Origin of the sequence: Streptomyces sp. NPDC056480 (assembly GCF_042795405.1) — a bacterium.
Lineage (GTDB): Bacteria > Actinomycetota > Actinomycetes > Streptomycetales > Streptomycetaceae > Streptomyces.
Genome location: NZ_JBHTSA010000021.1, coordinates 1 through 57,671, shown reverse-complemented (window position 1 = coordinate 57,671; position 57,671 = coordinate 1). Strand labels below are relative to the sequence as shown.

Annotated in this window: 47 protein-coding genes and 1 riboswitch (1 of these 48 running past the window's edge); of the genes, 27 read left to right on the top strand and 20 right to left on the bottom strand. The window is 72.9% G+C overall.

Features of this window, described 5'->3' with window-relative positions; genetic code table 11:
- The 4 genes from ACFQ79_RS12415 to ACFQ79_RS12400 form a co-directional block, all read right to left on the bottom strand.
- Positions 1–916, bottom strand: partial view of a sensor histidine kinase gene (locus ACFQ79_RS12415; protein ID WP_383581979.1) — the 5' portion only. Its footprint begins 629 nt before the window's first position; only the first 916 of its 1,545 coding nucleotides appear in the window; the start codon lies at positions 914–916; its stop codon lies beyond the left edge, outside the window.
- Positions 909–1,565, bottom strand: a complete 657-nt coding sequence (locus ACFQ79_RS12410; protein WP_266969444.1) for a response regulator transcription factor — start codon at positions 1,563–1,565, stop codon at positions 909–911. Before ACFQ79_RS12410 ends, ACFQ79_RS12415 begins: the two co-directional genes overlap by 8 nt.
- 126 nt (positions 1,566–1,691) lie before the next feature.
- Complete coding sequence (locus tag ACFQ79_RS12405) at positions 1,692–3,722, bottom strand: M4 family metallopeptidase (protein WP_383581977.1); 2,031 nt, start codon at positions 3,720–3,722, stop codon at positions 1,692–1,694.
- A 204-nt stretch (positions 3,723–3,926) separates the two neighbouring features.
- Complete coding sequence (locus tag ACFQ79_RS12400) at positions 3,927–4,841, bottom strand: TetR/AcrR family transcriptional regulator C-terminal domain-containing protein (protein WP_383581975.1); 915 nt, start codon at positions 4,839–4,841, stop codon at positions 3,927–3,929.
- 125 nt (positions 4,842–4,966) lie between these two features.
- On the opposite strand from ACFQ79_RS12400, the gene ACFQ79_RS12395 reads away from it, so the two are divergent.
- Positions 4,967–6,460 carry an MFS transporter gene (locus tag ACFQ79_RS12395; protein ID WP_383581973.1) on the top strand — a complete coding sequence of 498 codons (1,494 nt, stop codon included), beginning with the start codon at positions 4,967–4,969 and terminating at the stop codon, positions 6,458–6,460.
- 176 nt (positions 6,461–6,636) lie between these two features.
- Here ACFQ79_RS12395 and ACFQ79_RS12390 read toward each other — a convergent pair whose 3' ends face one another.
- From ACFQ79_RS12390 to glgX, 3 genes are all read right to left on the bottom strand, one after another.
- Positions 6,637–8,472 carry an ABC transporter ATP-binding protein gene (locus ACFQ79_RS12390; protein WP_383581970.1) on the bottom strand — a complete coding sequence of 612 codons (1,836 nt, stop codon included), beginning with the start codon at positions 8,470–8,472 and terminating at the stop codon, positions 6,637–6,639.
- Entirely contained in the window at positions 8,469–10,325 is a 1,857-nt protein-coding gene (locus tag ACFQ79_RS12385) for an ABC transporter ATP-binding protein (protein WP_383581968.1), read from the bottom strand. The genes ACFQ79_RS12390 and ACFQ79_RS12385 overlap by 4 nt, the downstream gene beginning before the upstream one ends.
- Before the next feature lie 196 nt (positions 10,326–10,521).
- Positions 10,522–12,723 carry a glycogen debranching protein GlgX gene (gene glgX / locus ACFQ79_RS12380; RefSeq protein WP_383581965.1) on the bottom strand — a complete coding sequence of 734 codons (2,202 nt, stop codon included), beginning with the start codon at positions 12,721–12,723 and terminating at the stop codon, positions 10,522–10,524.
- 143 nt (positions 12,724–12,866) lie between these two features.
- On the opposite strand from glgX, the gene ACFQ79_RS12375 reads away from it, so the two are divergent.
- The 6 genes from ACFQ79_RS12375 (at position 12,867) to ACFQ79_RS12350 (ending at position 19,469) form a co-directional block, all read left to right on the top strand.
- Positions 12,867–14,105, top strand: coding sequence for an Ig-like domain-containing protein (locus tag ACFQ79_RS12375; protein ID WP_383581962.1), 1,239 nt, complete (start codon positions 12,867–12,869; stop codon positions 14,103–14,105).
- Positions 14,106–14,300: 195 nt separating this feature from the next.
- Positions 14,301–15,566 carry an Ig-like domain-containing protein gene (locus ACFQ79_RS12370; RefSeq protein ID WP_383581959.1) on the top strand — a complete coding sequence of 422 codons (1,266 nt, stop codon included), beginning with the start codon at positions 14,301–14,303 and terminating at the stop codon, positions 15,564–15,566.
- Positions 15,567–15,651: 85 nt separating this feature from the next.
- Complete coding sequence (locus ACFQ79_RS12365) at positions 15,652–16,419, top strand: enoyl-CoA hydratase/isomerase family protein (RefSeq protein ID WP_383581956.1); 768 nt, start codon at positions 15,652–15,654, stop codon at positions 16,417–16,419.
- Positions 16,420–16,499: 80 nt separating this feature from the next.
- A complete protein-coding gene (locus ACFQ79_RS12360) occupies positions 16,500–17,006 on the top strand; it encodes an ATP-binding protein (RefSeq protein ID WP_073912589.1) in 507 nt (168 codons plus the stop codon).
- 445 nt (positions 17,007–17,451) lie between these two features.
- Positions 17,452–18,216, top strand: a complete 765-nt coding sequence (locus tag ACFQ79_RS12355) for a polysaccharide deacetylase family protein (protein WP_383581953.1) — start codon at positions 17,452–17,454, stop codon at positions 18,214–18,216.
- Positions 18,216–19,469 (top strand): YncE family protein, encoded by a 1,254-nt coding sequence (locus tag ACFQ79_RS12350; protein ID WP_383581951.1) that lies wholly within the window; start codon positions 18,216–18,218, stop codon positions 19,467–19,469. Before ACFQ79_RS12355 ends, ACFQ79_RS12350 begins: the two co-directional genes overlap by 1 nt.
- Positions 19,470–19,485: 16 nt before the next feature.
- Here ACFQ79_RS12350 and ACFQ79_RS12345 read toward each other — a convergent pair whose 3' ends face one another.
- A complete protein-coding gene (locus ACFQ79_RS12345) occupies positions 19,486–20,124 on the bottom strand; it encodes a GNAT family N-acetyltransferase (RefSeq protein ID WP_383581949.1) in 639 nt (212 codons plus the stop codon).
- A gap of 74 nt (positions 20,125–20,198) precedes the next feature.
- On the opposite strand from ACFQ79_RS12345, the gene ACFQ79_RS12340 reads away from it, so the two are divergent.
- The gene (locus ACFQ79_RS12340) at positions 20,199–20,414 is read left to right on the top strand and encodes an EF-hand domain-containing protein (protein WP_383581946.1); all 216 of its coding nucleotides are present in this window, start codon (positions 20,199–20,201) and stop codon (positions 20,412–20,414) included.
- A gap of 781 nt (positions 20,415–21,195) precedes the next feature.
- On the top strand, positions 21,196–21,456 hold the full coding sequence (locus ACFQ79_RS12335) for a hypothetical protein (RefSeq protein ID WP_383581943.1): 261 nt from the start codon (positions 21,196–21,198) through the stop codon (positions 21,454–21,456).
- Between the two features lie 61 nt (positions 21,457–21,517).
- Here the strand turns inward: ACFQ79_RS12335 and ACFQ79_RS12330 are convergent, their stop codons facing one another.
- A complete protein-coding gene (locus ACFQ79_RS12330) occupies positions 21,518–22,501 on the bottom strand; it encodes a helix-turn-helix transcriptional regulator (protein WP_055603521.1) in 984 nt (327 codons plus the stop codon).
- A 149-nt stretch (positions 22,502–22,650) separates the two neighbouring features.
- Here ACFQ79_RS12330 and ACFQ79_RS12325 point away from each other — a divergent pair, with 149 nt between their 5' ends.
- Both ACFQ79_RS12325 and ACFQ79_RS12320 read left to right on the top strand, forming a co-directional pair.
- Positions 22,651–23,178 carry an SDR family NAD(P)-dependent oxidoreductase gene (locus ACFQ79_RS12325; protein ID WP_383581940.1) on the top strand — a complete coding sequence of 176 codons (528 nt, stop codon included), beginning with the start codon at positions 22,651–22,653 and terminating at the stop codon, positions 23,176–23,178.
- A gap of 81 nt (positions 23,179–23,259) precedes the next feature.
- Positions 23,260–23,865: a response regulator transcription factor gene (locus tag ACFQ79_RS12320; protein ID WP_187623151.1), complete on the top strand. Its 606-nt coding sequence runs from the start codon at positions 23,260–23,262 to the stop codon at positions 23,863–23,865.
- 95 nt (positions 23,866–23,960) lie between these two features.
- Here the strand turns inward: ACFQ79_RS12320 and ACFQ79_RS12315 are convergent, their stop codons facing one another.
- The 4 genes from ACFQ79_RS12315 to ACFQ79_RS12300 are packed head-to-tail and all read right to left on the bottom strand — an operon-like array spanning position 23,961 to position 29,327.
- Positions 23,961–25,076 carry a 3-dehydroquinate synthase II family protein gene (locus ACFQ79_RS12315; protein WP_073912607.1) on the bottom strand — a complete coding sequence of 372 codons (1,116 nt, stop codon included), beginning with the start codon at positions 25,074–25,076 and terminating at the stop codon, positions 23,961–23,963.
- Positions 25,048–26,037: a 2-amino-3,7-dideoxy-D-threo-hept-6-ulosonate synthase gene (locus ACFQ79_RS12310; RefSeq protein ID WP_383581937.1), complete on the bottom strand. Its 990-nt coding sequence runs from the start codon at positions 26,035–26,037 to the stop codon at positions 25,048–25,050. The genes ACFQ79_RS12315 and ACFQ79_RS12310 overlap by 29 nt, the downstream gene beginning before the upstream one ends.
- Positions 26,034–27,821: a class I adenylate-forming enzyme family protein gene (locus ACFQ79_RS12305; RefSeq protein WP_383581935.1), complete on the bottom strand. Its 1,788-nt coding sequence runs from the start codon at positions 27,819–27,821 to the stop codon at positions 26,034–26,036. Before ACFQ79_RS12305 ends, ACFQ79_RS12310 begins: the two co-directional genes overlap by 4 nt.
- Positions 27,822–27,866: 45 nt before the next feature.
- Complete coding sequence (locus tag ACFQ79_RS12300; protein WP_383581932.1) at positions 27,867–29,327, bottom strand: multicopper oxidase family protein; 1,461 nt, start codon at positions 29,325–29,327, stop codon at positions 27,867–27,869.
- 375 nt (positions 29,328–29,702) lie between these two features.
- Between ACFQ79_RS12300 and ACFQ79_RS12295 the strand changes: the two genes are divergently transcribed.
- From ACFQ79_RS12295 to ACFQ79_RS12285, 3 genes are all read left to right on the top strand, one after another.
- A complete protein-coding gene (locus ACFQ79_RS12295; RefSeq protein ID WP_383581930.1) occupies positions 29,703–31,241 on the top strand; it encodes a SagB family peptide dehydrogenase in 1,539 nt (512 codons plus the stop codon).
- Positions 31,242–31,383: 142 nt separating this feature from the next.
- Positions 31,384–31,560 (top strand): thiazolylpeptide-type bacteriocin, encoded by a 177-nt coding sequence (locus ACFQ79_RS12290; RefSeq protein WP_073912617.1) that lies wholly within the window; start codon positions 31,384–31,386, stop codon positions 31,558–31,560.
- A gap of 36 nt (positions 31,561–31,596) precedes the next feature.
- Positions 31,597–31,767: a thiazolylpeptide-type bacteriocin gene (locus tag ACFQ79_RS12285; protein ID WP_015036315.1), complete on the top strand. Its 171-nt coding sequence runs from the start codon at positions 31,597–31,599 to the stop codon at positions 31,765–31,767.
- A gap of 108 nt (positions 31,768–31,875) precedes the next feature.
- On the opposite strand, the gene ACFQ79_RS12280 is transcribed toward ACFQ79_RS12285, so the two are convergent.
- A complete protein-coding gene (locus ACFQ79_RS12280) occupies positions 31,876–32,439 on the bottom strand; it encodes a DUF7010 family protein (RefSeq protein ID WP_383581927.1) in 564 nt (187 codons plus the stop codon).
- A gap of 234 nt (positions 32,440–32,673) precedes the next feature.
- Here ACFQ79_RS12280 and ACFQ79_RS12275 point away from each other — a divergent pair, with 234 nt between their 5' ends.
- Genes ACFQ79_RS12275 through ACFQ79_RS12250 form a run of 6 tightly spaced genes read left to right on the top strand, consistent with a single transcriptional unit; the run spans position 32,674 to position 42,913 of the window.
- A complete protein-coding gene (locus ACFQ79_RS12275) occupies positions 32,674–33,912 on the top strand; it encodes a hypothetical protein (protein ID WP_383581924.1) in 1,239 nt (412 codons plus the stop codon).
- Entirely contained in the window at positions 33,909–36,647 is a 2,739-nt protein-coding gene (locus tag ACFQ79_RS12270) for a hypothetical protein (RefSeq protein ID WP_383581922.1), read from the top strand. Before ACFQ79_RS12275 ends, ACFQ79_RS12270 begins: the two co-directional genes overlap by 4 nt.
- Entirely contained in the window at positions 36,644–38,419 is a 1,776-nt protein-coding gene (locus ACFQ79_RS12265; protein WP_383581919.1) for a hypothetical protein, read from the top strand. Before ACFQ79_RS12270 ends, ACFQ79_RS12265 begins: the two co-directional genes overlap by 4 nt.
- Complete coding sequence (locus ACFQ79_RS12260) at positions 38,409–40,349, top strand: TOMM precursor leader peptide-binding protein (RefSeq protein ID WP_383581916.1); 1,941 nt, start codon at positions 38,409–38,411, stop codon at positions 40,347–40,349. The genes ACFQ79_RS12265 and ACFQ79_RS12260 overlap by 11 nt, the downstream gene beginning before the upstream one ends.
- Positions 40,346–41,938: a hypothetical protein gene (locus tag ACFQ79_RS12255; RefSeq protein WP_383581914.1), complete on the top strand. Its 1,593-nt coding sequence runs from the start codon at positions 40,346–40,348 to the stop codon at positions 41,936–41,938. Before ACFQ79_RS12260 ends, ACFQ79_RS12255 begins: the two co-directional genes overlap by 4 nt.
- Positions 41,939–41,950: 12 nt before the next feature.
- Positions 41,951–42,913, top strand: a complete 963-nt coding sequence (locus ACFQ79_RS12250) for a thiopeptide-type bacteriocin biosynthesis protein (protein ID WP_383581912.1) — start codon at positions 41,951–41,953, stop codon at positions 42,911–42,913.
- 85 nt (positions 42,914–42,998) lie between these two features.
- On the opposite strand, the gene ACFQ79_RS12245 is transcribed toward ACFQ79_RS12250, so the two are convergent.
- Together ACFQ79_RS12245 and ACFQ79_RS12240 are read right to left on the bottom strand one after the other, a co-directional pair.
- Positions 42,999–43,832 (bottom strand): ABC transporter permease, encoded by an 834-nt coding sequence (locus tag ACFQ79_RS12245; RefSeq protein ID WP_383581910.1) that lies wholly within the window; start codon positions 43,830–43,832, stop codon positions 42,999–43,001.
- Positions 43,829–44,818 (bottom strand): ABC transporter ATP-binding protein, encoded by a 990-nt coding sequence (locus ACFQ79_RS12240; protein ID WP_073912630.1) that lies wholly within the window; start codon positions 44,816–44,818, stop codon positions 43,829–43,831. The genes ACFQ79_RS12245 and ACFQ79_RS12240 overlap by 4 nt, the downstream gene beginning before the upstream one ends.
- 220 nt (positions 44,819–45,038) lie before the next feature.
- Here ACFQ79_RS12240 and ACFQ79_RS12235 point away from each other — a divergent pair, with 220 nt between their 5' ends.
- Positions 45,039–46,361, top strand: coding sequence for an FAD-dependent monooxygenase (locus tag ACFQ79_RS12235; RefSeq protein ID WP_383581908.1), 1,323 nt, complete (start codon positions 45,039–45,041; stop codon positions 46,359–46,361).
- 180 nt (positions 46,362–46,541) lie between these two features.
- Positions 46,542–46,781 (top strand): hypothetical protein, encoded by a 240-nt coding sequence (locus ACFQ79_RS12230; protein ID WP_383581906.1) that lies wholly within the window; start codon positions 46,542–46,544, stop codon positions 46,779–46,781.
- Between the two features lie 97 nt (positions 46,782–46,878).
- On the opposite strand, the gene ACFQ79_RS12225 is transcribed toward ACFQ79_RS12230, so the two are convergent.
- The 4 genes from ACFQ79_RS12225 to gcvT form a co-directional block, all read right to left on the bottom strand.
- The gene (locus ACFQ79_RS12225) at positions 46,879–48,249 is read right to left on the bottom strand and encodes an L-serine ammonia-lyase (RefSeq protein ID WP_383581904.1); all 1,371 of its coding nucleotides are present in this window, start codon (positions 48,247–48,249) and stop codon (positions 46,879–46,881) included.
- A gap of 179 nt (positions 48,250–48,428) precedes the next feature.
- On the bottom strand, positions 48,429–49,697 hold the full coding sequence (glyA, locus tag ACFQ79_RS12220; protein WP_383581901.1) for a serine hydroxymethyltransferase: 1,269 nt from the start codon (positions 49,695–49,697) through the stop codon (positions 48,429–48,431).
- Between the two features lie 24 nt (positions 49,698–49,721).
- Positions 49,722–50,099 (bottom strand): glycine cleavage system protein GcvH, encoded by a 378-nt coding sequence (gene gcvH, locus ACFQ79_RS12215; protein ID WP_073912638.1) that lies wholly within the window; start codon positions 50,097–50,099, stop codon positions 49,722–49,724.
- Between the two features lie 77 nt (positions 50,100–50,176).
- Positions 50,177–51,301 (bottom strand): glycine cleavage system aminomethyltransferase GcvT, encoded by a 1,125-nt coding sequence (gene gcvT / locus ACFQ79_RS12210; protein WP_383581899.1) that lies wholly within the window; start codon positions 51,299–51,301, stop codon positions 50,177–50,179.
- 173 nt (positions 51,302–51,474) lie between these two features.
- A riboswitch (glycine riboswitch) is annotated at positions 51,475–51,573 on the bottom strand.
- Between the two features lie 151 nt (positions 51,574–51,724).
- Here gcvT and ACFQ79_RS12205 point away from each other — a divergent pair.
- From ACFQ79_RS12205 to ACFQ79_RS12185, 5 genes are all read left to right on the top strand, one after another.
- The gene (locus tag ACFQ79_RS12205; protein WP_383581897.1) at positions 51,725–52,387 is read left to right on the top strand and encodes an AAA family ATPase; all 663 of its coding nucleotides are present in this window, start codon (positions 51,725–51,727) and stop codon (positions 52,385–52,387) included.
- A gap of 316 nt (positions 52,388–52,703) precedes the next feature.
- Positions 52,704–53,444, top strand: a complete 741-nt coding sequence (locus ACFQ79_RS12200) for an enhanced serine sensitivity protein SseB (protein WP_383581895.1) — start codon at positions 52,704–52,706, stop codon at positions 53,442–53,444.
- A 112-nt stretch (positions 53,445–53,556) separates the two neighbouring features.
- A complete protein-coding gene (locus ACFQ79_RS12195; RefSeq protein ID WP_383581893.1) occupies positions 53,557–54,348 on the top strand; it encodes an enhanced serine sensitivity protein SseB C-terminal domain-containing protein in 792 nt (263 codons plus the stop codon).
- Positions 54,349–54,711: 363 nt separating this feature from the next.
- On the top strand, positions 54,712–55,734 hold the full coding sequence (locus ACFQ79_RS12190) for an ABC transporter permease (protein ID WP_231071555.1): 1,023 nt from the start codon (positions 54,712–54,714) through the stop codon (positions 55,732–55,734).
- Positions 55,735–55,843: 109 nt separating this feature from the next.
- Positions 55,844–57,607: an ABC transporter substrate-binding protein gene (locus tag ACFQ79_RS12185; protein WP_383581891.1), complete on the top strand. Its 1,764-nt coding sequence runs from the start codon at positions 55,844–55,846 to the stop codon at positions 57,605–57,607.
- Positions 57,608–57,671 lie beyond the last annotated feature (64 nt).

Here is a 57,671-nt window from a genome sequence, read left to right as displayed (position 1 = left end):
GCGCGTGCTTGGCCGCGTTGGTGAGGCCCTCCTGCACGACCCGGTGCAGGGCGAGCCCCGACATCCCCGGCAGCGTGGGCACCGGGGTCGTGGTGAGGGTGACCGTGAGCCCCGACGCGCGGGCGCGGGCCGCAAGTTCCTCGACCGTCTCGCCGGCCGGGCTCGTCGGCGCCGCGTCGTCCTCCTCGCGCAGGACGCCGATGATGTCCCGCAGCCGGGCCGTCGCGTCCGCCGCCGCGCGGCGCAGCTCGCCCACCGCCCGCTGCTGGTCGGGGCCGAGGTCGGGGGAGACCTCCAGGGCGCCGGCGCGGATCGCGATCAGGGCCAGGTCGTGGCCGAGCGAGTCGTGCATGTCGCCCGCGATCCGGGACCGCTCCCGCAGCCGCTCCCGGTCGGCGACCGCCGCCTGCTCGCGCTCCATCCGGTCCGCCAGCTGCCAGCCGCTCTGCACGAGGCGGTCGTACTGGCGCACGTACCGGCCGATCAGCCAGGGCGCGACGACGGCGAGGGCGAGCGCGAGGAGCAGGGTGAACCACTGGCCGAGCGAGGTACGGGTGACCCAGGTGAGGGCGAGACCCGTGGCCGCGATCGCGCCGAACAGCCAGAGCGCCGCCCGGGTGTGCTCCTGGCGCCGCCCGGCGAGGTAGCCGAAGGCGACCAGGGCCAGGCTGTAGGAGGGGGTGAACAGCTCAAGGGTGGCCGGCAGGCTCGCCGCGACCGTGGCCGCGAGCGACACCAGCGGCCACCTCCGGCTGACCGCGACGCAGCCCGCCAGCACCACCACGCCCACGGCGACCCGGGTCCAGCTGCCGCCGTCGTTCGGGTCCGACTTCAGCAGGACGGGCACGCAGAGCAGCAGCCACAGGAGGAGGTCGAAGAGGCGCTCGCGGAGGGGCTCGTGCGGTGCCTCACGCATCGGTCACCAGGCCCGCCTCGTACGCGAGGACCGCGAGCTGGACCCGGTTGCGCAGGCCGAGCCGGCCGAGGACGGCGCTCACATGGGCCTTGACGGTGCCCTCGACGACGTACATGCGGTCCGCGATCTCCTGGTTGGAGAGCCCGGCGCCGAGCAGGGCGACGACCTCCCTTTCCCGGCCGGTGAGCCGGTCGAGGCGGGCGCGCGCCGCGGCCGCGCGGGTGAGGCGCTCGCCGCCGAGGGTGTCGATGACCCGGCGGGCGACGGTGGGGGAGAGGGCGGCGCCGCCGCCGGCCACGGCCCTGACCCCGGCGATCAGTTCGCGCGGGTCTCCGGACTTGAGCAGGAAGCCGCTGACGCCGCTGCCGAGGGCCCGTGCGATGTACGCGTCCTCGGAGAAGGTGGTGAGCATGACGACGGCCGCGTCCGGGACGGCCCCGCGCAGCTCCTCGGCCGCGCCGAGTCCGTCGAGCCGGGGCATCCGGATGTCGAGGAGGACGACGTCGGGGCGGTGCTCGCGGGCGAGCTCGACGGCCTCGTGGCCGTCGCCGGCCTCGGCGACCACCTCGATCCCGGGGTCGGTGGCGAGGATGGCCCGCACCCCGGCCCTGATCATCGTCTCGTCGTCGGCCAGCAGCACCTTGATCATGGGTCCCAGGGTACGGAGGGCCCGCGCGGCGGCCGGGACGCACGGAAGCCCGGAGGGAAGGATCCCTCCGGGCTTCCGGCACTTGTGACTCGGGTCACTCACTCACCCGCGGGCCCGCTCGCGGGCTTACGGGAAGGTGAGCTTGAAGCTGTTGATGTAGCCGGTGTCGATCGAGGCCTTGTCCTGGACGCGGAGCTTCCAGGCACCGTTGGCGACCTCGGAGGAGGCGTTCACGGTGAAGGTCTGGACGATGTTGTCGGCGCTGCCGCCCGACCGGTTGGACAGGCTGTAGACCGAGCCGTCCGGGGCGACGAGGTCGACGACGAGGTCACCGCGGTAGGTGTGGACGATGTTCACGTCCACCTTGAGGGCGGAGGGCGCGTTGCCCGTGACGCCCGTGACGTTGACCGTCGAGGTCACCGCGGCGCCGTTGTCCGGGATGGACACGTCGGCGGTGTTCTCGAAGACCTTGCCCGGCTGCGGCTCGCCGCCGCCCGGGCGGGAACCGACGGCGATGGCGGCCCAGGCGTTCTCGACCGCGAGCACCTCGGGGCTGCCGGCGCCGTACAGCTCGGTGGCCACCGCGACGGTGCCCGTGCGGGCCCCGGCGTAGTTGGTGTTGGAGCTGAACTTGGTGGTGAGCGCCTTGAACCAGATCAGCGAGGCCTTGTCACGGCCGATGCCGGTGACGGGCAGGCCGTCGGAGGTCGGCGAGTCGTAGTTCACGCCGTTGACGGTCTTGGCGCCGCTGCCCTCGGAGAGCAGGTAGTACCAGTGGTTCGCCGGGCCCGAGGAGTAGTGGACGTCGATGCCGCCGAGGCCCGAGTACCACGCGTCCTTGGACGAGCCGTCCTTGCTCGGCTTGTCCATGTAGCGCAGCGGGGTGCCGTTGCCGCGGATGTCGATCTTCTCGCCGACCAGGTAGTCGCCCGGGTCGTTGGCGTTGTTGGCGTAGAACTCGACCGCCGCGGCGAAGATGTCCGAGGTGGCCTCGTTGAGGCCGCCGGACTCGCCGCTGTAGACCAGGCCGGCGGTGTTGGAGGTGACGCCGTGCGTCATCTCGTGCGCGGCCACGTCGATGGAGGTGAGCGGCTTGGTGTTGCCCGCGCCGTCGCCGTACGTCATGCAGAAGCAGGAGTCCGACCAGAAGGCGTTGACGTACGCGTTGCCGTAGTGGACCCGGGAGTACGCGCCGACGCCGTCACCGCGGATGCCGCTGCGGCCGTGCACGTTCTTGTAGTAGTCCCAGGTGAGCGCGGCGCCGTAGTGCGCGTCGGCGCCCGCCGTCTCCTTGTTCTGCGGCGTGCCGTTGCCCCACACGTCGGTGGTGTTGGTGAACAGCGTGCCGGTGCCGGACGTACCGCCGTTGAGGTTGTACGTCTTGTGGTTGCCGCGGCCGGTGTCGGTCAGCGTGTACGAGGGCGCGGTGCCGAGCGTCACCTGGCCGCTGTACTGCGTGTTGCCGGTGCCGGTCTCGATGGCCTGCCACTCGAAGAGCTTCGCGCCGGTCTTCGCGTCCGTCACGACGTGCAGCTCGTTCGGGGTGCCGTCGTGCTGGAGGCCGCCGACGACGGTCTCGTACGCGAGGACGGGGCTGCCGTTGGCGGCCCAGACGACCTTGCGCGGGGCGCGGTCGGCCTTGGCCTTGTCCGAGCCGTCCGCCTGGGCGAGGCCGACGGCCTGCTTCTCGGCGGCGGCCGGGGCCACGGTGGCGGAGGTGGGGATGTTCTTGAGCTCCGCGCGGGTGGACTTGGTGACACCGGTGGTCGCGCCGGCCTTGGTCTCGGCGACGATCAGGTCGCCGCCCAGGACGGGCAGCCCGGCGTAGGTGCGCTCGTAACGCGTGTGGGTCGTGCCGTCGCGGTCCTGCACGACGTCACGGACGACCAGCTTCTCCTGGGCGCCGAGGCCGAGTTCCTTGGCCGTGGCGGCCTTGTCGGCGTCGGCCGCCTTGATGAGCGCGGTGCGCTCGGCGGGGGTGAGGTCGGCCGGGAGCTTGCCGGGGTTCGCCGAGGTGCCCTGCTGGGCCTTCGGGGCGATGCTCCAGGGGGCGTCCGCCGCGGTGGCGGCACCCGTCTGGACGCTCACGGCGAGCATGGCGGCGGCAGCGATCAGAGCGCCGGTCGCGGTGGCGCGACGGCTGGGCGTGGATCTCACGCAGACTCCTTCTTGCGAGGGGGGTACCGGCGGACTGGGTCGGCCCATCCGGGCGGAGCAAGCAGAGCTGTGGAGCACGTTCGGGTGAAGCGGCGAACTCTGGTGCGAAGAGCCGGGGAGAGAGTGACAGGAATGACGAGGACCTGTCAGGAGCGCGTCGACAAGTTGGCCGGAAATCGTTCGCTGCCCGTAAGGCCGTGTTCGTTAAGCGGACGTTTCATCGATCAAGGACGCGATGCCGTCCAATGTTCGCCCGAGCCCGAATTCGAAGAGCGTCCGCAGATCGAGACCGAACCCGCCGACGCTTGTTACCAAAGCCAACTCCGGGTACGCGCCACCCGATTGGATCGCGTCGAATCGTGGCTCGTTCTGTTCCATCCACTCGCCGTCGGAGATGCCCGAATCCTGTCGGGCCTGCTCCTCCAGATCGTCCGCCATCGACAGCCCCTGGACGTACGCGAAGAGCGTCAGATGGGTGTGGAGCTTCTGGGCGTGGGTGAGCGGCGTGCCCCTCATGGCCCGCAGGATCCACTCCGTGTACGCCATCGCGTTCGGCGTCGCCACGGGCCGCGTGTACGAGGCCATCGCGTGCGCCAGCCACGGGTGCCGGGCGTACACGTCACGCAGCCAGCGCGCGCCCTGCTCCAGGCCCGTCCGCCAGTGCGCCGGCACCGGACCGAGCGGGACCTCGCCGCAGGCCGCGTCCGTCATCAGCCGGATCAGCTCCGGCTTGCCCGGGACATGGCGGTACAGGGCCATCGTCGAGACGTCGAGCCTCGTCGCCACCCGGCGCATCGTCAGGGCGTGCAGCCCCTCCTTGTCGGCGAGTTCGAGGGCGGCGGCGACGATCTCCTCGCGGGCGAGGGGCGTCGCCGTCCCGCCCCCGCCCCGGGCGTCCTTCGCCGGCGGCACGACCACCGTGCCCACCCCCGGCTCCGGCCGGACCAGGCCCTCCTGACGCAGGACCGCCAGCGCCTTCGTGGCCGTCGCCATGGCCACGCCCCACTCGCGGGTGATCGCCCGCGTCGACGGAAGCCGGTCCCCCGGGCCCAACTCGCCCACCTGCACGCGGCGACGGAGCTCGGCGGCGATCGCGAGGTAGGGCGGCTGCGTCGTCATGGCGGGAGTGTACTAGTGCGCCAGGAGCGGCGTACACGCCCCTGAACTGCCCTTTCCTCCACAGGAGTCCAGGTGCACTAGGGCGGGAGTGGCAGCGTACGCACACCGCTGCTTCCCTCCTCCCCATGACACTCACCGCACAGCCCGAGCCCGCCACCGGGCCCGGCCCCGCGCACGCCGGCCGCCGCGAATGGACCGCCCTCGGCGTCCTCATGCTGCCCCTGCTCCTCGTCTCCATGGACGTGTCCGTCCTCTACTTCGCCCTCCCCTCCATCAGCGCCGACCTGCGGCCGGGAGCCACCGAACAGCTCTGGATCCTCGACATCTACGGCTTCGTCCTCGCCGGGCTCCTCGTCACCATGGGCGCACTCGGCGACCGCGTAGGGCGCCGCAAGGTCCTGCTGGCCGGCACGGCACTGTTCGGCGCCGCCTCCGTGGCCGCGGCCTACGCGCACACTCCCGGCGCCCTGATCGGCGCCCGTGCGCTGCTCGGCATCGGCGGAGCCTGCCTCATGCCCGCAACGCTCGCCCTGATCCGGGTGCTCTTCGCCGAACCGGCCCAGCGCGCCAAGGCCATCACCCTGTGGACCACGGTGATGGCGAGCGGCATCGCCCTCGGGCCCGTCGTCAGCGGCGCGCTCGTCGAGCACTTCTGGTGGGGGTCCGTGTTCCTCGTCAACCTGCCGGCCATGGCCCTGCTCCTCGTCCTGGGGCCGCTGCTGCTGCCCGAGTCCAAGGGGGCCGTCACCGGACGGTTCGACGTCCTCAGCGCCGCCCTCTCGCTCGGCGCCCTGCTGCCGCTCATCCACGGCGTCAAGGAGCTCGCCGAGGACGGCTGGGCGCCGCTTCCGGCGGCCGGCGTGGCCGTGGGGCTGCTCGTCGGTCTGCTGTTCGTCCGCCGCCAGGCGCGGCTCGCCCACCCCATGGTCGACCTCGTGCTGCTGCGGAACCGGGCCTACGGCGGCTCCGTCCTCGCCAACCTGCTCGCGATGGCGGCCACGGTCGGCTTCGCCGTCTTCCTCACCCAGTACCTGCAGTCCGTCCTGGGCCAGAGCCCGTTCGAGGCGGCGCTCTGGAGCCTCGTGCCGACCGCCGGCGTGCTGGCCGCCGCGCCCACGGCCGCGGCGCTGGCCCAGAGGACCGACCGGGCGTACGTGATGGCCGGCGGATTCCTCGTGGCCGCCGCCGGCTTCGCGTGGCTGGCCGGCGTCGACCGCGCCACGCCCCTGTGGGTCGTCATCACGGCCGGCGCCGTCTACGCCGGCGGGCTCGTCTCCGCGATGACCCTCGCCAACGAACTGGCCCTCGGCGCCGCACCGCCCGAACGCGCCGGCTCGGCCGCCGCCGTCCTGGAGTCGGGAGCCGAGCTGGGCGGAGCGCTGGGAATGGCGCTCCTGGGCGCCCTGGGAGCGGCGGTCTACACCGACGCCGTGCCCGCGTCCGCACCGGCCGCGGCCCGCGAGACCCTGGGCGGCGCGCTGACGACGGGGCCCGAGGTGGTGGAAGCGGCCCGCACCGCGTTCGTCGAGGCGATGGGGGCGGTCGCCGTGGGGGCGGCGGTGCTGATGGCGGCGTCGGCAGCGCTGTCGCTCGTCCTGCTGCGGAAGGCACGTCCCTGAGGCACGACCCTGAAACAGGAGTGGGGGACGTGGAGGGGGCCGCGTTCGGGACGTAAAGCGTGATTTGTGGCGCGACAAGGGCGTCCAGCGGAACTGCACCGGGGGCGCCGTAAATCATGCAGTCCCGAATGCGGCCCCCGGAACGGCCCCCACGGCACCCCCCACGGGTGTGAGGCTCAGCCCACCAGACTCTCCCGCCAGGCCTGGTGCAGACCGGCGTAGTGGCCCTCGTCGGTGACCAGGTCCGAAGGCGCGCCGTCCTCGACGATCCGGCCCGACTCCATCACCAGGACCCGGTCCGCGACCTCGACCGTGGACAGCCGGTGGGCGATGACGACGGCCGTACGACCCGCCAGGACCGTGTCCATGGCCCGCTGCACCGCCCGCTCGCCCGGAACGTCCAGCGAACTGGTGGCCTCGTCCAGGATCAGCACCGCCGGGTCCGCGAGCAGCGCCCTCGCGAAGGCGACCAGCTGGCGCTGGCCCGCCGAGATGCGGTCGCCCCTTTTGCGCACGTCCGTGTCGTACCCGTCCGGGAGGCCCTTGATGAAGTCGTGCGCCCCGATCGCGCGGGCCGCGTCCTCGATCTGCTCGCGGGTCGCGTCCGGGCGGCCGATCGCGATGTTCTCGGCGACCGTCCCCGAGAAGAGGAACGCCTCCTGGGTGACCATGACGATGCCCCGGCGCAGGTCCGGGGTGGCCAGGTCGCGGAGGTCCACACCGTCGAGGCGCACCGCGCCGTCCGTGGGGTCGTAGAAGCGGGCGAGGAGCTTCGCCAGCGTGGACTTGCCCGCGCCCGTCGCCCCCACCACCGCCACCGTCTGGCCGGCGGGGATGGTCAGGTCGAAGGCGGGGAGGACCTCGCCGCCCGTGCGGTAGGCGAAGCGGACCTTGTCGAAGGTGACCTCGCGCCCCGGGGAGCCCGCGCGGGCGGGCAGGGCGGCGGGGGCCGTCGTCTCCGGGACCCCGGGCTCCTGGGCCAGGAGCCCCGCGATCTTGGTGAGGGACGCGGCCGCCGACTCGTACGAGTTGAGGAACATGCCGAGCCGGTCGATCGGGTCGTACAGGCGCCGCATGTACAGGACCGCCGCCGCGAGGACGCCCAGTTCGAGGGAGCCCGAGGCCACCCGGTAGGCGCCCCAGAGGCACATGCCGGCGACCGCCGTGTTGGCGACCAGCCGCGAGCCCACGACGTAGCGGGCCATCTCGAGGAGCGCGTCGCCGTTGCTGCGCTCGTGACGGTGGTTGAGCGTCGCGAACTCGGCGTTGTTGACCTGCTCGCGGCGGAACGCCCTTACCGGGCGGATGCCGTTCATCGTCTCCGCGAACTTCACGATGACGCCGGCGATGGCCGTGGACCGCTCGGCGTACACCGCTCCGGCCCGGCGCCGGTAGACGCGCACCAGGAGGGCGAGGGGGACGAAGGACGCCACCGCCACCGCGCCGATGCCCAGGTCGAGGTAGAGGAGGATCGCCGAGATCGAGACGAAGGAGAGGACGACGCCGATCAGTTCCTGCAGGCCCTCCGAGAGGAGCTCCCGGAGGGATTCGACGTCGGTGGTGGAGCGGGAGATGAGCCGGCCCGAGGTGTACCGCTCGTGGAAGTCGACGCTCAGGATCTGCGCGTGGCGGAAGATGCGGCCCCGCAGGTCGAGGAGGACGTCCTGGTTGACGCGGGCCGCGCCGCGGACGAAGACGTACTGGAGGACGCCCGAGAGCGCCGCGCAGAGGAGGTAGCCGAGGGCCACCGCGAGGACGGGGCCGTGGTCGCCCGCGCGGAAGGCGGGGACGCCCTCGTCGATGGCGTACGCGACGAGGAGCGGGCCTGCCTGGACCGCGCCCTCCTTGACGAGGAGCACCAGGGCGGCGGCCGCGACCCGTACGCGATGGGCCGCGAGGAGCGAGCGGAGCAGGGCGCCCGTCGCTCCGGGAGGCGCCGGGAGGTCGTCGCGGTCGAAGGGGTCGCCGGTCTGCTGTGCCGTCTGCGCTGTCTGTGCCGTCTGTTCCGTCATCGGGGTCCGCTCTCGCCTTCGCCGGACATCAGCCAGGCGTACTCCTCGCTGCTCCGCAGCAGTTCGTGATGGGTGCCCACGGCCGCGATCCGGCCCCGGGAGAGCAGTGCCACCCGGTCGGCCAGCATCACCGTCGACGGGCGGTGCGCCACGACGAGTGCCGTGGTGTCCCGCAGGACCTCCCGCAGGGCCGCCTCCACGCGGGCCTCCGTGTGGACGTCGAGTGCGGACAGGGGGTCGTCCAGGACCAGGAAGCGGGGGCGGCCGACGACCGCCCTGGCGAGGGCGAGCCGCTGGCGCTGTCCGCCGGACAGGCTGAGGCCCTGCTCGCCGACCTGGGTCCCGGCGCCCTCGGGCAGCCGCTCGACGAAGCCGTCGGCCTGCGCCACGCCGAGGGCGCGGCGCAGTTCCGGCTCGCCCGCTCCGCCGTCCGCGCCCATCAGGACGTTCTCCCCGACGCTGGCGGAGAAGAGGGTCGGCTCCTCGAAGGCCATCGACACCAGGGACCGCAGCCGGTCCCGTTCCATCAGGGCGATGTCCTCGCCGTCCAGGAGGATGCGGCCGCCCGAGGCCTCGTGCAGCCTCGGTACGAGGGCGGTGAGCGTGGTCTTGCCGGAGCCCGTGCCGCCGACCAGGGCCAGGGTCTCGCCGGGCCGGATGTGCAGGTCGATGCCGTCCAGCACGGGCGGGGCGTCCGCCGGGGCGTCCGGGTAGCGGAACGAGACGCCCTCGAAGCGCACCCCGCCCGGGCCGCCGTCCGCCGTGGCCGGGGCGCCCCCGGTGGCCGGGGCTGTGTCCGGCTCCTCCTCGGCGTCCATCACCTCGAAGTACCGTTCCGTCGCGGTCGCCGCCTCCTGGCTCATCGCCAGCAGGAAGCCGATCGACTCCACCGGCCAGCGCAGCGCCAGGGCCGTGGAGAGGAACGCGACGAGCGTGCCCGCCGACAGGTCCCCGTCCGCCACCTGGACCGTACCGAGGACGAGGGCCGCGCCGATGGCCAGCTCCGGTACGAAGGTGATGACCGCCCAGATCATCGCGAGCAGCCGGGCCTTGACGAGTTCGGTGCCGCGCAGGCGGCCGGAGAGCTCCCGGAAGGCCGTCGCCTGGCTGCGGTGGCGGCCGAAGCCCTTGACGATGCGGATGCCGAGGACGCTCTCCTCGACGACCGTCGTCAGATCGCCCACCTGGTCCTGGGCGCGGCGCGCGACCACGCCGTACCGGCCCTCGAAGACCGAGCAGACGATGACGAGCGGGATCACCGGGGTCAGGAGGACGAGCCCGAGGGACCAGTCCTGGGCGAGGAGCAGGACGTAACCCGCGAGGATCGTCACGGCGTTGACCAGGAGGAAGGTCAGCGGGAAGGCCAGGAACATCCGGACCAGCATGAGGTCGGTCGTGCCGCGGGAGAGGAGCTGGCCCGAGGCCCACCTGTCGTGGAAGGCGATCGGGAGCCGCTGGAGCCTGCCGTACAGGTCGGACCGCATGCGCGCCTCCACCCCGGACAGGGGCCGGGCGACCAGCCAGCGCCGGTACCCGAAGAGCACCGCCTCGGCGATGCCGAGCAGCAGGAGGTAGAGCGCCCCCAGCCAGACGCCGCCCGGGTCCCGGTCCGCGACCGGTCCGTCGACCAGCCACTTCAGGACGAGCGGGATGACGAGCGACAGACAGGACGCGACGACCGCGACGAACGCGGCCGTGAACAGGCGCGCCCGCACGGGCCGCACGTACGGCCAGAGGCGGAGCAGCGTCCGCACCGCGGAGCGGCCGTGGGCGTCGGGGGCGGCGTGGTCCTCGTCGTGATCGTCGGGGGAGTCGGGGGCGGGGGGCTCTGGGGCGACAGGTTTCTCGGGCATCAGGCCCGACCATACGGTTCACCACTGACACGTCTCATCCTGTTTTCCGGTCGGGCGGGGCACGCCCCGGACGGTGGCGGGTCGTACCGAGCCGCTCGTGAACGACCGCGCGTCCGCGGTCGCCGCCGGGTACGACCGGGGGATCCTCGGGCGCGGCTGAGGATCTCCACCGGCTACGGGGCCGCGGCCCCGCCCCTCAGGCCCGCACCCGCAGCAGCACCATCGACCTGGCCCCCACCGTGATCGTCCCGCCGCCCGGGTGCTCCGTGCCCGGGGGCGTGGACTGGTCCTCGCGGCCCGTGTCCACGACCAGTTCGTACGTCTCCGCCCACGGGGGGCCCGGGAGGCGGAACTCCAGCGGGCGGGCGCCCGCGTGGAGGACGGCGAGGAAGCTGTCGTCGGTGATCTGCTCGCCGCGCTCGTCCCGGCCCGGTATGTCGCGGCCCGACAGATAGAGGCCGAGCGTGGCGGTCGGCGCGTACCAGTCGGGCTCCGTCATCTCGGCGCCCTGCGCGGTGAACCAGGCCAGGTCCCGCAGCCCGTCCGCGCCCTGGGGGCGGCCGGAGAAGAAGGCGCGGCGGCGCAGGACCGGGTGGTCGTGGCGGAGGGCGAGCAGCCGGCGCGTCAGGGCGAGGAGCTGGGCCCGGCCGGGGTCGTCCGGGAGGGTCCAGTCGAGCCAGCCGATGGCGTTGTCCTGGCAGTAGGCGTTGTTGTTGCCGTCCTGGGTGCGGCCCATCTCGTCGCCGGCGACGAGCATCGGGACGCCGGTGGAGAGCAGCAGGGTGGTGAGGAGGTTGCGCTGCTGGCGGAGGCGGAGGGCGTTGATGCCGGGGTCGTCGGTCTCGCCCTCCACGCCGCAGTTCCAGGAGCGGTTGTCGTGGGTGCCGTCGCGGTTGCCCTCGCCGTTGGCCTCGTTGTGCTTGCGCTCGTACGTGACGAGGTCCCGCAGGGTGAAGCCGTCGTGCGCGGTGACGAAGTTGACGGAGGCGTACGGCCGGCGCCCGCCCCAGGCGTACAGGTCGCTGGAGCCGGAGAGCCGGTAGCCGAGGTCCCGGACGTCGGGCAGCGCCCCGCGCCAGAAGTCCCGTACGGCGTCCCGGTAGCGGTCGTTCCACTCCGTCCAGAGCGGCGGGAAGGCGCCGACCTGGTAGCCGCCGTTGCCCACGTCCCAGGGTTCGGCGATGAGTTTGACCCGGCGGAGCACCGGGTCCTGGGCGATGACCGCGAGGAACGGGGAGAGCATGTCGACGTCGTGCATCGAGCGGGCCAGGGCGGCCGCCAGGTCGAAGCGGAAGCCGTCGACGCCCATCTCCGTGACCCAGTAGCGGAGGCTGTCGGTGATGAGCCGCAGGACCTGCGGCTGTACGACGTGCAGGGTGTTCCCGCAGCCGGTGTAGTCCGCGTAGCGGCGGGCGTCGGACTGGAGTCGGTAGTAGCCGCGGTTGTCGATGCCCTTCAGGGAGAGCGTGGGGCCGAGCTCGCCCGCCTCCGCCGTGTGGTTGTAGACGACGTCGAGGATGACCTCGATCCCGGCCGCGTGCAGTGCGCGCACCATCCGCTTGAACTCGCCGACCTGCTGGCCGGTCGTCCCCGAGGAGGAGTAGCCGGCGTGCGGGGCGAAGTAGCCGATGGAGTTGTAGCCCCAGTGGTTGCGCAGGCCCCGCCGGAGGAGATGGTCCTCGTGCGCGAACTGGTGCACCGGCAGCAGTTCCACCGCCGTCACCCCGAGGCGTACGAGGTGCTCGACGGCCGCCGGGTGCGCGAGGCCCGCGTACGTGCCCCGCAGGTGCTCGGGGATGCCCGGGTGGAGCCGGGTGAAGCCCTTCACGTGCAGCTCGTAGATGACCGAGTCCTGCCAGGGCGTCTTGGGCCTGCGGTCGTCGGACCAGTCGTCGTCGTCCTGGACGACGACCCCCTTCGGGACGTGCGGTGCCGAGTCCCGCTCGTCGCGGACGGTGTCGGCCACATGCTGCTGCGGCCAGTCCCGGACGTGTCCGTACACCTCGGGCGGCAGCGTGAAGTCGCCGTCGACGGCCCGCGCGTACGGGTCGAGGAGCAGCTTCGCCGGGTTCCAGCGGGCCCCCGTCCACGGGTCCCAGCGGCCGTGGACGCGGTAGCCGTACCGCTGTCCTGCCCCGATCCCGGGCACGAACCCGTGCCAGATCTCGTGCGTCAGCTCCGTCAGCGGCAGCCGCAGCTCCGTGCCGTCGGGGTCGAAGAGGCACAGTTCGACGGCCTCCGCCCCGCCCGCCCACAGGGCGAAGTTGGTGCCGGTCACCCCGCCGGGGCCGACCCGGCAGCGCGCGCCGAGCGGCATCGGCGCGCCCGGCCACACGGGCGGTCCGGCCCGCTCCGGGGCATGGTCAGGTACCGCCTCCTGCTCGGCTGCGCTCGTCACCGTCCCGGCCTCCAGCGGCTCGTCGGGCCCGCACGCCGGGGAGCGGCGGCGTCCCGGCCGCCGCTCCCGCGCGTGGTTCTCCCCCTGTTCTGCCCGGACGGCCCGGCTCCCAACATGACCCGCACGCACGTTTCCCCTGGAGGGTGGCTGTCGTTGGGCCGAGCGTGACACTTGTATGGAAGCGGGCGGGGTACGCCCTCGCGGTGGCGGGACTGTTGGCGGGCCTCGTGGGCTGCACGGCGCCGGACGGTGGAGGCGGGATCGACATCGGCCTGCCGGGCAAGGCACGGGCCCCCGGTGACGTGATCCGGGTCAGCCCGGAGGACGGCAGCCGGGGGCTGCCGGCCGAGGGCCCGGTCGAGGTGAAGGTGGACAGCGGTCGACTCGAACGGGTGACCGTCGTCCAGGTGGAGGACGGCAGACGGACCCAGGTGGCCGGGGCGATCTCCGCCGACGGGCTGCGCTGGCGGCCCCGCCCGGAGACCCGGCTCGCGCTGGCCGCGAAGTACAGCGTGGACGCGGTGGCGCTCGACGCGCACGGCCGCCGCTCCGCCCGGCACACCACGTTCACCACCGTGGTGCCCGAGAGCCGCTTCATCGGCTACTTCAAGCCGGAGAACCGTTCCACTGTCGGCACCGGAATGATCGTTTCGTTCGGCTTCAACATGCCGATCGAGAACCGGGCCGAGGTCGAGCGGGCCATCCGGATCACCTCCGTGCCGCCGGTGGAGGTGGTCGGCCACTGGTTCGGCAAGGAGCGGCTCGACTTCCGCCCCGCCGCGTACTGGCGGCCGGGCACCGAGGTCACCGTCGAGATCGGCCTGCGGGACGTCGAGGGGGCTCCCGGCGTGTACGGCATCCAGCGCAAGACCGTCGGGTTCACCGTCGGCCGCTCCCAGGTGTCCGTGGTCGACGCCGCCGCCCACACGATGGAGGTCAGGCGGGACGGCGACGTCCTCGCCACCGTGCCGATCACCGCGGGAGCGCCGAAGACCACCACGTACAACGGAAAGATGGTGGTCACCGAGCTGTACGACGTGACCCGGATGAACGGTGCCACGGTCGGCTTCGGCGGCGAGTACGACATCAAGGACGTGCCGCACGCCATCCGTCTCACCGACTCGGGCACCTTCCTGCACGGCAACTACTGGGCCGATCAGAGCACCTTCGGCTCCGCCAACGTCAGCCACGGCTGCATCGGGCTCCGGGACGACAAGGGCGGCAGCGCCGAGTCCCCGGCGGGCTGGTTCTTCGAGCGGACCCTCATCGGCGACGTGGTGGAGGTGGTCAACTCCCGTGACCGGGAGGTCGCTCCCGACAACGGCCTCGGAGGCTGGAACATGGAGTGGAACCGGTGGAAGGCCGGCTCCGCGCTGAGCTGACGCCCCCGTCCCTCTCGCACCGCCCGACGCGTTCGGCCCCTTTCGTTGTCTTAGCAGGTCGATCGGGACGGAACGGTGACATTCACGAGGATCTTTCGTGTCCTGCGGTGTGATTATCTAGCGCCGTGTGCGCGAGCGGATGCGCACGGGGGTGGGGCCGGGCGGTGCCGGGCCGTGCGAGGGGAGAAGACCACAGTGAACGGGCAGCCGATATCGGGGGCATCGGTCGGAGCGACGGGGCGGCGCGGCCGACGCGGGGGCGTCAGGCTGCAGGCCCTGGCGGCGGGAGCGCTGCTTCTGGTGCTCACCGCCTGCGGTGGCGGTGAGACGGCGAACGGCGGCGGTACGGGGGGCCAGGGGCCGGCGGCCCAGGGCGGCGGCAAGCAGGAGAACGCGGCCTCCCAGGCGGTCGTGACGATCCTTCCGAAGGACGGCGCCGACTCGGTCGCCACCAGCGGGGTCCTCAAGGTCACCGCGGCGCAGGGCAAGCTGACCACGGTCACCGTCGCCGACTCCAAGGGCACCGCGGTCGAGGGCAAGATCGCCGCGGACGGGGCCAGCTGGTCGCCGACCGCGCACCTGGCCGCGGCCACGCAGTACAAGGTCCACGCGATCGCGAAGGACGCCGATGGCCGGGAGTCGGCGAAGGACACCACCTTCACCACCCTCGTCCCGAAGAACACCTTCATCGGCCAGTACACGCCGGAGGACGGCTCGACCGTCGGCGTCGGCATGCCGGTGTCCATCAACTTCACCCGGGGCATCACCGACCCGGAGGCCGTCGAGAAGGCCATCAAGGTGACGGCCGAGCCGTCCGTGCCGATCGAGGGCCACTGGTTCGGCAACGACCGCCTCGACTTCCGCCCGGAGAACTACTGGGCCGCGGGCACCAAGGTGACCGTGCACCTCAACCTGGACGGCGTCGAGGGCCGCCCGGGCGTGTACGGCAAGCAGAAGAAGACGATCACCTTCACCATCGGCCGCCGTCAGGTCTCCACCGTCGACGCGAGCGCCAAGACGATGAAGATCGAGCGCGACGGCAAGATCATCAAGACGATCCCGATCACCGCGGGCGCGCCGTCCACGACCACGTACAACGGTCAGATGGTCATCAGCGAGAAGTACAAGGTGACCCGCATGAACGGGGCCACGGTCGGCTTCGGCGGCGAGTACGACATCAAGGACGTGCCGCACGCGATGCGCCTGTCCACCTCGGGCACCTTCGTGCACGGCAACTACTGGGCCTCGGCGGGCACGTTCGGCTCCGCCAACGTCAGCCACGGCTGCGTCGGCCTCCAGGACGCGCGGGGCGCGGGCAACAGCTCGATGCCGGCCGCCTGGTTCTACGACCGCTCGATCATCGGCGACGTGGTCGTCGTGAAGAACTCGAAGGACAAGCAGATCCAGCCGGAGAACGGCCTCAACGGCTGGAACATGGACTGGTCGGAGTGGATCAGGTAATCCACCGCTCGTACGTCCGAGGGGCCCGGTGCTGTGAGCAACAGCACCGGGCCCTCCGGCGTTAACGGACACTAACCTTCCTCCCATGACTGTGAACCTCGAAGTCGCCGATGGCGTCGGCACGATCCGCCTCGACCGCCCCCCGATGAACGCGCTGGACATCGCCACCCAGGACCGGCTGCGCGAGCTCGCCGAGGAGGCGACCGACCGCGACGACGTGCGGGCCGTGATCATCTACGGCGGCGAGAAGGTGTTCGCGGCGGGCGCGGACATCAAGGAGATGCAGGTCATGGACCACGTGGCCATGGTCAAGCGCTCCCGCGCCCTCCAGGACTCCTTCACCGCCGTCGCCCGCATCCCCAAGCCGGTCGTCGCGGCCGTCACCGGCTACGCGCTCGGCGGCGGCTGCGAGCTCGCGCTCTGCGCCGACTACCGGATCGCCGCCGACAACGCCAAGCTCGGCCAGCCGGAGATCCTGCTCGGTCTGATCCCCGGCGCCGGCGGCACCCAGCGGCTGGCCCGGCTCGTCGGCCCCTCCAAGGCCAAGGACCTCATCTTCACCGGCCGGATGGTCAAGGCCGACGAGGCCCTGACGATGGGTCTGGTCGACCGGGTCGTCCCCGCCGCCGAGGTGTACGAGCAGGCCCACGCCTGGGCCGCCAGGCTGGCGCAGGGCCCGGCCGTCGCCCTGCGCGCCGCGAAGGAGGCGATCGACCAGGGTCTGGAGACCGACATCGACACCGGTCTCGCCATCGAGCGCACCTGGTTCGCGGGCCTGTTCGCGACCGAGGACCGCGCGAACGGGATGCGCAGCTTCGTCGAGGAGGGCCCGGGGAAGGCGAAGTTCGCCTGACGTGACAGACGTCCCTTCGTGGGGGCCGATTCCACCGGAACGGCCCCCGCGATCGGCTCCGTGCGGCCATGATGGGGGGCATGGCGGGCCTGGAGGGTAGGGAACAACCGTGGCAGCGCACTGGCGCCGCCGCAGCGCGCTGGTCACCGGCCGCGGAGGACGAACAGGCCGCCGAAGCAGTCGAGTTGTACGGGAATCCGGCGGACGAGGACGTCCGGCTGCCGTCCCGGCCCGAATCCGCCTGGGTGGCCCGCAGGCTCACCCAGCACGTCGTGCTGCGGCAGTGGGCGCTCGGCCCGCAGATCGCCGAGCACGCGGTGCTCCTGGTGTCGGAGCTGGTGGGGAACGCGGTCCGGCACACCGGTGCGCGGGTGTTCGCGCTGCGGTTGCAGCGGCGGCGGGGCTGGATCCGGATCGAGGTGCGGGACCCCTCGCGCGGGCTGCCCTGTCTGATGCCGGTGCACGAGCTCGACACGAGCGGCCGGGGGCTCTTCCTGGTCGACAAGCTCTCGGACCGGTGGGGTGTGGACCTGGCCCCGCGCGGCAAGACGACCTGGTTCGAGATGCGGGTCGCCGACCGTCCCTGAGGCCCGACGGCCGCCCCCGGGCGGGCGGAAGCCGCGGGGAGCGCGGAAGTCCCCGGACGCACGGAAGTCCCCGGACGCACGGAAGCCCCCGTGCGCCGTAGTGGGGCGCGTGGGGGCTTTCGTGTGGTGCGCCGTGGACGGGGGGGTGTATCCACGGCTGCTATGTCGACCTGGCCCGGGTCAATGGGGGTCGTGCCACCGACTATGGCAGACGGGCGGCCATACCGCCAAAAGTCCCTAGTGGGGCAAACTGCGTCAAAACTGGACACTTTAATGGTGAATCGTTGGTGACGTGTGGCACTCACCTTGCAAACAATGAATGACTATGCGGTTCCGTGATTGTTCCTCGGGGTCGTCCGCATGCTGGACGCCCGTGCGGTGCCCGTAAACGTCCTGAATTGGCCTAATCGTAATAAACCGGGCCCCATCGCCCTTAAATGGTCGCGTGAAGCCGATCGACCGCCGCGCAGCCCTCCGGGCCGGCGCGGCCGCCGCCCTCGCGGGAGCCCTCACCACCGCCTGCGGCACGACCCCCCGCCCCGCCGCGCCCCCACCCCGCCGCCCCGCCGCCGCACCCGTCGCGGCCCCCGCCCCCCGGCGCCTCCCCGGGCAGCCCGCCGAGATCGCCCACGGCCCCCGCGACCGGCCCCGGGTCGCGCTCACCTTCCACGGCCAGGGCGACCCCGCCCTCGCCCGGACGCTCCTCGGCCAGGCCGAGAAGGCCGGCGCCCGCGTCACCGTCCTCGCCGTCGGCAGCTGGCTCGACCAGCACCCCGACCTGGCCCGCCGCGTCCTCGACGGCGGACACGACCTCGGCAACCACACCCAGCGCCACATCGACGTCAACGCCATGACCGAGACCGAGGCCCTCGCCGAGATCGAGGCCTGCGCCACCCGGCTGCGCCGGCTCACCGGCTCCATCGGCACCTGGTTCCGGCCCTCCCGCACCCAGCACGCCGCCCCCGCCGTCCTGCGCGCCGCCCAGCGCGCCGGTTACCCGCACGTCCTCTCGTACGACGTCGACTCCCTCGACTTCACCTCGCCCGGCGCCACCGCCGTCGTCCGCAACGTCACCGGATCCGTCCGCGCCGGATCCGTCGTCAGCCTGCACTTCGGCTACCCGGACACCGCCGCCGCGCTGCCCCTCCTCCTCGCCGACCTCGACCGCCGCGGACTGCGCGCGGTCACCACCACGGAGCTGCTGACCTGATGGCACACCGCACGCAGAGACACCGCACCCAGGGACCCGGTCCGCAGGAACTCCTCACACGGCGCCCCTTCACCCGGCGCCCCCTGACGCGGCGGACCAGGACCCTCCTCGCCGCCGCCCTCCTCGCCGCGCTCGCCGGCTGCGGCAGCGGGGACCCGGGGGACGGCGCCGCCCCGGTGAAGAAGGCCGCCCCCGCCGTCCCCGAGCGCGCCGCGGTCCCCGCCGGGCTCCCCGGCATGCCGCCGCCGCTCGACCCGAAGGACGTCTACGCCGCCGACCGGCCCGACCGGCTCTCGCCGGTCGTCAAGAACTTCCCCTCCCGGGTCTACGTCCCCAACACCAACTCCAACACCGTCTCCGTCATCGACCCGGCCACCTACCAGGTCGTCGAGACCATCCCCGTCGGCAACCAGCCCCAGCACGTGGTGCCCTCCTGGGACCTGAAGACCCTCTGGGTCAACAACAACCGGGGCCACACCCTCACCCCCATCGACCCGGCCACCGGCGTCGCAGGCAAGCCCGTCGAGGTCCACGACCCGTACAACCTCTACTTCACGCCCAACGGCAGGTACGCCGTCGTGATGGCCTCGCTCGACCGCGAACTCGTCTTCCGCGACCCGCACACCATGGAACGGAGGAAGACCGTCCCGGTCAGCTGCTACGGCGTCAACCACGCCGACTTCTCCGCCGACGGGCGCTACTTCGTCGTCTCCTGCGAGTTCTCCGGCGAGCTGCTCAAGGTCGACACCGAGCGGATGGAGGTGATCGGCCAGCAGAAGCTGCCCTTCGAGGGCGCCATGCCGCAGGACGTGAAGATCTCCCCCGACGGCAAGACCTTCTACGTCGCCGACATGATGGCCCACGGCATGTGGGTCCTCGACGGCGAGAAGTTCACCACCCCGACCCTGATGCCCACCGGCAAGGGCGCCCACGGGCTCTACGTCAGCCGGGACTCGAAGGAGATGTACGTCCCCAACCGCGGCGAGGGCTCCATCTCCGTCTTCGACTTCGAGAAGGGCAGGCTGACGAAGAAGTGGTGGCTGCCGGACGGCGGATCCCCCGACATGGGCGGCGTCTCCGCCGACGGCAAGGTCCTCTGGCTCTCCGGCCGCTACGACTCCGAGGTGTACGCGATCGACACCGCGACCGGGAAGCAGCTGGCCCGCATCCCCGTCGGCGGCGGACCCCACGGCCTCGCCGTGTACCCGCAGCCGGGGCGCTACTCGCTCGGCCACACCGGCGTCTTCCGGTAGGCCGGCGAGCGGGCGGTCAGCCCGCGACCAGGAGGGCCTCCGAGGCCACCGGGCGATAGCCCGCCGCCTGGAAGGCGCGGACGCTGCGGGCGTTGCCCGGGGACTGCTGCGCCCAGACCACGGCGTCCGGCGTGAGGTGCCGCGCCGCCGTGGCCAGGGCGCGGCCCAGGCCCCGGTGGCGTACCTCCTCGTCGACCTCGACGGCCGCCTCCCAGCGCCCCGCCACGCCCCGGCCCAGGACCACGAGGCCGCCGTCCGCCGCCCACACCCGGACCTCGTCGCGGAACTTCAGCGCCCGCGCGACCCGGGGGTGGTCCGGGTCCACGATCTCCCGGAGCTCCAGCGGGGGAGCGCCCGGCAGCGCGTCGGCGACGGTGAGCAGGTCGATCGTGTTCATGTGCCGGCCGGTGCGGGCCATCAGCGCCATCAGGAAGCCCGGGTTCATGCTGGCCGCCAGCGGGTCGCTCGACGTCGCCGCGAGCGCGGCCCGTACCCACTCCGGGTCGGCGTCCGTGAAGACCACCGAATGGGCGGTGAAGGCGAGCACCCCGGCGTCCCGGGGGCCCGGCTGCGGCACGACCGTCGTCGACCCGTCCGGGGGAGGGAACTCCCCGCGCGCCGCCGCCGCCAGGATCCGAGCCACCTCGTCGTTCATACCCCCATCATCCGGCAGGGCCGGGCCAGCTAATCTGACCCCCGTCAGACAAGCACCGAGAAGGGGCGGAAGCAGTGGCGGACATCGACGCGGCACGCAGCGCATTCAACACGTTCGACGCCGACGGGGACGGTTTCATCACCGCCGCGGAGTACAAGAGCCTCATGGCCCGGCACGGCGACTTCCACGTCACCGAGTCGGTCGCCGAGGTGCTCATCAAGCAGCGCGACGCCAACGGTGACGGCGTGCTCTCCTGGGACGAGTTCTGGGCGCACTACAACAAGGCGTGACCAGCCCGCCCCGACGGGCGGCGCAACGCTGAGTTGCCGCCCGTCCGGGGCCCGGTGACGACCGTCCGGTGACGCCTCCCGGACCCGTCTCGTACGCGCTCCGCGAGGGCCCCGTCCCCGTCGCGGCCGGCGCCCCCGTTCTTGCGGCCCTCCGCGCCGCCCTCCGCGCCGCCCTCCGCGCCGCCATCCCGCGCCGCCCTCCCGCGCCCCGGGTCGGCCGTCCTGCCGCTCGCGCGCCGAGGCGCCGCGCGCGCCCACCCGCAGACGTTCCAGCCCCTGACAGGCACCTCGCTCCCGCCCGGCCGTCTCGCCGCCGCCCCCTCCGGGCGCCGCCGGCCGTGGTGCCGGGCCGGCGCCGAACCGTTCCCCCGGGCGTTCCCCGGTCGCCTTCCCCGCGTCCCCGGCCCTTCCCCCGCCCGCCGTCCGGAGGCACGCGGTCCGTCCCCCGGCCGCTCCGTGCCCGTGGCAACTCGCTGCACCACATGCCCGTGGCCGGATCCCTGCCCGGCGCGCGAACGCTCTCGGATGCGCCCCCCACCTGGCCTTTTGGCCGGAACCAGGGGGTCCGCCCAAGGCCCGACCCCGCTCTTTCCCGCAGGTCGTGAGGCAGCTCGTTGCCAGGCAGCTTCCTGGCCTGTCCGGAAGCGGACAGCCGGGGCCCCGCGGTGATTTCCTCTAGGTGTGCGGCCGGGACGGCTGAAAAGTCACCGGCCGCCAAGGACCTCCTGACACGCACGTACGCCGCACTCGTACCGCATCCGAACCCGGAACGGAGACCCACATGTCCTGTCGCTCCCGCCGCGCAAGCAGTGTCCTCGCCGCCGTCGCCGCCGCCGTCCTCGGCGGACTGGTGATCGCCTCCCCGGCCGAGGCCGCCCCCACCGCCCCGAACACGGTCGCCCAGCGCGGTGACGACTTCGTCTGGCCGACGCCGCCGCACCCGCAGATGCCGGACTTCCCCTGCGTCCCGACGCTCCCCGGACTGCCCTGCGTCATCGACATCCCGGACGACTTCGTCTGGCCGATCGCCCCCAGGGACTGACCGCCATGCACGTCACGACCGCCGCCACGGCCGCCGCACCGCTCCGGCTCCGCTCCGGGTCTCAGATCCACTCCCGGCGGGTCGCCTGCACCCCCGCCTCGAACCTGCTCGACGCACCCAGCCGCTCCATCAGGTCGGCCACGATCCGCCGCTCCGTCCGCACCCCGATGCCCAGCGCCCGCGCCACGGCCTCGTCGGTGAGACCGCTCGCCAGCAGCTGGAGCAGTTTGCGCTCCTGCGGGGTGAGCCCGCCGGGCAGGGCGTCCCCCGGGCCGTTCAGCGGGGAGGCGTGCTCCCAGTAGGCCTCGAACAGGGCGCGCATGGCCAGGACCACCGGCTGGCTGCTGAAGAGCAGCGCGGACGGCTGGGCCTGACCGGGCAGCCCGGCGACCACCGCCGCCGCCGTGTCCACGATCAGCAACCGCATCGGAAGCGTCGGCGAGGTACGGATCTCGCTGCCGCGCTCCGCCATCCACTGGGCGTGCGCCCGGGTGACCCGGTCACCCGCGACACTGTCCAGATAGATGGTCCGGAAGCGGACGCCCCGCTCCATCGCCCGCTCGTTCAGGGGCCGGCCGGCCTCTACGGACTCCTCCGTGAGGGCCTTGCCGGGATGGAAGGCGAGCGACTCGCGCGTACAGGACTCGGCGAGGGCCTCCAGGCGGGTACGGATGTCGTCGACGTTGTCGAGGTGCTCCGCCCCGTCGAGACCGCCCGAGCGGCCCGATGCCGTGTACTCGGCCGCGAGAGCGGCGAGGGCGGCACGATTCTGCTCGATCCGCTGCTGCCGCGAGGCGAGTTCGCGCTCCTCCCGCTGGAGCAGCACCTTGAGACCGAGCGACGGGTTCACCGCGCGCATCCGGCCCGGACTGTCCCGGGACGGCGCGAGCAGGGAGAGCCGCGTCAGCAGGTCGAGCGCCTCCTCCACCTGTTCCGTCGTGCAGCTCAGCAGTTTCGCCAGGCGCTCGGGATCGTGCTCCTTGTGGAACAGGATCGCGCGGTACACGCCCAGCGTGTGTTGGTCGAGCGACGAGACCTCGTCCACGGTGTCCCCCAATGGTCGTACCGCCCCAGGGTCGTTCGGGGCGGAGTGCCGAACCGGGTTCCGCGCTCCAGCGCCCGAGCGACCCGATTCACCCCATTCACACGATCATCACGCTACCCGTTCGACGATCTCCTCGAAAGGGACGTCACGTGCTCCAGACCGGTTCCTCCCCGCCGCGGCTCGACGGTCTCGTCGTCCTCGTCGTCGATGCCACCACGGGCATCGGCCGGGAGCTCGCGACACGGCTGAGCGCCGCGGGGGCGATCGTCGCCGTCGTCGGCGCCGGTCACCCGGACCGCGGCGACGACGCCGCCACCAACGCCGCCTTCCTCTGCAAGGCGCTCAACGACGCGGGCCTGCTCGCCCTGCCGTACCGCATCGACATCCGCGATCCGGCCGAGGCGGGCCGGCTGCCCGGCCAGATCGCCGCCGACGCGGGCCCGGTGAACGCCGCCGTCGTCGTGCTGCCGGCGCCGGACGCCCCCGGTGAACTGCTGCGCGCCTTCCGCGCCGTGTCGGCCGCGCTCGCGGCCGCGCTGCCGCCCGGCGCCCGGCACATCGAGCACACCCCGGTCGGCGCCGCCGGCCCGGACCTGACGACGGCCGGCGACCGCGGCTGGCTCCGCGCCGTCGTCGACGGCCTGGCCGCGGACGCGGCGCGGGCGACGATCCGCTGAGACACACGGCGCCCGGCACCGCCGTCACCACCGCACACACACCACACAGAAGGCACCACAGAAGTCACCACGGGGAGAGAGATGTCCATTCGCGTCGTCGTGGCCGGTGACCACCAACTGGTCCTGGAGGCCTTCGCCGAGACCCTGAACGGCACCAACGGCCTGGACGTCGTGGGGCTCGCCACGACCTTCGAGGCGGTGCTCCCGGCCGTCCAGCGGCACCGGCCGACGGTGCTCCTGCTCGGCGAGAGCACGATGGGAGGCAAGGCGCTGCACGCCGCCACCGAGGTGCGCTCGCACCATCCGAGCTGCGGAGTGGCGTTGATGGTCGGTTCGGCCACCCCGTCCGTGGTGGACCGGGCGGTGGCCGCCGGAGCGCTCGGAGTCGTACCGAAGACGGCCCGGCTGCCGCAGCTGATCACCACCCTCGTGGGAGTGGCGGGGGGCTGCCTCACCGTCGACCCGGGACTGCTGCGGACACCGGCGGCGGGGGAGACCGTGCTCAGCGTCCGGGAGACCGACGTCCTGCGGCTGACCGCGGGCGGGGCGACCGTCAAGGAGATCGCGGGCGAGCTCTACCTCGCGGCGGGGACGGTACGGAACCTCACCTCGGCGGCGATCAAGAAGCTCGGCGGCCGCAACCGGTTCGACGCGGCGCGCATCGCGGCGGAATGCGGGTTGCTGTGAGGACGGCGGAGGAGTCCGGACGCGCGCCGGCCCCGGCACGAGGCGTGCCGGGGCGGGGCTTCACGACAGGGTGGAGCAGGGCGCTCCGTGCGCTCCTACTTCTCCAGGCAGAACTCGTTGATCGGGTAGCCGACATGACGGTCGGCCGTCGGCAGGTGACCCAGGATGCGGTCGCCCGGCTTGAGTTCGGTGCTGTTGAGCACCGAGGCGCCGGGGCCGAGGACCCGGACGTGCCAGTCGTCCTGGAGGATCAGGTTGACCGTCTGGCCGCTGGGCGCGACCGCGTCGATGGAGATGAGCGGACGCGTCTCGATCTTCACCCGGCCGACGCTGACGGGCCGCGTACGGCCGTCGACGTCGACCGCCAGGACGGAACTGCCGGCGTGCAGCTCGCTCAGGTAGTGGGTGCGGCCGTTCTGCCCCACGGTGTAGGAGTGCAGGGCACCCGCGTTGACGCGGAACGGACGGGTCGGCATGTACGGCAGCGGATGGGTCTCGCTGACGCACAGGACCATGCCCTTGGAGTGGGAGCCCACCAGGATGCCCTCGTCCTTGCGGAAGTGGGTCGTGGTGTCGACGCAGGCACGCTCGCCCATGCCGATGTGCGTGGTCGCCGTGACCTCCAGCTCGACCAGGGAGATCTCCCCGCCGTGCGCGGTCGCCGCGGTCCGCAGGGCCGTCGCGTCGCCGACCGTACGGCCCCGCATCAGGACACCGTCCGAGCCGTGCTCCAGGACGCCGTACAGGATCTCGGCCTCCTCGGTGTCGGCGGCCGTCGTCACGATGGAACCGGGCGCGCCCGAGGCGGCCGCGATGACGATCTCCAGCGGGATCTTCGTCGGGTCGCGGAAGTCGAGGACGCTCCACGCCTCGAGACGCGCCGCCAGGCAGGCGTCCTCCAGGGTGTCGGCGTCGACGATCTCCACGTACCGCCCGAACTGCACGTCCGGGTGGGCCGCTTCGAGCTCGGCCCGGCCGTCCTTCGGGCCGGGGACGATCACGACGTCGGCGTCGCCCAGGTCGGCGGGCACGGTGGCGGCGCCGTCCTCGAAGAGCAGGACCTTGCGGACGGTGGGCGGCAGACCGGCGAAGACGGCCGGGTCGGCGGCGACGATGCCGTCGATCTTCTGGTGCACGGCCTCCTCGAGGACGGCGGCGGTGGCGGCGCCGGCCTCACGGATGTCAAGCCAGCACAGTTTGGCGTCCGTCATGATGCGGACCTCCTGTCAGATGGTCGAGAGACGAGCCGTCGAGCGACGGGCCGTCGAGAGGGGTGTCTTCGTGGTGCGGGTCGTCGAGCGGTGTGCCGTCGAGGTGGTCGGGGGTGAGGCGTTCGCTGTGAAGCCGCTCCCGGCCGCCCGACTCGCTGAACGGGACGGTGGTGAAGTGCTGTTCGGGGAAGTGGTGCACGATCCTGGCGACCTTGGCCGCCAGCGCGCGCGGGTCCTTGGCCTGGAAGATGTTGCGGCCCATGGCCACCCCGCCCGCCCCTCCGGCGATGGCGTCCCTGACGTACGCCAGGACGTCCTCCTCCTTCTCCAGGGCGGGTCCGCCGGCGACGAGCACCGGCACCGGGCAGGCCGCGGTCAGGTCGAGCATCTCCGCGGTGGATCCGAGGAAGACGGTCTTGACCAGGTCCGCGCCCAGGTCCGCGGCGATCGTCACGGCGTGCGCGACGACCGCCGGGTCCCGGGGGTCGCTGATCCGCGGCCCGCGCGGGTACACCATCGCGAGCAGCGGCAGGTTCCAGCGGTCGCAGGCGTCGGCGATCCGGCCGAGGTCGCCGATCTGCTGCCGCTCGTCGTCGGAGCCGAGGTTGACGTGGACGCTGACCGCGTCCGCGCCGAGGCGCAGGGCCTCCTCGACGCCGGCGACGACGTACTTGGCGTTGGGGTCGAGCGCCTGGCTGGTGCTCGCGTTGAGGTGGATGATCAGCGACATCGCGGCGAACCGCTCCGGGCTGATGTGCCGGACGCTGCCCTTGTGCACGACGACGGCGTCGGCGCCGCCGGCCGCGATCCGGGCGGCGAGCTGGTCGAGCGTGGTGCCCTTCGGCACCACGGGACCGTCGTGGATCGAATGGTCGAGAGGGGTGATCATCAGGCCGGCCGTGCTGTGGCGGTAGAGCCGCCGTAGCCGCAGCGACCGGGCGAAGTGGCCGAAACCGGTCATGGAACGCCCTTTCTGGTTCGCGAGGAGGCGTGATCGGGCTGGTGACCCGCGCCGCTCACGCGGACGGGGTCGTCCCGCGCGGTGGCTCCGCGCGGGGAGCTGAGGGCCGGCCCGCCGACGCGCGGGGCGCCTGCGCCGCGGAGGGCGGTGGCGGTCGGGGCGCCCGTGCCCGTGGCCGCCGGAGCGCCCGTGACCGTGGCGTGCGGGGCACCCGTGACCGTGGCGTGCGGGGCGCCTCCCGCGGTGGCGTGGGCGGCGGACGCGGCGGGGTCCGGTGGCGAGACGGAGCGCAGATAGGCGCGGTCCGGTTTGCCCGAGGGCGTGAGCGGCAGCCGCGGCCAGACCGAGACGCGGACCGGAGTGTGCTCCGGAGTCAGCGCCGCGGCCACGTATCCCCGCAGGTCGCAGGAGGTCTGCCCGGCTCCCGAGTACAGCTCGACGGCCGCGTGCACCTGCTCCACCCAGTCGCGGTCCCGCACTCCGAACACCGTGGCCTGGCGCACCTGCGGATGGCGCATCAGCGCCGCCTCGATGGCCGCCGGGTCCAGCTTGAGCCCGCCGTGCTTGATCACGTCGCCCACCCGGCCGTCGAGCCGGAGGTAGCCGTACCGGTCCCAGTGCCCCAGGTCGCCGGTGCACAGCCAGCCGTCGCGGAAGACGGTCCCGGTGCGTTCCTCGTCGCCGAGGTAGCCGGCCGTGACCGTCGGCGAGCTGATCCAGATCTCGCCCGACACCCCCCGCTCCACCTGGGGGCCGCCGCCGGGGCCGCGGATCTCCACCCGCACCCAGGGGAACGGACGGCCCGCCGAGCCGAGCAGCTCCGGCTCGCGGTGGTCCAGCGGGTTGAGGCTGCTGATGCCGCCCGCCTCCGTCGTCCCGTACACCTGGATGAGCACGTCGCCGAAGAGCTCGACGGCCCGTGCCACCCGCGCCGGCGCCGCCGGGGTGCCGCTGTAGGTGATGCGGCGCAGTGACGACAGATCGGTGAGCGGGGCGGCCGGATGGTCCAGGAGCCGGTAGAGGTGCGGGACGGCGAGGTAGACGTCGGTGACCCCGTGCCGCTCGAAGGCGTCCAGGGCGTCACCCGCGTCGAACTCGTCGTGCAGCACGACCCGTCCGCCGCTCGCGAGCACCGCGTCGGCCATCGGCGCGGTGGTGTGGCTGATCGGTGTGACGGACAGCAGCGTCGCGGGTCCCCGGGGATCGAGGCCATGTGCGAGACGGCTGACGAGCTCCTCACGTGTGTCGTACCGCTGGGCGACCATCTTCGGCCGGCCGGTGCTCCCGCTGGTGAACTCGACGGTCGCGAGGTCGTCCGGGCGCGGCTCGGGGAGTCGCGCCGGCAGCGGTTCGGTGGATCCGGCCGCCGCCCCCCAGGGGACGGTCAGCGCGGTCACGGCCGGGACGCGGCGGGTGAGCCAGTCGCCGCGTTCGGCGCTCTCGTCGTCGACGAGCAGCACCGACACCCGGAGGTCCTCCAGGAGCTGGGCCTGGGTGGCGACCGAGAAGGTCTCCGTGTCGGTACGCGGATTCATCGACCGTACGTACACGGAGGTGGCGCCCAGGAGATGGACGGCGTACCGGGCGCCGAGCATCAGCGGCCGGTTGGGGCCCGTCAGCACGGCGACGGTGTCACCGGGGCGGACGCCGCGGGAGTGCAGCAGGGCCGTGGTGGCCCGCACCGAGCCGGCGAGCCGGCCGGCGGTGACGGCCTCGTCGGCGCGGTGGATCACCACGCGCCCCGGGTCCTTTCCGAGAGCGTCGAGAATGCGGCGTACGTACATGGTTCCTCCTTTCCGGAACGAGGAGTTCAGAGGTGCGGAAGAAATTCAGGAGACGCGCATCTGCGCCATCATTCCCATGGCGCTGTGGTCGATCATGTGGCAGTGATAGGGAAAGACCCCGCGATGGGTGTCGAAGGTCAGCTGGAGTTTCGCGGTCTGCCCCGGGAAGAGGAGGACGGTGTCCTTGAGGCCGGCCTCCGCCGGATAGACCGGCATTCCGTCCCGTTCGAGAATCCGGAACTGCACCAGGTGGGTGTGGAAGTTGTGCGGGACGGTCGTGCTGGTGTTCTTGACCGTCCACACCTCGGTGGAGCCCCAGGCGATCTCGGTGTCGATCCGGTCGTGGTCGAAGGTCTTCTCGTTGATGTACGCGAGGTGGCCCGTGCCCGGCTCGTCCATCCGCAGTTCGAAGCTCCGCTCCACGGTCGGCGTGGGCAGCGGCGGCAGGGTGGCGAGGACGTCCGGCACCCGGCTGGTGTCGGTCACCTTCTCCTCGACGTCGAAGCGCATGATCTGCCCGACGAGCTCGGTCGGCCCGGGGCCCAGCATGTTCGCCAGGGTGACCTGGGTGCCCGGCGCGTACCGCGAGAAGTCGACGACGAAGTCGGCGCGCTCGCCGGGGGAGAGGACGATCACCGGCGAGGGCGCCGGCGCCGGCAGCAGCCCGCCGTCCGAGCCGACGTGGATGATGGGGCTGCCGTCGGAGAGCGCCATCACGAAGATGCGCAGGTTGCAGGAGTTGACCATCCGGAAGCGGTACTTGCGGGCCTTGACCTTCATGTACGGCCACGGGGCCCCGTTGACCAGGATGGTCGTGCGGTTGAGCGCGTCGTCCATCGTGTAGACCATCTGCCCCGCCGCGTCGAAGTGCGCGTCCCGGAGGATCAGCGGCACCTCGTACGGCCCCGAGGGCAGTCCGAGCGCGTCCTCGGCCTCGTCGCCGAGGAGGTAGAGCCCGGAAAGGCCCCGGTAGACGTGCTCGGACTCCATGTGGTGGGCGTGGTCGTGGGTCCACAGCGTGGCGCCGACCTGGCGGTTGGCGTACACGTAGGTCTTCGACCGGCCCGGCTGGATCAGGTCCATCATCCCGCCGTCCTGGTCCTGCGGGTTGTTCCCGCCGTGCAGGTGGACCGAGGTCGGCGCGGAGAGCGCGTTGATCTGCTTCACGACGGCCGTCCGCCCGCTGCGGGCCCGGATGGTGGGGCCGGGGAAGGTGCCGTTGTACGTCAGGACCTCGGTCCGCAGACCGGGCAGGATCTCGACCCGCGCCCTGCGCATGGTGACCGCGTAGTAGTCGGCCGACCGGGTCCGCCGGTAGGGGGCGAGGACCCGGGGCCGGGGCAGCGGGACGGTGAACGGGGTGACCGCGGGCGGGCCGGCGGGCGGCTCCGCGGCCACCGCCTGCGTACCGGAGGTGAGGCTCTGGAACACCCCGCCGGCCGCGCCGACAGCGCCGACGGCACCGGCGGTGAGTCCGAGTCGTATCGCGTTGCGGCGAGAGAACACAGCGGATTCCTAACGTGACGGTCTTCCGGGAACGGTGGTGAATTCGTTCTCCGAGCATGGGCGCGAAACGCCGGAACTCCGAGCGCGCTCGCCCCGGTTCTTGCATGTGTCACGCGATCGATGACCTCGGTCATTTCCGCCGGTCGGTACGGGAATCCGGCACTCCGGGATGACGAGAGTCACGGCCCGAAATGCGGTCCGTCACGCGACTGCCGGGAAATGTCACCGGATCCGGCGGCCGCGGATCAGGCGCGCGCTCCCCGCGCGAGAGTGGTGCCCGGCGTCTGCCCTGCGTACGGCGCCTTCCCGTCCGCCGGCCTCCGGGGCCGCACGGCCCCGGCGCCGGACCGTCATCCTCGCGCCCACGGAGGCACCGTGCAGACCACGCAGACACCCGCGGACACCGGCCCGCGTCCCCTCGAACCCGCCCTCGCCGTCCCGGCGTTCACCGGAGGGGTGCGCGTCCTCTTCGCCCCGGAGGAGGGCGACGTCGCCACGCTCGCCGGGCCCGCCACCTCACTCGCCCTCCGCCCCGTCCGGGACGGCGTCCGGACCGCCCTGGAGCGGCTCGCCGAAGGGCCCCTGCCCGTCGAGGAGTTGTACGAGGGGCTCCGCCCCGCCGAGCGCGTCGGGTTCGAGCGGGTCCTCGACCGCGCCCGGCACCTGGTGGCCCACGCCGTCCTGACCCGCGGCGGGAACCGCGAGCTGCTCCGGCTGGAGCCGGTGGCGCGCGACGCCGCCCATGCGCCGGTCCCCGTCCCCGCCGACGCGACCGTACGGCTCTCCCGCTTCGCCTTCTGCCGCAGCCGTGAAGGCGCCCTCGTCCTGGAGTCGCCGCTGGTCAAGTTCCGGGCGGTGCTCACCGACCCCGCCGCCCGGACCCTGGCCGCCGCGCTCGGCGAGCCCGGCACCCCCGCCCGCCTCGGTGCGCACGCCGGTCTCGACGAGGCGGGCACCGCCGATGTCCTCGGCCACCTCGTGGGCGCCGGATTCGCCGAACTCGCCGACGAGGACGGGGTCTTCGCCTCGGACGGCGAGCCCGTCCTGCGGCAGTGGGACTTCCACGACCTCCTCTTCCACTCGCGCATCCGCTCCGGCCGGTACGACGACGTGTTCGGCGCCGTCTACCCCCACCGGGGAGCCATCGAGCCCCGGCCGGCCGTACGCCCCGTCCCCGAGGGCCCCGCCGTGGCCCTCCACCGGCCGACCCGTGAGGAGATCGCCGCGCACGACCCGTCCCTCACCACGGCGATCGAGACCCGGCGGTCCATCCGGGGCTACGGCGACCAGGAGATGACCGCCCGCCAGCTCGGCGAGTTCCTCTACCGCGTCGCCCGCGTCCGCGCCCACTACACGCCGGAGCCCGGCAGCGACCGCGACGAGGTCGTCTCCCGCCCCTACCCGAGCGGCGGCCAAGGGTACGAGCTGGAGCTGTACGTCACCGTGCGGCGCTGCGAGGGCCTGGCACCCGGCATCTACTACTACGACCCCGTCGGCCACCGGCTCGTCCTGCGCAACGAGGAGGAGGCCGACCGCGAGTCCCTCTTCCACGTGGCCTCCCGGGCCACCGGCATGGAGGCGCGTCCCGACGTCCTCGTCACCGTCACGGCCCGCTTCCAGCGCATGTCGTGGAAGTACCGGGCCATCGCCTACGCGACCACGCTCCGGCACACGGGCGTGCTCTACCAGACGATGTACCTGGTGGCGACGGCCCTCGGTCTCGCCCCCTGCGCGCTGGGCAACGGTGACGCCGACATGTCCGCGCGGGTGCTCGGCCTGGACTACCTCCAGGAGTCCTCGGTGGGCGACTTCCTGCTCGGCAGCCGGCGTCCGGACGACTCCGTCGCAGGTGAGCCGGGGGAAGGGTGGCGGATGCTCAACAGCCCCGAGTGGTCCCTTCCCGAGAACCCCTGAGCCCTTCCGGCGTGACGCCGGTTATTCCGGGCGTGATAAACGTCAGGCAGAGCTCGGAAAGGCTGGTGCGGGGGATGGTCGGTCAGCATTATTGGTGTTGCAGCCGAACGGTTGCCGAGAAGAATTCGGAAAGGAATTCAGAATGAGCATCGACGACATCAAGCAGGGCCAGGACGCGGACAAGGCGTTCGAGAACTTCGACGTCGACGAGCTGGAGACCCTCGAGGTCGCCCAGGGCGTGGCCCTCCCGGAGATGGGTGCCTCCAGCGGCTCGATCGGCACCTCGTCCTCCAGCTCCTCCACCTGCTCCGCCTGCTGAACCTCCCCCAACCGAAACGCTGAAAGGAAACACACCATGAGCATCGACGACATCAAGAACGGCGACGACGCGGCCTTCGACAACTTCGACGTCGCGGAGCTGGAGACCCTCGAGGTCGCCCAGGGCGTGGCCCTCCCGGAGATGGGTGCCTCCAGCGGCTCGATCGGCACCTCGTCGTCGTCCTCCTCCACCTGCTCGGCCTGCTGACCGGGTAACCGAGGCTGAACGCACGACGCACGAAGGATGCGACCGCCCGGCTCCGGCCGGGTGGCGCATCCTCGCGTGCGTTTCGGTGTCTTCGGGGGGTGCGGGCCGTCAGCCGCGCAGGGCCACGTGGAAGGACGAGGCCCACAGCACGAGGGCCGCGCCCAAGCCCACCACGGTGCGGATCGTCTCCGCGGTGGTGCCGGCCGCCAGGACGACGAGCCCCACCAGCGCGACCGCCGTCAGGAAGATCGCGGTCCACTTGTACTGCCCCTGGTCGAAGAGGCGGGCGAGCGGGAAGAAGTGCAGGCCCACGACCAGGCAGATCCCGACCGGGATGAACTCGGGGTGACCCGAGGCGTTCGACGCGGCGATCACCGCGAAGATCGCCACCAGCTCGGCCATGTTGACCAGGCCGACCCCCCGGTTCCACTTCTCCGGCAGGCGGACCAGACGGGTCACCGGACCCGCGGTGCCCCGGAAGGCGAACACCACCGCGCCGGCGGTCACGACGGCGGCGACGACGCCGACCGCGACGGACACGGGCACCGCCGCTATCCCCGAACCGCCCGCGAAGGCCCATACGAGGGCGAAGACGGCGAGGACGATCGCGCCGCGACGGCGCAGATTACGCGTGAGTGCCAGGCACTCGGCGTCGGTGGTTTCCGTAGTCATGGCGCGGACCCTACAACGACGCTCCGCGATGATCCGACCGCGTTGTCTATTTTCAGCCAGTCCGACTCGGACCCGTCTCGAACGGAGCCGTGGCCCGAGCGTCACGGAAAGGGTGACACATGTCAGCCCGGATCCCTTTCCCCTATCGCCCCGCATTTCCTCGGCACATGATTGCGGCCGGAAGTGAAAGAAAGTCCAGGACGTTGTTCTCGAATTCTCGGAAGGTGCGAAAGCATGGGGGTTGATGCGCTGGAGCGCACTGCCGTGAAGCCGGATTCCGACGGCCTGACGGGAGTGCGGCTGCACACACGGATGCCGGTCACACCGGCCTGGCTCGCCCGGTACGTCGTACCGGTCGCCCGCGCGCTGAACGAGGCGGGCGCTCCCGCCGTCCAGCTGCGCCGCGGGTGGCTCCACGGGCCGCACGTCGACATCCTCGCCCGCGACGCCACCGGCGTCCCGGGCGGCGGCCCCGACTGGGACGGCGTCGCCCGGGCCCTGGACGCCGGCCCGCTCGACCCGCCCCGGGCCCTCACCGAGGAGACCTACCTCGACCAGGCCCGCGAGTTCGGCCGCCTGGAGGCCGTCCAGCCGCCCTACCTGCCGCTGCGCGAGCACGGCGCCGTCGAGCGGATCGCGCCAGGCGGCCGGGACGGCGGACAGACCGGCGGGCCCTCCGCGGCCGCCGCCCGCGACCCGCGCCTCGACCGCTTCCGCACCGTCGTGCACGGGGCCCTGACCCCCGCGCTCCTGCGGACGATCGACGACCTCGCCGGCGAGCCCGGCTCCGGCACGCTCCGGCTCGCCGAGGCCTTCGTCGCGCTCGCCGACACCCACACCCTCGGCCTCGGATACGGGGTCTTCTCGCCCCGTTCCCACGTCGAGGCCTTCCTCGCCTGGGCCGCGCCCACCAAGGACGTACGCCCCGTCTTCCAGCAGCGCCTCGCCAAGGACGCGCCCGTGCTCCGCCGGGTCGTCGAGCAGCGGCTGAACGGCGAGGTCTCCGCCACCGCCGCCGCCTGGCGCACCGGACTCGCCTACGGCGCCGGGGCGCTGGAGAGCGCGGTCGCCGCCGGCACCCTCACGCTCGACCTGCTCGACGGTGCCACCGCCGGGCTCGACCGCTCCGAGATGGGGCCGCCCGGGGCCACCACCGTCGTCCCGCAGGGCGAGCAGCCCGACAGCGACTTCCACCGGACCGTCGGCGAGGCCGGCGTGACCTCGGCCCCGTCCCCGTGGTTCGCCTCCTTCCGGCTCCTCACGAACCTCTTCTACGAGCAGCTGCCGCTGCTCACCGTCTCCCCGATGCAGCGCTACTACACCTGCTTCGCCGTCGCCGAGACGGTCGACGAGGTCCTCGGCGTCTCCTGGCGCGCACGCCTCGCCGCGAACACCCCTGCCGGGAACCCGAGTTCCGCCACCCCCGCCCCGAGCGCCGCTCCGGGCACCGCCCCTGAGGGAGCCCTCCGATGACCGCCCCCGTGATCGGCATCCCCACGGACCCGCGCGGGGACGCGCCGCCCGAGCCGGCGACCGTACCGACGCCCGGCCAGAACACCGTGCCGACGACCGCGCCCGCGGACGCACCGACGAGCGCGCACGCGGACGCACCGACGAGCGCGCCCGCGGCGCCCGCCCCCGAGCCCCTCTGGTTCCTGCGGGTGAACCCGCTGCGCCGGGCCCGGCTCGCCGACGCCGAACTGCGCCGTCTGCTCGTCCTCGTCACCGCCGCCGAGCAGACCCTCGCCGAGGCCTCCGCCGCCGCGTCCGACGAGCTGTACGAGCGGATCGGCGCCGCGACCGACGACGCCGAACGGCGCGAACTGATCGCCCTGCGCCGCGCCGTGAACAGCGGCAAGGCCCCGAAGAAGGCGCCGGAGCCCGCCACCCCCGCGATCGACGCCTGGCGCGAAGCCCGCGAGGAGCGCGAGCGGATCCGCGAGGAGCTCGTCGCCGGCTACCCCGACGCCGCCGAGCGCGAGCGCGGAGTCCTCGCCGGACTCCTCGGCGACGCCGACCTGTTGCGCTCCCTCGCCCTCGTCGCCCCCGAGGTCCACCAGGAGGCCGAGCGCTACCGCGCCGCCGTCCGGGCCCCCGGCAAGGTCCCCTCCAAGTCCCGCAAGTCCGAGCGCGGCCTCATCCAGTACGTCACCCGCGCCATGGTCCGTACGAGCCCGCTCGCCCGGTTCACGGCCGTCGGCATCGCCGAGCCCGAACCGGCCGCCCCCGGACCCGACGAGGCGGGCTTCGGCGGCGCGACCGCCTTCCCCGGCCTCGACCGCGTGATGCTCAACTACGTGCTCGGCGGGCTGCCCGACCCCGCCGACCGGGCCATCGAGGACATGTGGATCGGCCTGCCGCCGACCTCCGCGCCCGACCCGGCGGCCGGGAAGCTGTTCTTCCTCAAGCCCGCCCCCGAGGGGATGCGCCGCGCCGCCGTCTCCCTCGACGGCCCCGCCGGAGACCTCCTCGACGCGGTCTCCATGGGCCCCCGCCCCTTCCCGTCCGTCGTCGCCCATGTCGCCGCACGCTCCGGCATCGCCGCCGAGGACGCCGACCAGAAGGTCCGCGGCGCCGTCGCACAGGGCCTCCTCTGCACCTTCCACGAGGCCGAGGACGGCTCCACCGACTACGACGTCCTGCTCACCCCCGACGACCCCCGCCCGGTGACGAAGCGGCTCACCGACCGCGTCAGGGCGGGCCTGCCCGCCTTCACCGCCGCGCCCGCCGCCGAACGCGGCGACGCGCTCGCCGAGCTGCGCGGCGCCCTCGGCGAACTCAGCCACGCCGCCGGCCGCCCCGCCCACGTCACGGTCGAGGAGGACTACGTGATGCCGCCGCTCAAGGTGGCCACGGAACCCTGGAAGGAGTCGCTGAAGGACCTCGGCCCGGCCGTCGAACTCCTCACCGTCTTCGACTGGCTCCACGACGTGCGCGTCCTCATGACCGCCGCGTTCGTCGAGCGCTTCGGCCCCGGGGCGAACGTCCCGCTCGCCGCCAACGCCCCCTTCGTCGTCGGCGAGGTCTCGCGCCGCGCCGCCGCCATGGCCGCCGTGTACGGCCCCGACGGCCCCGGCGACCCGACCGCCCTCAAGGGCATCGGCCCCGCCGACGGCTCACTCGAGCGCATCTACGAGCTGCGCCGCGAGGTCACCGAGACGCTCCACGCCCTCATCGGCCAGGCCGTCGAGCGCGGCGACGACACCCTCCGCATCAGCCCGGAGCAGGTCGCGGGCCTCACCGGCGACCTGCCGGAACGCTTCCGCCGCGACCCGCTGATCTACGGCATCCTGCTCCAGCGCGGCGACGGCCACCTCGTCCTCAACGACGGACTGCCGGGCCACGGCATGCTCTACGCCCGCTTCCTGGAGGCCGACCGGCGCCTCGGCGGCCGCGCGCTGCCCCGCCTCGCCGACCACGTGCGCCGGGTCTACGGTTACGACGGCGCCCGCGTCACCGAGGACCTGGGCCTGCACCGCCTCAACGTCAACGCCCACACACCGATCCTGCCCGGCGGCCTCACCCCCGACGACTGGTTCGGACTGCGGCTCGCCCACGACCCCGAGACCGACTCCCTGCGCGTCGAGGACGCCGAAGGCGCCCCGCTGCGGGTCCTGCCGCTCGGCACCGGCCACCCCGGCCTCTTCCCGCCGCCGCTCTCCGTCGCCTCCGGCCTCGCCATCAGCGGCCGCCTCTTCAACGCCCTCCCCAACAGCTGGCACGCCGCCACCCCCTGGGACCGTTCGACGACCCGCGTCGCGCCCCGGATGGCCGTCGGCGACGTCCTCATCGGCCGCCGCCGCTGGTACGGCGGAGAGGAACTGGGCACCGCCCTGGCCGCCGGGCCCGAGGAGCACGAACGGCTCCTCGCCCTCAACGCCTGGCGCGCCAAGTACGGCGTCCCCGAGGAGGTCGTCATCAAGACCGTCCCCGAGGACGAGGGCCCGCTCTCCGTCGGCGCCCCCGACATCCAGTCCAAGCGCCTCCAGCAGAAGCCCCAGTACGTGGACCTCAGCAGCGCGCTCGGCGCGCGCGTCCTGCCCCGGATGCTGGAGCGCCGCGGCGCCGACACCGGCGGCAGCTACCTGGAGGAGGCGCTGCCCGGCGTCGTCGACGGCACCCACGCCACCGAGTGGGTCGTCGAGGTCGGCAGGACCGCCGGCGGCCGCTTCACCTACCACCCGACGACCGAGGCGGAGGAGCGATGACGAAGCCCGGAGCGGCGCTCAGGACGCGCCCCGACCTGCACTACGCACCCGTCCCCGGCGGGGTCTACTTCAGCGGCGCCCGCGCCCAGTTCGTGCTGCGCGGCTCCGAGGTCCTGCACGCCGTCGCCCAGGGCTGCGTGCCGCTCCTGGAGGACGGCACCGACGAGGACGCGCTCGTCGCCGAGATCGGCACCGAACGCGCCCGCCCCGCCGTCCGTCTCCTCGTCGACAAGCTCCGCGAGAACGGACTGCTCCTCGACCCCGCCGCGCACACCGCGCCCGAACCGCCCGCCGGCGTACGGCAGCGGCACGCCGAGTCCCTCGCCCGCCTCGAAGGCCTCCTCGGCGACCCGTACGGGGCCTTCGCCCGGCTCCGCGCCGCGACGGTCCTGGTCACCGGCCCGGCGACCGCGACAGGACCGGCCGTGCGCGGTCTGCGCCGGGCGGGGGTCGGCACCGTCCTCACCGGCACCGATGAGGCGGCCGCCGCCCCGGACGCGGTCCTCGACATCCGCGAGGACGACGGCGGTCGGGCACCGTCCGCCGACGCGCCCCTCGTCGTCCCCGTCCTCCTCGGCGGCACCGGCGTCACTCTCGTCGGCCCCGCCCTCACCGGCCCCGGACACCCGGCCGTCCGCGCCGCGTTCCACGACCGGGCCCGCGCCTGGGCCGCAGCCGAGTCCACCGCGCCCGCGCCCCGCCCCGTGGCGGACGCGCTCGCCGGCGCCCTCGGGGCGCAGCTCCTCATCGACACCCTCACCGGTACGTCGGACACGGGCGAGGCCCATGTCGTGCACGGGACGGACCTGGTCTCCGACCGGGTCACCGTCGGGGGAGCCCACCAGGCGGCCGCGACCGGCCGACCGGGCTCCCTCACCGAGGGCCCGTTCACCCTCGGCACCGCCCCCGCCGACCCCCGGCCCGAACCGGACGAGGCACGCGAGACGGCGACCCCGCTCGCCGCGCGCTGGACCGGACCGCTCGCCCTCACCGAGGGCGCCGACCTGCCCCAGATGCCGCTCGCCCTGCGCGCCGCCGAGCTCCGCGCCGACGGCCGCCCCCCGACCACGGTCCTCGCCTGGGCCGCCCATCAGGAGACCGCCACCGTGGCGGCCACCCTGCAGGCCCTGCGGGCCCTCATCCCCGGGGCTCCCACCCCGGCGGCCGGCCCGCACGCCCACATCCCCGGGGCTCCCACCCCGGCGGCCGGGCTCACCAGGGAACACTGGCTCCTCGACGGCGCGCTGCGCCTGCTCGCCGGGGAGACGGCACCCCTTCCGGCGAAGACCGCCACCCCGCACGTGCCGCCCGCGGCCCTCCCGGCGGGCGCTCCCGCCGCGGCCGCGGGCGGCGTGGCGTGCGAGGGTCTCGACGCGGAGGGCCTGCGGATCCTCGCCGGACTCCGCGCCCTCCTGCCGCACGAACCCGCGCTACGGCTGCACGGCGTGCCCGGCCTCGACTGGCGGCTCGCCGAGGTGACCGCCGACGGCGTCACCCTCGGCCGCGCCTGGGGCGCCGACGCGGCCGAGGCCGCCCGGAACGCCCTGTGCACCGCGCTCGCCCGCACCCAGACCGCGGACGGCCCCGGCACCGTCGACCCGCTCTCCACCGACGCCCTGCTCTTCGCCGACCGCGCCGCCCTGGACGCCCTCCGCGCCCGACTGGCCGCCCGTACCGCCACCACGTACCGGGGCGAGGCCCTCCGCCACGACCCCGTGCTCGGCGAGCTTCCCCTCTGGTACGGCCCCGTGGAGGCCCACGATGCCCACTGACACGCTCACCCCCGTCCCCGCCCCGGCCCTCGCCCGGGGCCCCGGGCTCGACGCCCACCCCGCCGACGAGGCCTGGCGCGCCGCGCTCGACGTCCTCGCGGACCTCCTCCCCGGGGGAACCGTCGCGGTCGACCGCGGCTGGCACCTCGAGTGGGAGCGGGCGCGGTTCGACGAGGCCGTCGCCGCCGGCCGGGCCCACCTCTCCGTACGCCTCCTGGGCGACGAGGTCCTCGTGGGGCCGCTCTGGCGGCCCGGCACCGACGCCGGCTGCGCCGGCTGCGCCGAGGTCCGCGACCGCACCGTCCCCGACCACCCCCTCGTCGGCGACCTGCGGCACGCGACCACCGCCCCCGGGCCGGGCGCGCCGCTCCTCCCCGAACTGCTCCGGGCGACCCTGGAGCACCTGGTGAGGCGGCCGCTCGGGCCCGGCGAACTCTTCTCCGTCTCGCCGCGCGGACTGCGCCGGCACCGGATCGCCCGCAGCTTCCACTGCCCGCTCTGCGGACCGGCGTACGAACGGCTCGACGGTACGGAGGCCCCGGCGCCGCTCACCCCGGCCGACCGGCCCGCGTTCCCGGACGACTGCACCCGCACCGCCGCCAGCCGGCTCGTCGAGCGCGGGGTGCTCCAGGACCGCCTGGTCGACGACCGCTTCGGTCCCGTCCGCGCGCTCCTGCGGGAGTCCCGCGCCCCGTTCGCGATGAGCATGGCCGTGGTCCCGGACGCCCCGGCGATGGGCCACGGCCGTGCCCGGACCTTCGCCGAGACCGGACCCGTGGCGATCCTGGAGGCGTACGAGCGCCTCGCGGGCTTCCCGTACGACATCCCCGTCCTCACCCACCGTTCGTACGCCGAGGTCGCGGAGCACGCCGTCGACCCGGCCGGCCTCGGGCAGTACACGGCCGAGCAGCTCGCCCACCCGACCAGCAGGGCCACGCCGTTCGACGCCGACACCCCGATGGACTGGGTGTGGGGCCACGACCTCGACGACGGGCGCGCCCTGCTCGTCCCCGCCGACCACGCCTTCTACCAGTACGAGTACAACCACCGCCGCGACCGCAGGGCCGCCCGCGCCGCCGGGACGCCCGGCCGCAAGCACTACTTCTACGAGTCCTCCAGCGGCTGCGCCGTCGGCGCCAACCTCGAAGAGGCCGCCCTGCACTCGCTGTTCGAGCTGGCGGAGCGGGACGCGTTCCTGCTCTCCTGGCACCGGGCCGCCCCGCTGCCGACCATCCCGAACTCCTCCCTCACCGACCCCACCAGCCGCGCCATGATCGAGTTGATGGAGTCGCGCGGCTTCGACGTGCACCTGCTCGTCGCCACCCAGGACATCGGCCTCCCGGTCGTCTGGGTGCTCGCGGTGAACCGGCTCAACCCCTTCCCCGCCACCTTCTCCTCGGCCGGTTCCGGCGCCGACCCGCAGTCCGCGATCCGCGGCGCCCTGCGCGAGGTCGCCCAGCTCGTCACCAACCCGGTCGACTGGACCCGTGAGACCGTCGAGCCGATGGTCGAGGACCCGTGGCTGGTCCAGGAGCTGGAGGACCACGTCCGCTTCTCCTCGCTGCCCGAGACCGCCGCCCGCGCCACCGCGGCGCTCGGCGGCCCCCGGGTCACGCTCGACGAGGCCTTCCCCGACTGGCCGGGCCGGATGGAGCGCGGCTCCGGCGGGGACGTGCGCGGCGCCCTGGACTTCGTCCGCGGACTCTTCGCCGAGGCCGGGCTCGACCGGATCGTGCTCGTCGACCAGACCAGCCGCGAACACGCCGACGCGGGCATCCACGTGGCCCGCGCGGTCGTCCCCGGCATCGTCCCGATGTGCTTCGGCCACGCCCAGCAGCGGCTGGCCGGACTGCCCCGGCTCACCGCCGCCCTGCGCGGCACCGGGCAGGAGCACCGGGCGTTCCCCCTCGACCCCCACCCGTTCCCGTGACGGCCCCGACGGCCCCGCGCGCGACGGACGCCGGCGTCGGCACCGGGGCTCCGCCCCGGCGCGGCCCGGTCGACCTGCCCGGCCCCGAGGGCGACAACAGCATCGCCCGCGAGCCCCTCTGGTACGCGTACGGGGCCGGGGACGACGCACCGGAGGCGCCCCCGTGGACCTGGGTGCCGCAACCGCCGCCCGACACGCACGTACCGCCCCCGCCGCCGCGCGGGGGCGGCCCGCGCCGGGCCCTGCCGCTCGGCACCCACGACCGGCTCGCGGCGCTGCCCTACCCGGCGCCGCCACCCGGAGCCGGTCGGGGCGGGGGCGCGGCCGAACCGGTCGGGGACCGGCTCGGCCGCGCTCTCGTCACCGCCTTCGGACCGCAGCGCAGGGAGCCCGAGAACCCCTACAACGACCACCGGCCGTACGCCTCGCCGCGCTGCCTGTTCCCCGTCCACGCCTTCGTGGACGGGGGCGCGGGCATGCCGTGGCGCCTGCTCGAACCGGACCGGCACGCCCTCACCGGCGCCCCGGCGGCCCCTGCCGGGAACGTCGTGCTCACCGGTCGGTACACGACCGTGCCGCCCGCCTACCAGTGGTTCCGCGGCTCGCTCATCGCCATCGAACTCGGCTTCGTACTGAGGGCGTTGAGCCTCGGCCTCGAACTGTTCGACGTGCCCGCGCGGCTCCGGCTCCCGGGCCCCGGCGCCCACGGGCTGCTGCCCGCCCTGGGCCTGGACGACGCCTGGGCGTGGTCCCTGCCGTTCGTCGTGGAGCTCGCGGACGGCGGGGAGCCGGCGGACGGCCGGGGAGCGCCGGCCCGGGGGACGGACTCCGTTCCCGGGCCGCCGGCCCACCTCGCCCGCACCGACCCCGCCCTCGCCGAGCTGATCCGCGTCAACCGGGAGCAGACCTACGGCGGCGCCCCCGCCCCGCTCACCACCGCCGTCCCCGCGGGCCTCGGCCCCTCGGCGACCGTGCCGGACTGGGCGGAACTGCTGTGGCGGCGCCACTCCGGCCGCATGCCGCGCGCCCTGCACGGCATGAGCGGCCGGCGCGGGACCGTGCCCGCCGAGGCGCTCGACAGTGCGGCCCGCTGGCTCTCCGTACCACCGCCCGGCCCCGAACTCGCCACCGCCTTCGAGGCGTTGACCGTCACCGCCGTCGTCAAGGGCGTCGCAGGACAGACCGACGGCGTCCACCGGCTCCGGGACGGCACCACGCGTCTCCTGCGCGCCGACGCGACCGCGCCCGAACGCCTGGAGGAGCAGTACGGCTACGGCGTCTCGCCCGTCAACGGCTGCGGCATCCGCCACGCGCCGCTCACCGTGTTCCTGTCCGTACGGACCCGGGAGCTCTTCGAGCGCCTCGGGACCGCCGGCTGGGGCGCCGTCCAGCACGCCGCCGGCTGGGCCGCGCACGGGCTCTGCCTGTCCGCCGCCGCCTCCGGCCTCTTCGCCCGTCCCGTGCGGGCCTTCAAGGAGATTCCCACCCAGCGCGTCCTCGGCCTGGACCCCGACGAGATGATCGTCCTGTCCGTGGTCGTGGGAGTGCCGCAGGACACCGGCGGCGCGCTGCTCGACCTCAGACTCTGAAGGAGCGTCCCCGTGACCCCGACCCCGACCCCGATCCCGACGGCGGCCACGGCCCCGCCCGCGCCGCCCACGGCGCGGGCGACCGCATGGACCGCCTGGCATCTCCACCTCGGTACGACGGCCCGGTCGGCACACGACCGGGCCGTCACCGATGTCATCGGCCCCACGATCCGTGAACTCGCCCCGGGCACCCCGTGGTTCTTCATCCGCTACTGGCAGTCCGGCCCGCACCTCCGGCTCCGCGTGGGCGACCTCGACACCGCCGCACGCGCACGCGTGGAGGCCGCCCTCGCCGAGCGCCTGGCCGTCGCGGGCGCGCCCGCCCCGGGCGAGGAGCCGCTCGACCCCGCCGCCTACCGCAGCGGGGCCGAGCGGCTCGCCGCCGCGGGGGAGACCGGTGAGAACACCTCCGTGAAGGCCCTGCTGCCCCCCGGCGTCCACCCGGCCGTCTACGAGCCGGAGTTCGAGCGCTACGGCGGCCGGGCCCTCATGCCCGCCGCCGAGTCCCTCTTCACCCTGTCCAGCGCCCTCGTCCTCGCCGCCCTGCCCAAGGTCGGCAGCGAGCGGCAGCGGGCCGTCCTCGCCCTGCGCGGCACCGTCGCGGTCGCCGCCGCCCTCGGGGACCCGGCGGAACGCGCGTACTACTACGCCCACGGTCTCGGCGCCTGGCGCGCCTGGGCCGCCGAGGCGGGCCACCCGGCCGCGCTCCTCGACACGATCACCCGGGTCGAGGGGGCGGTGACCCTCGACCCGGGCTCCCACGGCCCCTTCGCCGGCTGGCACGCCCGGATCGCCGCCCACGCGGACGAGATCAGGGAGCAGTCGCCCACCCACCCGGGCATGGTCCTCTTCTCGCACGCGCACATGCTTCACAACCGGCTCGGCCTGAGCCTCCTGGAGGAGCTGCGCACGTACGCGGTCCTGGCCCACGCCTTCCCCGTACCGGAGAACGCCCCCGCCCCGCGGAACGTCTGACCACAGACCCCCCCCACGGGGATCACGAAAGGCCCGGCCGGTCTCCCGGTCGGGCCTTTTCGTGGTGCGTGGTGCGCTCCCGTCCCTACTCGGGGCGCGGGTCCCAGCGGAAGCTGCGGACGGCGATCAGGGCGCCGATGACACCCCAGGCGGCGAGGACCGCCAGGTCACGCCACTGGAAGCCGGCGTCCTGGGTGAAGAGCGCCAGCATCGCGTCGTTGAACGGCTTCACCGGCAGCAGGCCGGCGATGGTGTTGAGCAGCTCCGCGTGGATCGGGAAGTAGCTGCCCGAGATGAAGACCAGCGGGAACTGGATGAACTGCACGACGGCCGGGGCCGCCTCCGAGTTCTTGATCAGCGAGGCCACGCCGACACCCAGCGCGCAGAAGCTCGCCGCGCCCAGGACGAGCGTCAGCAGGACCGCGCCCCAGTGGGTGGGCAGGTCGACGCCGTAGAGCGCGCCGATGCCGAAGACGAGCGCGACGTCGACGATGCTGACGACGACGCAGTGCACAAGCAGACCGGCGAAGTAGACCCAGGCGGGCAGCGGTGTGGCGTGCAGCCGCTTGAGGACCCCGGTCTGCCGGCGCATCGCGAGCACGATCGCCAACTGGCCGTAGCAGGCGCCGAGTACGGACACGGCCGCGATCACCGGCGTGTAGTACTGCATGCCGGTCAGGCCGAAGAAGAAGTCCTGGCCCTCGCTGCCGCTGAACACGGCGCCGAAGATGCCGATGATCACGATCGGCAGCACGAAGGTGAAGACCATCGACTGCGGGTTGCGCCAGAACGACAGCTGCTCGTAACGGATCTGATGGCCGAGCAGGGCCAGCGGGTTCCGCTCGCGCGGGGCGTCCGCGCGGGGCTTCGGGGCCGCCGGGGCGGCCGTCTCGGCGGTCGGGGGGATCAGGGTGGTCATGAGCGGCTCCGTCCGGGTCGGCGGCCTCGTCCGGCGGGCGCCTTGCGCTCCCGCGCGGACGACGGCGAGGAGGCTTCCTGCTGTACGTACTCGCTGGTCAGGCTCAGGTAGACGTCCTCGAGCGTGGGCTGCTCCACGGTCAGCCGGTCGAGCGGCGTGCCCCGGTCGAGCGCCCAGCCGGTCAGCCGGTGCAGCGCGGCCGTCGGCTCGGTCGTCTCGGCCGTGACCAGGCCGTCCTCCACATCGCTCACCGGCAGGGGTACGTCGGCGAGCGCGGCGCCCGTCGGGAGCGCGAAGCGGATCCGGGTCTGGGCGCTGTCGCGGCCGCCGAGGGTGTCGGGGGTGCCCGAGGCGACGATCCGGCCCTCGGCGATGACCACGACGGAGTCGGCCAGCGCCTGCGCCTCGTCCATGTAGTGGGTGGTGAGGACGATCGTCGTGCCGTCGTCGCGCAGATTGCGCACGACGTCCCAGGCGCCGCGGCGCGCGTTCGGGTCGAAGCCGGTGGTCGGCTCGTCCAGGAAGAGCAGCTTGGGCCGGCCGACGACGCCGAGCGCCAGGTCGAGCCGGCGCTTCTGGCCGCCGGACAGGTCCTTGACCTTGGCGCCCTTCTTCTCGTTGAGGCCGACGAGGTCGAGCAGTTCGTCGACGTTCCGCGGGTCCGGGTAGTAGCCGGCGTTGCGGGCCACGGTCTCCCGTACCGACAGATAGGGCTCCACGGCGATGTCCTGGAGGACGAGGCCGACCTGGCCGCGCAGCCAGTGGCCGTCGGCCTTGACGCCGGGGTCGCGGCCGAGGACCTCGACCCGCCCGCCGTCGCGCTCCCGGAAGCCCTCCAGGATCTCCAACGTGGTGGTCTTGCCCGCGCCGTTCGGCCCGAGCAGGGCGAAGATCTCGCCCTCGGCGACGCTGAAGTCGACGCCGCGCACGGCCTCGTGGTCGCCGTACCGCTTCTGCAGGCCTTCCACGGCCACCGCGGCGGTCACCGCGGTCCCTCGGCTCGTGTCATTGTGTGCCTCCCGGTGTGGTGGTGGGACGTCGTGGGGTCGTCGCCCGCAGACGGACTCCGGGGCGCAGCCTCGACGTTAGGCGCGGGCCGGTGGGCCGGGCCGGGCCCGCGGGGGCGGCGGTGACGGACGTCATGGAAGCCGCGACAGTTGTCAGAGGGGGGCGTGACCCGCGTTGCCGGGGGCCGGTGGGCGACCCATGCTCGGGGTGCGGCGGACGGCCGGGCTGCGGGAGACCGCGGCCGGCGACGCCGACGGTGCCGACACAGCAGCGACGCGGAAGGCGGTCTCAAAGGTGCGGTTCGGGGATCTGGACGAGTGGGGAGCGGAGGAGCGGCCGCACGTCTCGGTGGTCGGTGCCGGCATCGGCGGACTGACGCTGGCCGGCGCGCTCTCCTCCATGGGCATTCCGTACACGGTGTACGAACAGACGCGGCGGCTCGCGGAGGTGGGGGCGGGAGTCCAGCTCTCGCCCAACGCGGTCAGGCCGCTGCTGCGGCTCGGCCTCGGCCCGGCCCTGCGCGAGCGGGCGGTGGCGATCGATGCCATGGAGGTACGGGGGTGGAGCGGGCGGCCGATCGCCCGGACGCCCCTGGGCGCGGAGTGCGAGCGGATGTTCGGGGCCCCGTACTACACGGTGCACCGGGCGCATCTCCACGACGCGCTCCTCACCCTCGTCGACGAGGGCAGCCTCAAGCTGGGCGAACGCCTCAGCGAGGCGCGGGAGACGGACGCGTCGGGTGACGGCGTCCGGCTGACGTTCGAGGACGGGACCGTCCGCGGGGCGGAGCTGGTGGTGGGCGCCGACGGCATCCACTCCACGGTCCGCGAGGCGTTCCGGCGCGACGAGCCCGAGTTCTCGGGGCTCGGCATCTACCGGGGCCTGGTGCCCATGGACCGGCTCCCGGACGAGGCCCGCGCGCCTCTGGTGCGCCTCTGGCTCGGTCCGGGCGGGCACTTCGTGTGCTACCCGGTCGCGGCGGGGGAGTACCTGAGCTTCGCGGCGACGGTGCCGATGGCGCAGTCCCCGGGCGAGTCCTGGTCGGTCCCGGGCGATCCGGAGGCGCTGCGCCGGGTCTTCGGCGGCTGGACCGGTCTGGTCGCGGACGTCGTGGGCGCCGTGGAGACGACCCTCCAGTGGGCGCTGCACGACCGGCCGCCGCTGGACGTCTGGTCCTCGCGCCGGCTGACCCTGCTCGGCGACGCGGCGCACCCGATGCTGCCGTTCATGGCGCAGGGCGCGAACCAGGCGGTCGAGGACGCGATGGACCTGGCGGCCTGTCTGGCCGACCCGGCGCCGTCGACGACCGCGGCCCGGCTGGACCGCTACCAGTCGCTGCGGATCCCCCGCACGGCGGAGATCCAGCGCGGCTCGCGCGGCAACGCGGGCATCCTGCACCTGCCCGACGGCCCGGCCCAGCGCCGCCGCGACGCCCGCATGGCCGTCCACGCGGCGCTTCGCGACCGGGCGATGCTGTACGCCCACGAGACGGGCAGGAGCGTGGTGCCGACCCCGGCGTGACGACGGTCGGGGCCACCGGACCGCCCATTGGCCTAGACCTATTGTGCGACCCTGCCCGCGACGGTACGTTCGTCCCGGCTGCGCAGCCGGCACATTCCGCACCGCATCGCACCGCAACGCTCCACATCGCATCGTCACGCACTCCGCCGGGGCATCCCGGCGTTTTCAGGAGGACATGCCATGTACCGTCGCATCGCAGCCGCACTCGCCACCGCGGCCACGGCCGGAGCCCTCGCGCTCGGCACCGCCGGCTCCGCCGAGGCCGCGGGCCCCGGCTTCTACGCCCGCAGCCACCACGCCTCGTACGCCGAATGCCAGGCGGCCGGCGTGGCGGGCCGGCCCCTCTGGGGCGCGCTCTTCCTCTGCGAGCCCTTCGGCCCGACGCACCCGAACGTCTACGTGCTCTGGGTGCGCTACTGATCCGGCCCCCGGCCCGGGCGGCGGCGGCCGCCCGGCCCGGGGACCGTCACGTGAACAACCGATTCAGCTGGTCGACCGGATCGGCCGCACAACCGATTCAGCACTCGATGATGTTCACCGCGAGACCGCCCCGGGCGGTCTCCTTGTACTTCACGCTCATGTCCGCGCCGGTCTCCTTCATGGTCTTGATGACCTTGTCGAGGGAGACCAGGTGGCTGCCGTCGCCGCGCATCGACATCTTCGCCGCCGTGACGGCCTTGACCGCCGCCATGCCGTTGCGCTCGATGCACGGGATCTGGACCAGACCGCCGACCGGGTCGCAGGTCAGGCCCAGGTTGTGCTCCATGCCGATCTCGGCCGCGTTCTCCACCTGCTCCGGGGTGCCGCCGAGGACCTCGGCGAGGGCGCCCGCCGCCATCGAGCAGGCCGAGCCGACCTCGCCCTGGCAGCCGACCTCGGCGCCGGAGATCGAGGCGTTCTCCTTGAAGAGCATGCCGATCGCGCCGGCCGCCAGCATGAAGCGGACGATGCCCTCGTCGTCGGCGCCGGGCACGAAGTTCGTGTAGTAGTGCAGTACGGCGGGGATGATGCCCGCGGCGCCGTTCGTCGGGGCGGTGACCACCCGGCCGCCCGCCGCGTTCTCCTCGTTCACGGCCATCGCGTAGAGGGTGATCCACTCCATGGCGTGCATCTTCGGGTCGCCCTCGGAGCGCAGCTTGCGGGCCAGGTTCGCGGCGCGCCGACGGACCTTCAGGCCGCCGGGCAGGATGCCCTCGCGGGACATGCCGCGCGAGACGCAGGACTGCATGACCCGCCAGATCTCCAGGAGGCCCGCGCGGATCTCGTCCTCGGTGCGCCAGGCCTTCTCGTTCTCCAGCATCATCGCGGAGATCGACAGACCGGTCTCCTTCGCGAGGCGGAGCAGCTCGTCGCCGGTGCGGAAGGGGTACTTCAGGACGGTGTCGTCGGGGACGATCGGGTTCTCGCCGGCGACCGCGTCCTCGTCGACGACGAAGCCGCCGCCGACCGAGTAGTACGTCTTCTCCAGGACCGGGCCGCCCTCCGCGTCGTACGCGAAGATCGTCATCCCGTTGGCGTGGTAGGGCAGCGCCTTGCGCCGGTGCAGGATCAGGTCGGCGTCGAAGTCGAAGGGGATCTCGTGCGCGCCGAGCAGGTTGATCCGGCCGCTCGCCTTGATCCGCTCGACCTCGTCGTCCGCGGTCTCGACGTTCACCGTGCGCGGCGAGCTGCCCTCCAGGCCCAGGAGGACCGCCTTCGGGGTGCCGTGGCCGTGGCCGGTGGCGCCGAGCGAGCCGTACAGCTCGGCCCGGACGTGCGCGGTGTGGGCGAGCAGGCCCTCGTTCTTCAGCCGGCGGGCGAACATCCGGGCCGCACGCATCGGTCCCACCGTGTGGGAGCTCGACGGGCCGATGCCGATCGAGAACAGGTCGAAGACCGAGATGGCCACGGAGGACTCCTTGTGGGGGCTAGACGCCGTTGTCTGCCGGGGTGGAGCAGAGAAGCGCGGAGAAGAAGGGCGTGCGGTACGGCGCGAGGACATGGGGTGGGGCACCGCGCTCACTGTCCAGTGTGCGCGGTGCCCCGAAGGTTCCGGAGGAACAGGTCCCGGAATAAAAGCGTACGAAATTACTTCAGGCCGGGGTACAGCGGGTGCTTGTCGGCGAGCGCCGTCACCCGGGCCTTCAGCGACGCGGCCTTGTCGGCGTCGAAGCCGGGCTTCAGGGTCTCCGCGATGATGTCGCCGACCTCGGTGAAGTCCTCGGCCTGGAAACCGCGGGTCGCGAGCGCCGGCGTACCGATGCGCAGACCCGAGGTGACCATCGGCGGGCGCGGGTCGTTCGGAACGGCGTTCCGGTTGACCGTGATGCCGACCTCGTGGAGACGGTCCTCGGCCTGCTGGCCGTCCAGCTCGCTGTCGCGCAGGTCGACGAGGAGCAGGTGGACGTCCGTGCCGCCGGACAGGACGGAGACACCGTGGGCGGTGACGTCGTCCTGGACCAGGCGCTCGGCGATGATGCGGGCGCCGTCCAGGGTGCGCTGCTGGCGCTCCTTGAACTCCTCCGAGGCCGCGACCTTGAAGGAGACGGCCTTGGCCGCGATCACGTGCTCCAGCGGACCGCCCTGGAAGCCCGGGAAGACCGAGGAGTTCAGCTTCTTCGCGAACTCCTTCTTCGCCAGGATGATGCCGCCGCGGGGGCCGCCGAGCGTCTTGTGCGTGGTGGAGGTCACCACGTCCGCGTACTCGACCGGGTTCGGGTGCAGACCGGCCGCGACCAGACCCGCGAAGTGGGCCATGTCGACCCACAGGTAGGCCTCGACCTCGTCCGCGATCCGGCGGAACTCGGCGAAGTCCAGCTGACGCGGGTACGCGGACCAGCCCGCGATGATCACCTTGGGGTGGTGCTCCTTGGCGAGGCGCTCGACCTCGGCCATGTCGACCAGGCCGGCCTCGTCCACGTGGTACGCGACCACGTTGAACTGCTTGCCCGAGAAGTTCAGGCGCATGCCGTGGGTCAGGTGACCGCCGTGCGCCAGGTCCAGACCCAGGATCGTGTCGCCGGGCTGGGCGATCGCGAAGAGGGCGGCCTGGTTCGCGGAGGCACCGGAGTGCGGCTGGACGTTCGCGTACTCGGCGCCGAACAGGTCCTTGATCCGGTCGATCGCGATCTGCTCGGCCACGTCGACGTGCTCGCAGCCACCGTAGTAGCGGCGGCCCGGGTAGCCCTCGGCGTACTTGTTGGTGAGGACGGAGCCCTGCGCCTCCATGACGGCGACCGGAGCGAAGTTCTCCGAGGCGATCATCTCGAGCGTGGACTGCTGACGGCGGAGCTCGGCGTCGACGGCGGCGGCGACGTCCGGGTCCAGCTCGTGGAGGGGAGTGTTCAGAAGCGACATGAATCGATCCCTAGGGGTCTCGGGTTAGCCGGCGGTGAAGGCGGCGTACTCGTCGGCGGTGAGCAGGTCCTCCGGCTCGCCCGTGAGCCGTACCTTGAACAGCCAGCCACCCTCGAACGGAGCGGTGTTCACGAGGGACGGGTCGTCCACGACGTCCTGGTTGGCCTCGACGATCTCACCCGTCACCGGGGCGTACAGGTCGCTGACCGACTTGGTGGACTCCAGCTCGCCGCAGGACTCGCCCGCGGTCACCGTGTCGCCGACCGCCGGGAGCTGGGCGTAGACGACGTCACCGAGCGCGTTGGCCGCGAACTCCGTGATGCCGACCGTCGCGACGCCGTCCTCGACGGCCGACAGCCACTCGTGCTCCTTGGTGTAGCGCAGCTGCTGGGGGTTGCTCATGACCTGATTCTCCTGGATCGAGGGAGTGCTGATGAACGTGGGTCTTGCGGGATGAGACGCGAAGTGAGACGGATACGTCACTTCTGGCGCTTGTAGAACGGCAGCGCGACGACCTCGTACGGCTCGTGGGTACCGCGGATGTCCACACCTACACCCTGGGTGCCGGGCTCGGCGTGCGCCGCGTCCACGTACGCCATCGCGATCGGCTTTCCGAGGGTCGGGGACGGGGCTCCGGAGGTGACCTCGCCGATCACCACGCCGTCCTTGACGACGGAGAAGCCGACGCGCGGGACCCGGCGGCCCTCGGCGACCAGACCGACGAGCTTGCGCGGCGGGGCGGTCTCGGCGCGCTCGGCGGCCTTCTCCAGCGCCTCACGGCCGACGAAGCGGCCGTCGTTGGTCGTCTTCTCGAACTTCACGACCCGGCCCAGGCCCGCGTCGAAGGGGGTCAGCGCGGTGGTCAGCTCGTGGCCGTACAGCGGCATGCCCGCCTCCAGGCGGAGCGTGTCGCGGCAGGACAGGCCGCAGGGGATCAGACCCACCGGCGCGCCGGCCTCGGTCAGCGCCTTCCAGACGCCCTCGGCGTGCTCGGGCTTCAGGAACAGCTCGAAGCCGTCCTCGCCGGTGTAGCCGGTACGGGCGATCAGCGCGGGCACACCGGCGACCGTGCCGGGGAGGCCGGCGTAGTACTTCAGACCGTCCAGGTCGGCGTCGGTGAGCGACTTCAGGATGCCGGGGGACTCCGGGCCCTGGACCGCGATCAGGGCGTACGCGTCACGGTCGTCCCGCACCACGGCGTCGAAGCCGTCCGCGCGCCCGGTCAGCGCGTCCAGGACGATCTGCGCGTTCGAGGCGTTGGCAACGACCATGTACTCCGTCTCGCCGAGGCGGTAGACGATCAGGTCGTCGAGGATGCCGCCGTCCTCCTGGCAGATCATCGTGTAGCGGGCGCGGCCGACGCCCACCGTGGAGATGTTGCCGACGAGGGCGTGGTCGAGGAGCTCGACCGCCTGCGGGCCGGTGACGGTGATCTCGCCCATGTGGGAGAGGTCGAAGAGACCCGCCTTGGTGCGGACGGCGATGTGCTCGTCCCGCTCGCTGCCGTACCGGAGCGGCATGTCCCAGCCGGCGAAGTCGGTCATGGTCGCGCCCAGCGAACGATGCAGGGCATCGAGGGCGGTCAGACGGGGGGCAGTGCTCATGGGGTGGCTCCCGGGTCCCAAGGGCGTGATCGGTGACGAAAACACATGACGGGCGAGGACGTCCTCCCCATCTGTCATGGAACCTGAGAGGTTCACCGAGAGCATCTCGTCGCCGAGAGATCGGTTTGCACCTTGGGTGGGGACACGGCAGGTGTCCCGCTTTTCAGATCTGCCTCATCCACGCGGTACGGGGCCTGAGAGATTCAAGGGAGGGTCTTGCTCCTTCGGCGTCCGGACACACCTGGCGTCCGGAACTCTCCCGCGCGGATTCGAGCGGCCGGTATGCGATTGTGTGGCGACTGTGCGCGCCTGGCGCGCACATCATTGCACGCGAGGTCGGCGGGGCACATCGCTTGTGTCCCATTACCGCTTCTTTACACTTTGTGGGCAAGGGTCTTCCCAGGCCCGGCAGGGGGAGAAGCGATGAGGTTCCAGCACACCGGCGCTTACGCGCCGAGTACCGGCATACCGTCCCAGCGAGCCCGTGCCAGGACCCGCGGCCGCGGGCGGCTCCTGCGCGACCTGCGCGCGCGCGGCGGCCGGGGCCCCCGCGCGCTCACCTTCGCCGCCGGCGACCTGGTGGTCGTCTCCGGGCTGCCCGGCAGCGGCAAGTCCACCCTGATGCGGCGCGCCGCCGAAGGCGCCGGCATCGACTCCCAGGACACCCGGGAGCGCTGGGAGGCCCGGATGCCCCGCCTCCTGCCGTACGCCGTCTACCGCCCGCTGGTCCGGATCGCGCACTACGCCGGGCTGCGGCGCTCCCTGCGATCCGGCGCCGGAGTGATCGTCCACGACTGCGGCACCCAGTCCTGGGTGCGGGGCTGGCTCGCCCGGGAGGCCCGCCGCCGCGGCCGGTCGCTCCACCTGGTCCTGCTCGACGTCGACCCGGACACCGCCCGTGCGGGCCAGCGGGCCCGCGGCCGTGGCGTCTCCTCGTACGCCTTCGCCCGGCACCGGCGGGCCGTCTCCCGGCTCGTCGCGGCGGCGGAGTCCGGCCGGCTGCCGCACGGCTGCGCCTCCGCGACCCTGCTCGACCGGGACGCGGCGGACACCCTGCGGAAGATCGGCTTCCGCGAGGCGGTCTGAGGCGGTCCGAGGCCGTCCGGGCGGTCCGAGGCCGTCCGGGGCGGTCCGGGGCGGGCGCCCACGAGGCGCGCCGGGCGGAGACGAGGCAGGACGCCGCGACGTGCGCCCGGCAGGCCGCCGCAGCGGCCCCCGCCGGGCGGGCCCGGCGCGGGCAGCCGCCTCGCACGCCGGGCGGCCCGGCGCGGGCCGCTGTGACGTACGCCGCTGTCCCGGTGCGCCCCTACCCCTTCTTTTGGCCACGGCGGCGCCGGGGCGGCGTTAGGGTGCTGCCGGGGCGGCCGGTACGGCAGGCCGTGCGAGAAGGGGAAACGGGACCGTGGACGTGACGTGGCCGGGCAACGAGCTGGAAGAGGTTCTTGCCGCCTCCCTCGGCAACCCCTCGGCGGGAGCCCGCCTGGTCGAGGTCCTCGGCCGCAGCCAGGTCTGGGTGCCCCTGCCCAACGGCGGCGGACCCGACAGCCCGAACCTGGACCTCGCCACCATGGAGATCGACGGCGCGGCGTACGTCCCCGTCTTCAGCTCCGAGGAGCAGTTCCTCGCCTGCGTCGGCAGCCACATGTCGTTCACCGTCGCCCCGGCCCGTGACTTCGCCCGCGGCCTGCCCCCGCAGCTCGGCATCGCCGTGAACCCGGGCGGCGTCGTCGGCGTCCCGCTGCCCCCGCCGGCCGTCGCCGAGCTCTGCCGCGTCGGCCGCACCCCGCTCGACGGGCCCGCCACCGGCGGCCGGGTCCGGCTCTTCGAGCCCGACTGGCAGGACGACCCGGTCGACTTCCTCGCCGCCGCGTCCGCCGAGTTCGAGGCCACCGGCGTCGTCACCACCGCCCGCCGGGCGCTCGCCAGCGTCGAGGGCACCGAACCCGCCCTCTTCGTCGGCGTCCAGCTCGTCGCCTGGGACGGCGTCGACCGCAACGCCCCGCTGGACGCCCTCGGCCGCGCCCTCGGCCGCGTCGAATGCGCCTGGCCGGTCAACCTCATCCTGCTCGACATGGCACAGGATCCGGTCGGCGACTGGATGCTGGAGCGGGTGCGCCCCTTCTACCAGCGCGCCGCCGTGTGACGGACGGCCTGTTTAAGCTGAACTTCTCGACAGCAGGACGGACGTCGTCAGGACGGACGCCAGGAACGGACGTCGGAACAGACGTGGTGACGGAAGAGGGGCGGGACCCAGGGTGAGCGCGTCAGGCACCGCTGCGACCGGACAGGTCGAGCACATGCTGCGCCAGGTGGCACCCGGACGCTACGACGCGTACGAGCAGTTGCTGCACGCCCTCGCCGACGGCGAGCTCTGGATGCTGCTCTGGCACGGCTCGCCCGGCTCGTCCGACGCCCAGTACGGGAACATGGAGGTCGACGGCTTCGGCTACGCGCCCTGCGTCACCTCCGCGCAGGAACTCGCCGCGTCCGGCTGGCACCGGGCCCACGAGCTCGTCACCGGCCGGGAGATCGCCCGCGCCCTCTACCCCGACCGCTGGGGCGTCTGGCTGAATCCGCACGCCCCCGGCGGCGGCGTCGGCATCCCCTGGGCCGACCTGCGCCGGATCGCCACCGGCCTCGACCGGATGCCCGCGGGGCCGCTCCGGGTCACCGAACCCACCCTGGAGATCCCGCAGTTCTACGCCCTGCTCACGCAGAACGCGCACCGCACCCCGGCCGTCCGGGCGCTGCGCCGCGGCTGGGTGCAGCCCGCGCTCGGCTCCCCTTACCTCGTCATCGGGCTCGATCTGTACGACACCTCGCCGACGGCCGTCGACACGGTCCGGGCGATGATGCGCCAGTCCATCGGATCCGTACCCGAGGGGCTGCCCGTCTCGACGGTCGCCCTCTCCGACGCGTACGACCCGGTGGCGCTCTGGCTGCGGGCGAACGGCCGCCCGTTCTACGACCGCGAGGCGCACGCCGGACGCGGATCGGCGCCCGTTCCGGGCTATGGATACCCGCCGCCGGCGCCGTCCGGATACTGAGACGTACCTCTTCTCGCCTCCCGCCCCACCAGCCTCCGGAGCCTGCTCCGGAGGCTTTCGTTCGCCCCAATTGAGGAGCTCGAACGCCTAGTTGAGGGGACATGTCCGATTGAGGGGAAGAGGACCCGAGATGGTCCGCTCACGTGATCGCGACGTCCGGATAACGGAAGTCGCAGCACCGCATCACGTTTGAGCAAACATTCCTCGTCAGGGCTGGCGGGTGATCACAAGCGCATTGAAGACTCCCCGGAACACCGGGCGTTCGGCTCCTTTCGAGCAGGTGCCCAGCAGGTTGTTCCACCGAGCCGCTACCCGCGGCGGGCAAGGGCCGGCTACCGGCGGCCGAGAGGGGTCCTCACCACGATGACGGCACCACTGCACGAGAAGAGTGCGGGCGAGGCGACCGCCACCGTCGATGGCGCGCCCGACGCCCCCGGCACTCCCGGCGGCACCCCCGCCAAGGCGATCGAGGGCCGCTCGCCCTGGCAGATCGCCTGGACCCGTCTCAAGCGCGACAAACTGGCCCTCGCGGGCGCCTTCATCGTCGTCTTCCTCGTCCTCGTCGCGATCTTCGCGCCGGTCATCGTGGGCCTCCTGGGCCACCCGCCGGACGAGTTCCACGAGGACCAGATCGACCCGCTGTTCGGCACCCCGATCGGATCCTGGGGCGGCGTCAGCTCCGACTTCCTCTTCGGAGTCGAGCCCGTCAACGGCCGCGACGTCTTCAGCCGCATCGTCTACGGCGCCCGGATCTCGCTGCTCGTCGCCTTCCTCGCGGCGGTCTTCGCCGTCGTCCTCGGCACGATCCTCGGCATCATCGCCGGCTACTTCGGCGGCTGGATCGACGCGGCCCTCAGCCGGGTCATGGACGTGATGCTCGCCTTCCCGCAGCTGCTCTTCACGATCGCCCTGGTCTCCGTCCTGCCGAACCAGCTCCTCGGCCTCGACGGCTCCGGCGTCCGCATCGCCGCCCTGGTGCTCGTCATCGGCTTCTTCGGCTGGCCGTACGTGGGCCGCATCGTCCGCGGCCAGACGCTCTCGCTGCGCAACCGCGAGTACGTCGAGGCCGCCCAGAGCCTCGGCGCCGGCCGCCTCTACATCCTGCGCCGTGAGCTGCTGCCGAACCTGATCGCCCCGATCACGGTCTACGCGACCCTCATGATCCCCACCAACATCCTCACCGAAGCGGCCCTCAGCTTCCTCGGCGCGGGTGTGAAGCCGCCCACGGCCTCCTGGGGACAGATGCTGTCGACGGCCATCACGACCTACGAGTCGGACCCGCTGTTCATGGTGATCCCCGGCTTCGCGATCTTCATCACCGTTCTGGCGTTCAACCTCTTCGGCGACGGCGTGCGTGACGCGCTCGACCCGAAGGGCTCCCGCTGACCGTTCGCCGACGACCCGCACGACCCGCCCCTGCCGCTGGCGACAGGAGGCTGAACCCCAATCGGCGGACCGCCGTACGGCCGCCACTATCCCGGAGGTTGCTGGAACCATGCTGAAGAGCTCTCAGCGCAGAATCGCCGCGGGCGCGCTGCTCGCGGCGGCCACGATGGTCGTCACCACCGCCTGCGGCGGCGACACCGGCGGTAGCGGCGACAAGGGCAAGGGCGGTGCGCCCGGCTTCAACGCCGGTGTGAACAAGGTCGCCAACGCCTCCGACAAGAAGGGCGGCGAGCTGAAGTTCATCGGCTCGCAGGAGGCCGACTCGTGGGACCCGCAGCGCGGCTACTACGGCTTCGTGTGGGACTTCGCGCGCTACTACACGCGTCAGCTGGTGACCTTCAAGGCCGAGCCGGGCGCCGCCTCCACCGAGCTCGTCCCGGACCTCGCCACCGACGCCGGCAAGGTCTCGGCCGACGGCCTCACCTACACCTTCACGCTGAAGGACGGGGTGACCTGGGAGGACGGCAAGCCGATCACCTCCAAGGACATCAAGTACGGCATCGAGCGCATCTGGGCCCAGGACGTCATCTCCGGCGGCCCGATCTACCTCCAGCAGGTCCTCGACCCCAAGGGCGAGTACAAGGGTCCCTACAAGGACACCTCCGCGGACAAGCTCGGCCTGAAGGCGATCGAGACCCCGGACGACAAGACCATCATCTTCAAGCTGCCGGTCGCCAACGGCGACTTCCTGCAGATGCTGGCCATGCCCGCCGCCTCCCCGGTCCGCCAGGACAAGGACACCAAGGCCAAGTACGGCCTGAAGCCCTTCTCCTCCGGCCCGTACAAGTGGCAGTCGTACACCCCGAACAAGTCCATCAAGCTCGTCCGCAACGACAAGTGGGACGCCAAGACGGACACCGTCCGCAAGGCCCTCCCGGACAGCGTCAGCGTCACGTTCACCACGAACGCCGACGACATGGACAACCGCCTCGTCGAGGGCGAGTACGACCTCGACATCAACGCCACGGGCGTCGGCGCCTCCGCCCGCCAGAAGGTGCTCCAGCAGCACAAGGGCAACGTCGACAACCCGCAGACGGGCTTCATCCGCTACGCGGTCTTCCCGCAGACGGTGATCCCCAACATCGACTGCCGCAAGGCCATCATCTACGCGGCCGACTCCAAGTCCCTCCAGACCGCCCGTGGCGGCCCGCAGGCCGGTGGCGACATCGCCTCCAACATGCTGCCGCCGGCGATCAAGGGTGCCGACCCGAAGGCCGACCCGTACGGCAAGCTCGCCGGTGCCCCGGACCTGGCCAAGGCCAAGGACGCGCTCAAGAAGTGCGGCAAGCCGAACGGCTTCAAGACCACGATCGCGGTCCGCAACAACAAGAAGATCGAGATCGCGACCGCCGAGTCCCTCCAGCAGTCGCTGAAGGCCGTCGGCATCGAGGCCGAGATCGACCAGTTCGACGGCGCCCAGACGTCCGGCATCATCGGTTCGCCGAAGGTCGTCAAGGACAAGGGCTACGGCATCATCATCATGGGCTGGGGCGCCGACTTCCCGAGCGGACAGGGCTTCCTGCAGCCGCTGGTCGACGGCCGCTTCATCCTCCAGAGCGGCAACAACAACTTCTCGGAGCTGAACGACAAGGCCGTCAACGGCCTCTTCGACCAGGCCCTGAAGGAGACCGACCCGGTCAAGGCCGGCGAGCTCTACAAGCAGATCAACACGAAGGTGTCGGAGGCCGCGGTCTACCTGCCCTTCACCCACGAGAAGAACATCATCTGGCGCAGCTCCCGGCTGACCAACGTCTACACGGCGGACGCCTACAACGGCCGCTACGACTACGCGTCGCTCGGCGTCGTCAAGTAATCCGACCCGTTCCACCGGCGCACCACCCGCCGCCAGGTCCGAAGGGCAGGTGATGGCCGAGGGC

Excerpts from the sequence above, each read along its gene's own strand:
- ACFQ79_RS12265 (WP_383581919.1), top strand. The coding sequence starts at position 36,644 with ATGACGAAGCCCGGAGCGGCGCTCAGGACGCGCCCCGACCTGCACTAC.
- ACFQ79_RS12310 (WP_383581937.1), bottom strand. The coding sequence starts at position 26,037 with ATGACCGGTTTCGGCCACTTCGCCCGGTCGCTGCGGCTACGGCGGCTC.
- ACFQ79_RS12280 (WP_383581927.1), bottom strand. The coding sequence starts at position 32,439 with ATGACTACGGAAACCACCGACGCCGAGTGCCTGGCACTCACGCGTAAT.
- ACFQ79_RS12400 (WP_383581975.1), bottom strand. The coding sequence starts at position 4,841 with ATGACGACGCAGCCGCCCTACCTCGCGATCGCCGCCGAGCTCCGTCGC.
- ACFQ79_RS12410 (WP_266969444.1), bottom strand. The coding sequence starts at position 1,565 with ATGATCAAGGTGCTGCTGGCCGACGACGAGACGATGATCAGGGCCGGG.
- ACFQ79_RS12245 (WP_383581910.1), bottom strand. The coding sequence starts at position 43,832 with ATGACCACCCTGATCCCCCCGACCGCCGAGACGGCCGCCCCGGCGGCC.
- ACFQ79_RS12360 (WP_073912589.1), top strand. The coding sequence starts at position 16,500 with ATGGCGGGCCTGGAGGGTAGGGAACAACCGTGGCAGCGCACTGGCGCC.
- ACFQ79_RS12365 (WP_383581956.1), top strand. The coding sequence starts at position 15,652 with ATGACTGTGAACCTCGAAGTCGCCGATGGCGTCGGCACGATCCGCCTC.
- gcvH (WP_073912638.1), bottom strand. The coding sequence starts at position 50,099 with ATGAGCAACCCCCAGCAGCTGCGCTACACCAAGGAGCACGAGTGGCTG.
- ACFQ79_RS12185 (WP_383581891.1), top strand. The coding sequence starts at position 55,844 with ATGCTGAAGAGCTCTCAGCGCAGAATCGCCGCGGGCGCGCTGCTCGCG.
- ACFQ79_RS12385 (WP_383581968.1), bottom strand. The coding sequence starts at position 10,325 with ATGCCCGAGAAACCTGTCGCCCCAGAGCCCCCCGCCCCCGACTCCCCC.
- ACFQ79_RS12270 (WP_383581922.1), top strand. The coding sequence starts at position 33,909 with ATGACCGCCCCCGTGATCGGCATCCCCACGGACCCGCGCGGGGACGCG.
- ACFQ79_RS12320 (WP_187623151.1), top strand. The coding sequence starts at position 23,260 with ATGTCCATTCGCGTCGTCGTGGCCGGTGACCACCAACTGGTCCTGGAG.
- ACFQ79_RS12260 (WP_383581916.1), top strand. The coding sequence starts at position 38,409 with ATGCCCACTGACACGCTCACCCCCGTCCCCGCCCCGGCCCTCGCCCGG.
- ACFQ79_RS12230 (WP_383581906.1), top strand. The coding sequence starts at position 46,542 with ATGTACCGTCGCATCGCAGCCGCACTCGCCACCGCGGCCACGGCCGGA.
- ACFQ79_RS12305 (WP_383581935.1), bottom strand. The coding sequence starts at position 27,821 with ATGTACGTACGCCGCATTCTCGACGCTCTCGGAAAGGACCCGGGGCGC.
- ACFQ79_RS12395 (WP_383581973.1), top strand. The coding sequence starts at position 4,967 with ATGACACTCACCGCACAGCCCGAGCCCGCCACCGGGCCCGGCCCCGCG.
- ACFQ79_RS12190 (WP_231071555.1), top strand. The coding sequence starts at position 54,712 with ATGACGGCACCACTGCACGAGAAGAGTGCGGGCGAGGCGACCGCCACC.
- glyA (WP_383581901.1), bottom strand. The coding sequence starts at position 49,697 with ATGTCGCTTCTGAACACTCCCCTCCACGAGCTGGACCCGGACGTCGCC.
- ACFQ79_RS12290 (WP_073912617.1), top strand. The coding sequence starts at position 31,384 with ATGAGCATCGACGACATCAAGCAGGGCCAGGACGCGGACAAGGCGTTC.
- gcvT (WP_383581899.1), bottom strand. The coding sequence starts at position 51,301 with ATGAGCACTGCCCCCCGTCTGACCGCCCTCGATGCCCTGCATCGTTCG.
- ACFQ79_RS12335 (WP_383581943.1), top strand. The coding sequence starts at position 21,196 with ATGTCCTGTCGCTCCCGCCGCGCAAGCAGTGTCCTCGCCGCCGTCGCC.
- ACFQ79_RS12205 (WP_383581897.1), top strand. The coding sequence starts at position 51,725 with ATGAGGTTCCAGCACACCGGCGCTTACGCGCCGAGTACCGGCATACCG.
- ACFQ79_RS12345 (WP_383581949.1), bottom strand. The coding sequence starts at position 20,124 with ATGAACGACGAGGTGGCTCGGATCCTGGCGGCGGCGGCGCGCGGGGAG.
- ACFQ79_RS12315 (WP_073912607.1), bottom strand. The coding sequence starts at position 25,076 with ATGACGGACGCCAAACTGTGCTGGCTTGACATCCGTGAGGCCGGCGCC.
- ACFQ79_RS12350 (WP_383581951.1), top strand. The coding sequence starts at position 18,216 with ATGGCACACCGCACGCAGAGACACCGCACCCAGGGACCCGGTCCGCAG.
- ACFQ79_RS12285 (WP_015036315.1), top strand. The coding sequence starts at position 31,597 with ATGAGCATCGACGACATCAAGAACGGCGACGACGCGGCCTTCGACAAC.
- ACFQ79_RS12235 (WP_383581908.1), top strand. The coding sequence starts at position 45,039 with ATGCTCGGGGTGCGGCGGACGGCCGGGCTGCGGGAGACCGCGGCCGGC.
- ACFQ79_RS12390 (WP_383581970.1), bottom strand. The coding sequence starts at position 8,472 with ATGACGGAACAGACGGCACAGACAGCGCAGACGGCACAGCAGACCGGC.
- ACFQ79_RS12275 (WP_383581924.1), top strand. The coding sequence starts at position 32,674 with ATGGGGGTTGATGCGCTGGAGCGCACTGCCGTGAAGCCGGATTCCGAC.